The sequence below is a fragment of the Secundilactobacillus collinoides DSM 20515 = JCM 1123 genome (assembly GCF_001435975.1).
GTDB classification, from domain to species: Bacteria; Bacillota; Bacilli; order Lactobacillales; family Lactobacillaceae; genus Secundilactobacillus; species Secundilactobacillus collinoides.
In genome coordinates this window covers 1-57671 of the sequence record NZ_AYYR01000001.1, presented here as the reverse complement: position 1 = coordinate 57671, position 57671 = coordinate 1, and the positions used below count along the sequence as shown (strand labels likewise).

The 57671-nt window shown below is 45.9% G+C and carries 48 protein-coding genes; 15 read left to right on the top strand and 33 right to left on the bottom strand.

What is annotated here, in order from left to right; all coding sequences use genetic code 11:
* Positions 1 to 20 precede the first annotated feature (20 nt).
* The 4 genes from FC82_RS00250 to helD form a co-directional block, all read right to left on the bottom strand.
* Positions 21 to 1538: a hypothetical protein gene (locus FC82_RS00250; RefSeq protein WP_162260910.1), complete on the bottom strand. Its 1518-nt coding sequence runs from the start codon at positions 1536 to 1538 to the stop codon at positions 21 to 23.
* Positions 1539 to 1857: 319 nt separating this feature from the next.
* Complete coding sequence (guaA, locus tag FC82_RS00245; protein ID WP_153021006.1) at positions 1858 to 3408, bottom strand: glutamine-hydrolyzing GMP synthase; 1551 nt, start codon at positions 3406 to 3408, stop codon at positions 1858 to 1860.
* Between the two features lie 116 nt (positions 3409 to 3524).
* The gene (gene coaA / locus FC82_RS00240; protein WP_056995895.1) at positions 3525 to 4448 is read right to left on the bottom strand and encodes a type I pantothenate kinase; all 924 of its coding nucleotides are present in this window, start codon (positions 4446 to 4448) and stop codon (positions 3525 to 3527) included.
* Between the two features lie 227 nt (positions 4449 to 4675).
* Positions 4676 to 6973 carry an RNA polymerase recycling motor HelD gene (gene helD, locus FC82_RS00235; RefSeq protein ID WP_056995894.1) on the bottom strand — a complete coding sequence of 766 codons (2298 nt, stop codon included), beginning with the start codon at positions 6971 to 6973 and terminating at the stop codon, positions 4676 to 4678.
* 162 nt (positions 6974 to 7135) lie between these two features.
* Between helD and FC82_RS00230 the strand changes: the two genes are divergently transcribed.
* A complete protein-coding gene (locus FC82_RS00230) occupies positions 7136 to 8992 on the top strand; it encodes a cation:proton antiporter family protein (RefSeq protein WP_054760309.1) in 1857 nt (618 codons plus the stop codon).
* Between the two features lie 57 nt (positions 8993 to 9049).
* Positions 9050 to 9709, top strand: coding sequence for a histidine phosphatase family protein (locus FC82_RS00225; RefSeq protein WP_056995893.1), 660 nt, complete (start codon positions 9050 to 9052; stop codon positions 9707 to 9709).
* Positions 9710 to 10082: 373 nt separating this feature from the next.
* On the opposite strand, the gene FC82_RS00220 is transcribed toward FC82_RS00225, so the two are convergent.
* The 6 genes from FC82_RS00220 to FC82_RS00195 form a co-directional block, all read right to left on the bottom strand.
* A complete protein-coding gene (locus tag FC82_RS00220) occupies positions 10083 to 11042 on the bottom strand; it encodes an ABC transporter ATP-binding protein (protein ID WP_191982788.1) in 960 nt (319 codons plus the stop codon).
* Positions 11042 to 12139: an ABC transporter ATP-binding protein gene (locus FC82_RS00215; protein WP_054760305.1), complete on the bottom strand. Its 1098-nt coding sequence runs from the start codon at positions 12137 to 12139 to the stop codon at positions 11042 to 11044. Before FC82_RS00215 ends, FC82_RS00220 begins: the two co-directional genes overlap by 1 nt.
* Positions 12140 to 12152: 13 nt before the next feature.
* A complete protein-coding gene (locus FC82_RS00210; RefSeq protein WP_056995891.1) occupies positions 12153 to 13172 on the bottom strand; it encodes an ABC transporter permease in 1020 nt (339 codons plus the stop codon).
* A 15-nt stretch (positions 13173 to 13187) separates the two neighbouring features.
* Positions 13188 to 14117, bottom strand: a complete 930-nt coding sequence (opp3b, locus tag FC82_RS00205) for an oligopeptide ABC transporter permease (protein ID WP_054760303.1) — start codon at positions 14115 to 14117, stop codon at positions 13188 to 13190.
* A 400-nt stretch (positions 14118 to 14517) separates the two neighbouring features.
* Entirely contained in the window at positions 14518 to 16155 is a 1638-nt protein-coding gene (locus FC82_RS00200; RefSeq protein ID WP_056995890.1) for a peptide ABC transporter substrate-binding protein, read from the bottom strand.
* Positions 16156 to 16778: 623 nt separating this feature from the next.
* Positions 16779 to 18431 (bottom strand): peptide ABC transporter substrate-binding protein, encoded by a 1653-nt coding sequence (locus FC82_RS00195; protein WP_056995889.1) that lies wholly within the window; start codon positions 18429 to 18431, stop codon positions 16779 to 16781.
* A 669-nt stretch (positions 18432 to 19100) separates the two neighbouring features.
* On the opposite strand from FC82_RS00195, the gene hflX reads away from it, so the two are divergent.
* Positions 19101 to 20384 carry a GTPase HflX gene (hflX, locus tag FC82_RS00190; protein WP_056995888.1) on the top strand — a complete coding sequence of 428 codons (1284 nt, stop codon included), beginning with the start codon at positions 19101 to 19103 and terminating at the stop codon, positions 20382 to 20384.
* A gap of 149 nt (positions 20385 to 20533) precedes the next feature.
* Here hflX and FC82_RS00185 read toward each other — a convergent pair whose 3' ends face one another.
* From FC82_RS00185 to FC82_RS00145, 9 genes are all read right to left on the bottom strand, one after another.
* The gene (locus FC82_RS00185; RefSeq protein ID WP_054760301.1) at positions 20534 to 21187 is read right to left on the bottom strand and encodes an amino acid ABC transporter permease; all 654 of its coding nucleotides are present in this window, start codon (positions 21185 to 21187) and stop codon (positions 20534 to 20536) included.
* A 12-nt stretch (positions 21188 to 21199) separates the two neighbouring features.
* Entirely contained in the window at positions 21200 to 21841 is a 642-nt protein-coding gene (locus tag FC82_RS00180) for an amino acid ABC transporter permease (protein WP_054760299.1), read from the bottom strand.
* Positions 21838 to 22674: a transporter substrate-binding domain-containing protein gene (locus tag FC82_RS00175; protein ID WP_054760297.1), complete on the bottom strand. Its 837-nt coding sequence runs from the start codon at positions 22672 to 22674 to the stop codon at positions 21838 to 21840. Before FC82_RS00175 ends, FC82_RS00180 begins: the two co-directional genes overlap by 4 nt.
* A gap of 20 nt (positions 22675 to 22694) precedes the next feature.
* Positions 22695 to 23435: an amino acid ABC transporter ATP-binding protein gene (locus FC82_RS00170; protein WP_056995887.1), complete on the bottom strand. Its 741-nt coding sequence runs from the start codon at positions 23433 to 23435 to the stop codon at positions 22695 to 22697.
* 518 nt (positions 23436 to 23953) lie between these two features.
* Positions 23954 to 25021, bottom strand: coding sequence for a DUF6681 family protein (locus FC82_RS00165; protein WP_065101474.1), 1068 nt, complete (start codon positions 25019 to 25021; stop codon positions 23954 to 23956).
* 32 nt (positions 25022 to 25053) lie between these two features.
* The gene (locus FC82_RS00160) at positions 25054 to 25605 is read right to left on the bottom strand and encodes a hypothetical protein (RefSeq protein ID WP_056995886.1); all 552 of its coding nucleotides are present in this window, start codon (positions 25603 to 25605) and stop codon (positions 25054 to 25056) included.
* Between the two features lie 588 nt (positions 25606 to 26193).
* Complete coding sequence (locus tag FC82_RS00155) at positions 26194 to 26634, bottom strand: Fur family transcriptional regulator (protein WP_056995885.1); 441 nt, start codon at positions 26632 to 26634, stop codon at positions 26194 to 26196.
* Positions 26635 to 26767: 133 nt separating this feature from the next.
* On the bottom strand, positions 26768 to 27340 hold the full coding sequence (locus tag FC82_RS00150) for an AAA family ATPase (protein ID WP_054760287.1): 573 nt from the start codon (positions 27338 to 27340) through the stop codon (positions 26768 to 26770).
* 14 nt (positions 27341 to 27354) lie between these two features.
* Positions 27355 to 27783: a bis(5'-nucleosyl)-tetraphosphatase gene (locus FC82_RS00145; protein WP_054760285.1), complete on the bottom strand. Its 429-nt coding sequence runs from the start codon at positions 27781 to 27783 to the stop codon at positions 27355 to 27357.
* 342 nt (positions 27784 to 28125) lie between these two features.
* On the opposite strand from FC82_RS00145, the gene FC82_RS00135 reads away from it, so the two are divergent.
* Positions 28126 to 29535 carry an amino acid permease gene (locus FC82_RS00135; protein WP_054760281.1) on the top strand — a complete coding sequence of 470 codons (1410 nt, stop codon included), beginning with the start codon at positions 28126 to 28128 and terminating at the stop codon, positions 29533 to 29535.
* Between the two features lie 33 nt (positions 29536 to 29568).
* Here the strand turns inward: FC82_RS00135 and FC82_RS00130 are convergent, their stop codons facing one another.
* Positions 29569 to 30738 (bottom strand): cation:proton antiporter, encoded by a 1170-nt coding sequence (locus FC82_RS00130; protein WP_056995884.1) that lies wholly within the window; start codon positions 30736 to 30738, stop codon positions 29569 to 29571.
* A gap of 132 nt (positions 30739 to 30870) precedes the next feature.
* On the opposite strand from FC82_RS00130, the gene FC82_RS00125 reads away from it, so the two are divergent.
* Both FC82_RS00125 and FC82_RS00120 read left to right on the top strand, forming a co-directional pair.
* Positions 30871 to 33288: a Xaa-Pro dipeptidyl-peptidase gene (locus FC82_RS00125; protein ID WP_056995883.1), complete on the top strand. Its 2418-nt coding sequence runs from the start codon at positions 30871 to 30873 to the stop codon at positions 33286 to 33288.
* 42 nt (positions 33289 to 33330) lie between these two features.
* The gene (locus FC82_RS00120) at positions 33331 to 34242 is read left to right on the top strand and encodes a proline-specific peptidase family protein (protein WP_056995882.1); all 912 of its coding nucleotides are present in this window, start codon (positions 33331 to 33333) and stop codon (positions 34240 to 34242) included.
* 132 nt (positions 34243 to 34374) lie between these two features.
* On the opposite strand, the gene FC82_RS00115 is transcribed toward FC82_RS00120, so the two are convergent.
* On the bottom strand, positions 34375 to 35001 hold the full coding sequence (locus FC82_RS00115; RefSeq protein WP_056995881.1) for a L,D-transpeptidase: 627 nt from the start codon (positions 34999 to 35001) through the stop codon (positions 34375 to 34377).
* 318 nt (positions 35002 to 35319) lie between these two features.
* Entirely contained in the window at positions 35320 to 36885 is a 1566-nt protein-coding gene (locus FC82_RS00110; RefSeq protein ID WP_056995880.1) for an ABC-F family ATP-binding cassette domain-containing protein, read from the bottom strand.
* Between the two features lie 322 nt (positions 36886 to 37207).
* Between FC82_RS00110 and FC82_RS00105 the strand changes: the two genes are divergently transcribed.
* Together FC82_RS00105 and FC82_RS00100 are read left to right on the top strand one after the other, a co-directional pair.
* Complete coding sequence (locus FC82_RS00105; protein ID WP_054760279.1) at positions 37208 to 37582, top strand: VOC family protein; 375 nt, start codon at positions 37208 to 37210, stop codon at positions 37580 to 37582.
* Positions 37583 to 37606: 24 nt separating this feature from the next.
* Positions 37607 to 38284 carry a CPBP family intramembrane glutamic endopeptidase gene (locus tag FC82_RS00100; protein WP_056995879.1) on the top strand — a complete coding sequence of 226 codons (678 nt, stop codon included), beginning with the start codon at positions 37607 to 37609 and terminating at the stop codon, positions 38282 to 38284.
* A gap of 557 nt (positions 38285 to 38841) precedes the next feature.
* Here FC82_RS00100 and FC82_RS00090 read toward each other — a convergent pair.
* A complete protein-coding gene (locus FC82_RS00090) occupies positions 38842 to 39084 on the bottom strand; it encodes a hypothetical protein (protein ID WP_054762440.1) in 243 nt (80 codons plus the stop codon).
* 409 nt (positions 39085 to 39493) lie between these two features.
* Positions 39494 to 40336 (bottom strand): homoserine O-acetyltransferase/O-succinyltransferase family protein, encoded by an 843-nt coding sequence (locus FC82_RS00085; RefSeq protein ID WP_056995877.1) that lies wholly within the window; start codon positions 40334 to 40336, stop codon positions 39494 to 39496.
* An 857-nt stretch (positions 40337 to 41193) separates the two neighbouring features.
* Between FC82_RS00085 and trpX the strand changes: the two genes are divergently transcribed.
* Genes trpX through FC82_RS00070 form a run of 3 tightly spaced genes read left to right on the top strand, consistent with a single transcriptional unit; the run spans position 41194 to position 43860 of the window.
* Positions 41194 to 42192, top strand: coding sequence for a tryptophan ABC transporter substrate-binding protein (gene trpX / locus FC82_RS00080; protein ID WP_056995876.1), 999 nt, complete (start codon positions 41194 to 41196; stop codon positions 42190 to 42192).
* Between the two features lie 2 nt (positions 42193 to 42194).
* The gene (locus FC82_RS00075; RefSeq protein ID WP_054762441.1) at positions 42195 to 43094 is read left to right on the top strand and encodes an ABC transporter permease; all 900 of its coding nucleotides are present in this window, start codon (positions 42195 to 42197) and stop codon (positions 43092 to 43094) included.
* Positions 43087 to 43860, top strand: coding sequence for an ABC transporter ATP-binding protein (locus FC82_RS00070; RefSeq protein WP_054762435.1), 774 nt, complete (start codon positions 43087 to 43089; stop codon positions 43858 to 43860). Before FC82_RS00075 ends, FC82_RS00070 begins: the two co-directional genes overlap by 8 nt.
* 40 nt (positions 43861 to 43900) lie before the next feature.
* Here FC82_RS00070 and FC82_RS00065 read toward each other — a convergent pair whose 3' ends face one another.
* From FC82_RS00065 to FC82_RS00040, 6 genes are all read right to left on the bottom strand, one after another.
* On the bottom strand, positions 43901 to 44797 hold the full coding sequence (locus FC82_RS00065) for an NAD(P)-dependent oxidoreductase (RefSeq protein ID WP_153021009.1): 897 nt from the start codon (positions 44795 to 44797) through the stop codon (positions 43901 to 43903).
* Positions 44798 to 44806: 9 nt separating this feature from the next.
* The gene (gene trxA / locus FC82_RS00060; protein ID WP_056995874.1) at positions 44807 to 45130 is read right to left on the bottom strand and encodes a thioredoxin; all 324 of its coding nucleotides are present in this window, start codon (positions 45128 to 45130) and stop codon (positions 44807 to 44809) included.
* A complete protein-coding gene (locus tag FC82_RS00055) occupies positions 45105 to 45878 on the bottom strand; it encodes a TerC family protein (protein ID WP_054762433.1) in 774 nt (257 codons plus the stop codon). The genes trxA and FC82_RS00055 overlap by 26 nt, the downstream gene beginning before the upstream one ends.
* Before the next feature lie 524 nt (positions 45879 to 46402).
* On the bottom strand, positions 46403 to 47026 hold the full coding sequence (locus tag FC82_RS00050) for a glycoside hydrolase family 73 protein (RefSeq protein ID WP_056995873.1): 624 nt from the start codon (positions 47024 to 47026) through the stop codon (positions 46403 to 46405).
* 105 nt (positions 47027 to 47131) lie between these two features.
* Positions 47132 to 48112, bottom strand: a complete 981-nt coding sequence (locus FC82_RS00045) for a choloylglycine hydrolase family protein (protein ID WP_054762427.1) — start codon at positions 48110 to 48112, stop codon at positions 47132 to 47134.
* A gap of 1 nt (position 48113) precedes the next feature.
* Positions 48114 to 48350, bottom strand: coding sequence for a hypothetical protein (locus FC82_RS00040; RefSeq protein WP_054762425.1), 237 nt, complete (start codon positions 48348 to 48350; stop codon positions 48114 to 48116).
* Between the two features lie 336 nt (positions 48351 to 48686).
* On the opposite strand from FC82_RS00040, the gene FC82_RS00035 reads away from it, so the two are divergent.
* Complete coding sequence (locus FC82_RS00035; protein ID WP_056995872.1) at positions 48687 to 51407, top strand: MMPL family transporter; 2721 nt, start codon at positions 48687 to 48689, stop codon at positions 51405 to 51407.
* Positions 51408 to 51504: 97 nt separating this feature from the next.
* Here FC82_RS00035 and FC82_RS00030 read toward each other — a convergent pair whose 3' ends face one another.
* The gene (locus tag FC82_RS00030; RefSeq protein WP_056995871.1) at positions 51505 to 51969 is read right to left on the bottom strand and encodes a MerR family transcriptional regulator; all 465 of its coding nucleotides are present in this window, start codon (positions 51967 to 51969) and stop codon (positions 51505 to 51507) included.
* A 187-nt stretch (positions 51970 to 52156) separates the two neighbouring features.
* On the opposite strand from FC82_RS00030, the gene FC82_RS00025 reads away from it, so the two are divergent.
* Complete coding sequence (locus tag FC82_RS00025; RefSeq protein WP_056995870.1) at positions 52157 to 52639, top strand: C40 family peptidase; 483 nt, start codon at positions 52157 to 52159, stop codon at positions 52637 to 52639.
* A gap of 132 nt (positions 52640 to 52771) precedes the next feature.
* Here FC82_RS00025 and FC82_RS00020 read toward each other — a convergent pair whose 3' ends face one another.
* A complete protein-coding gene (locus tag FC82_RS00020) occupies positions 52772 to 53188 on the bottom strand; it encodes a GNAT family N-acetyltransferase (RefSeq protein ID WP_056995869.1) in 417 nt (138 codons plus the stop codon).
* Between the two features lie 144 nt (positions 53189 to 53332).
* Between FC82_RS00020 and FC82_RS00015 the strand changes: the two genes are divergently transcribed.
* Entirely contained in the window at positions 53333 to 54241 is a 909-nt protein-coding gene (locus FC82_RS00015) for a VOC family protein (RefSeq protein ID WP_056995868.1), read from the top strand.
* Between the two features lie 110 nt (positions 54242 to 54351).
* On the opposite strand, the gene FC82_RS00010 is transcribed toward FC82_RS00015, so the two are convergent.
* On the bottom strand, positions 54352 to 55008 hold the full coding sequence (locus tag FC82_RS00010; protein WP_056995867.1) for a histidine phosphatase family protein: 657 nt from the start codon (positions 55006 to 55008) through the stop codon (positions 54352 to 54354).
* A gap of 202 nt (positions 55009 to 55210) precedes the next feature.
* Between FC82_RS00010 and FC82_RS00005 the strand changes: the two genes are divergently transcribed.
* Entirely contained in the window at positions 55211 to 57397 is a 2187-nt protein-coding gene (locus FC82_RS00005; RefSeq protein WP_056995866.1) for an LTA synthase family protein, read from the top strand.
* The last annotated feature ends 274 nt before the right edge of the window (positions 57398 to 57671 follow it).

The following is a 57671-nucleotide window of genomic DNA, read 5'->3' as shown; positions in this document are numbered from 1 at the left end:
GTTCAATCAGCGTGAACTCATTACTTACGTCTTTTATTGCGTTTTTTCTTCTTGCCTAACAGTTTCTTAGCCTGTTGCATTGAGACAACCTTACCATATTGCAGGTCCTCATGTTCAGCATCCAACACTGCTTGCACCGCAGCTGCATTCCCTTTCGTAAACTTTCCTTGCTCAACAAGGTAAGACACCAGCACTTCTAAACTCGTTACGAGTTGTTGGTAACTAACACGCGATATTTCTTGTTTGCGACCAGCCAATATCGTTTGGACATTCTCTCCATTCCAGCGTTTCGGCGTGGCCACCGTTTGTGCATAAACCTCATCCGCAAATAATACGAGCGCGTTTACAAAGGTTGCTTCATTCAGGCGATCGTGCAAATGCTGCTGTGCCGGCTGGCTCCACAAATACCAAGCAGTCCGAGCCATATCATCATGCACCTTGGTTGCGACTGACTTGCTAAACTTGTGGCCGTCTCGTTCTGCCACATGCTTCATGGTCAAATAGTCCTCCTTAGGCTGACTAACAAGCGTTTGATCATAAGTCAGTCCCTTAGAGGCCCGCTCAGCCTGGGTGTTCTCGTTACTTCGGGCCATAAAGGCATTGACGGCATCCTGGTCCTTCATGTCGATCTTTGCTTCCTGCATGGCCAAAATCATTTTTTTAGATTCAGAGTAATTTTGGGGATCCTGAGCCCGAGCAATCATCGTATCATTGATGTCCTGAATGCCCTTGAGAATCAAATTCGCCTGGTCTGAATCAATCAACCCATGGGACTTCATAAACCCAACGAAGGTCAGTAACGACGGGGCAACGTCCTTGTACTTATCAGCTGTCATCCCCACGTTGCTGACAAAGTAGTCCGTCATCACAGCCCTAACCATCTCTACTCCCCAATCCTTCGGTGCGATATGATACTGGGTGTAAAGCTGTTCTACTAAGATATGAATGTACCAGTCAGCGTCATCGAACGAGACGGCATCGTTTAGCATCCGCCATTCGTCGCTTTCTTTGAAATCAGCCAACCAGTTCGCTAGGTCACTCTTGATGTTTGCCAGTGTCCGCTTTTGTGTCGCGTCCAGTGGCTTTTTGTACGGCGGCTTATCATCCGCGTCAGGGTCCGTGTAGTACTCAGGATAATAGGCAGCACCGATTTTAAAATCATCTTCGACCTCAACCAGCATCGCATCAAAGTCAGGCCCCTGTTTGCTATTGCCGGCATCATCAAAGGCGTAAATTGCAACGCCTTCCAGCGGCTCCAAAACATCCTGAAATTCCCGGGTCAGCGCCTTTTTGTCAGAATCGCCAAACTGGTCACTGATATCTGAAAAGACCAATTCCATGGCCATCTCATAGTTATCAACCTGCCATTTTTTCTTATTGGTTCCACCAAGCGTCAGCAGACCCTTCATGAAATTGTCGAAAATCGTTTTCAGTTCATCTTCATCGTACATGTCTGTAAAGCCGAGGTAGATGTCCGATATTTTGTATTGTTGCCAATAATCGTTAATTTGTTTATCAAACGCGCTGTTTTTTTCCAACATAATTTACTCCCTAGTTTCGTGTTTAGATATGACTAGTATATCATGACAAGGCGTTCACTTATTAAGCGGTTTCATCCCTAATGAGCATAGTTTGCTTGTATGGCGTTCGTCCCTGTTGTTTCATGCTCATATCGTACCATAAAAACACTTTCCACCAAAGCTTGGTTCACAGTGTTTTAAGGGCTCACCGGTTATCATTTTGAAAATGAGTCATAATCGTAATACGTCTTACTAAAAATGACCAAACGAAAACCGCCACAATTAAAAAATGCGGCGGTTAATTTTCATTATTTACCGAGCAGATAATAGCAACGCGCTATTCCCACTCAATAGTCGAAGGCGGCTTGCTCGTCACGTCATACACGATACGGTTAACGTGGTCACATTCGTTTACGATCCGTGTTGAAATGTGGCTCAGCACATCCCACGGAATGTGTGTGAAGTCCGCGGTCATCCCATCGATTGAAGTGACGGCCCGGATACCAACGGTGTAGTCGTATGTTCGACCATCACCCATGACACCCACTGACCGGATACCTGGTAATACAGTGAAGTACTGCCAGATGTCGCGGTCTAAACCGGCTTTTTTAATTTCGTCACGAAGAATGTAGTCACTTTCGCGGACGATTTCAAGTTTTTCTTGTGTGATTTCGCCAATCACCCGAATCCCTAAACCAGGACCAGGGAATGGTTGACGCCAGACGAGGTCAGAAGGCATGCCGAGTTTTTCACCCAGTTCACGTGCTTCATCTTTGAAGAGTGACCGCAATGGTTCGATCAACTGGAACTGCATGTCGTCTGGTAATCCGCCTACGTTATGGTGTGACTTGATGGTTTGCGCCGTATCAGTCCCACTTTCAATAACGTCGGTGTAGAGAGTGCCTTGAGCTAAGAAGTCGATACCATCAAGCTTGGTTGCTTCATCGTTAAACACTTGGATGAATTCGTTGCCGATGATTTTCCGCTTCTTTTCAGGGTCGCTGACACCCGCCAATTTGGTTAAGAAACGCTCGTGCGCATCAACCTGAATAATGTTCAGACCAAATTTACCTTTCAGGCTCGCCATGACTTGTTCGACTTCGCCCTTCCGCAACAGACCATGATCAACAAAGATACTGGTCAGCTGATTACCGATAGCTTTATGGAGCAACACCCCAACAACGGAGGAATCAACCCCGCCGGACAGTCCTAAGAGAACCTTCTTGTCGCCAACGGTTTGCCGGATATGCTCGATTTGCAGGTCAATGAAATCATCCATTGACCAGTTAGCCTCGGCATGACAAACGTCAAATGCAAAGTGCTTCAAAATTTCATTACCGTAGTCCGTGTTCCGGACTTCAGCGTGAAATTGAATGCCGTAAAAGTTGCGCGCCGTGTCCTGCATGGCAGAAATCGGGCACTCAGGACTCGTGGCAACGCTGGTGAAGCCTTCTGGGACTTGGGTGACCAAGTCGCCATGGCTCATCCAGACGTTTTGCTCCTTCGGTGTCCCGGCGAACAATGTTGCATCGTCGCTGGTCACCGTAATAGCAGCTCGGCCATACTGACCGTTGTCAGAGTCAACTTTCCCATTCAGCGTATAAGCCATTAGCTGCATCCCGTAACAGATACCCAAGATAGGAATGCCTAACTTGAAGATCTCCGGGTCAACGCGCAGTGCATCTTTTGCATAAACACTATTTGGCCCACCGGAAAAGATAATTCCCTTTGGGTTGATAGCCTTTACTTCGTCAGCCGTGATCGTGTGAGCCATCAATTCTGAGTAGATGCCCAGATCACGAATTCGGCGCGTAATGAGTTGGTTGTACTGGCTACCAAAGTCCAGCACAATAATCTTATCAAAGGACGATAAATCCACCTTTGCCAAACGATTCACCCCTTAGTTATTGTCTTTCTAATTAAATCATATGCCCCTATCATACCCGAAAACCCTAAAGCCGGTCAATCAAAATTAATAGTTTTTAATTGTTCGGGTTTTACTAACTAATATTTCCGCATTAAAATTTGGTCGATGATATGGTGCGGACCCTTATGAATAATGAGGTCTGCCCGATTTCGTGTCGGTAAAATGAACTCTTGTAAGTTAGGCAGATCAATGCTGGACCAAGTCTGTTTGGCAGCCTTAATTGCGTCCTCGTGATTCCCGGTAGCGTATTCATAGTAGTAGTTATCGGAATCCTGTAACGCAAGCTTCAATAATGCATCAAAACGTTCCAGGAACCATTTCTCAATTAGTTCGGGTTTTGCATCCACATAGATTGAAAAATCCGTAAAATCAGATACATACACCTGTTCCGTGCTTGGCAGCTGCAGCGTGTTGATTCCTTCAACAATCAAAATATCTGGTTTGATTATGTGCTGCACCTGATCTGGAATAATATCGTAGACCTTGTGTGAATACACCGGCACGGTGATGTCGCTCACGCCAGCCTTCACCTTATTTAGAAAAGCAATTAGTGTTTTCATATCGTAACTTTCAGGGAAACCCTTACGATCCAAGATGCCCCGTTTTTTCAATTCAGCAGTGGAATAAAGAAACCCATCGGTAGTCACCAATTCAACCCGTTGCGTTGGGAAAAAGTGGTTCATCAACACTTCAAGCAACCGCGCCGTGGTACTCTTTCCCACGGCAACACTGCCGGCAATTCCGATAATGAAGGGGACGTGCCGGGGTTTTTTGTGCAGAAAATCAGACTTCACGTCCTGCCAGCGGTCAAAGTCCTTAATCTTCAGGGACAGCAGGTGGATCAACGGAATATAAACGTCCTGCACGTCCTGCAGCGAAATCCGGTCGTTAAACGCTTGGACCTGCTTCAAGCTGGCCTGAGTCAACGGCACGGAGGCCGCTTGGTAAAAATCGCGCCACTGGGGCTTTTCAAATACATCGTAGTTTATCAAATCAGTCATTTGCCTGTCTGCCTCACCTTATCAGTCGAAATACAATTGTCACCATTATACATTAAGCGCTACCATCCGCGTAGGGTTAGTTGCTGATTGTCTCAAAAATAGTATTTCACAAGCCTTAAAGACCCGCTGTGGACTGTGTCCAATCATCAGCAGTGCCACGCACACCAACTAAAAAAGGCGCCAAGCAACGCATCGTTTTCGACACATCACTTCGCACCTCAACACCATTACTTATTCAATATATATTCCTCCGCCGGAACAGTTTCCAACAGTCGTGACAATTTGCCATCCGCCAGCACTGTCAATCGGTGCATCGCACGGGAACAGATGGTGTACAGCAACTGCCGGTCGTCTTCTTCAAAATAGTTTTCATCAGAAGCTTCCCAGACAATAACTGCGTCAAATTCAAGCCCCTTTGCGAGGAACGACGGCACGATGATCACGCCTGATGCCAACCGTTGATTTTCGGACTGAATCAACGTTGCACGCACGCCTGCTTCCTTGAGCTGTTTGGCTAAAGCCCGACACTGTTTCAACGTCTTGCCGATAATGGCGGTCGTTTCTTTGTCCTGGTTGTTTTGGTCAACCTGTTTGATCAGTGCCTGCAGCTCGCCCTGTTCATCCGCCGCCAGGGTCACGTTCGGCAACTGGCCCTCCCGATCAAAGGCGGTCACCGCTTCCCCATTCACCAGAATGTGCCGGGTAAAGTCGGTAATCTGCTGGGTCGACCGGTAGGATTGCGTCAATTGCACAACGCGGGTCTTTTCTGGATCAAACATCGTACTGAGCTCGCTTAGCAGCGTGTGGCTGTTTTCCTTGGTAAAAATAGCCTGATTCAAATCGCCAAGCAGTGTAAACCGGGCTCGTGGGAAACTGAACTTCAAGAATGCCAGTTGAAACGGCGTATAGTCTTGAACTTCATCAATGAAGACGTAGCGAATATCGCGTTCGCCCTTCTTGCCCGTCATTTTATCAAACAGGTACAGATAGGCAGAAACGTTGCTCAGCGTCATTTTGCCCTTCTTGATTCGGTCAACGGCTCGCGCAACACTGGCCTTCCAGTCGTCCTTACTGATATCGTACTTGGCAAGGTCGATGATGTAAGGCATACTGCGCAGCATGTGAACGAACTGCGCGTTAATGCTCAAAAACCGGTTACGGACAATGGCCTGCCGAATCGGTTGAAAGGCCTTCATGACAATTTTTCGGGCCAGAAATTGAAACTCTTTGTCCGCTGACTCGAATTCGCGCGGCTGGTCGCCAAATAACTTGTCCATTTCCTCTTTACTCAGGTCCTGAACGGCTTCTTCGACCCACTTGGTCCGCATCTCAGAACTGATGCGACGATTCAGCATCTTGATGAGCCGTTCTTGCGTCCCGTCCAACCGGTTGCCTAAGCGGTAATTTTCATTAAAGCTGTAATAAATATCATGAATTTTTTCTTTAGTAAAGAACGGCTTGCCCTTAAAGTTGATGTTTCTAAAGATCATATCTTCTTTTTCAAGGTGGTTTGCATAGGCCGTCACCGCGTCAAAGAAGGACAGTCCGCCCTTTAACGTATCAATGCGTTTTTCAGCTGCCGTATAATCTTCACTGAAACGCTCTGACAGCGTTTCAACTGCCATCTTCGGAATCCGGCGGCCAGCATACTGGTAATAAGTCATCTGGACCATGTTATGCTCGCCCAATTCCGGCAGCACTTGGTCGATATAGTCGTTAAACAGTTGGTTTGGCGAGAATAGCACCACCTGACCGGACGTTAGTTTCCCCCGGTACCGGTATAGCAGGTAAGCGACCCGTTGCAACACAGCTGCTGTCTTACCGGAACCCGCAGCACCCTGGACGAATAACAGGTCCGATTTTGTATCCCGGATGATCTGGTTTTGTTCCTTTTGGATGGTGGTCACGATGGACTTCATCTTGGTGTCGGATTTTTCGCTCAACGCGTCCAACAACATTTGGTCGCCAACAGCTTCTTCCGTGTCAAAAACAGTCTTGATCTTGGCGTCTTCAATTTGGAACTGCCGCTTCAATTTAACATCCACCGTCTGTTCGCCATCCGGTGTCAGGTACGTCACGTCACCTAAACCGCCATCGTAGTAAACACTAGAAATCGGGGCCCGCCAATCGTATACTAGAAACCGATCCGGTTCGTCTGAAAAGGAGGCCAGACCAATGTAAATGGTCTCCGTTTTGGGTTCGCCAGCCTCGTGGAAATCGATGCGCGCAAAGTACGGCGTTTTTTCCAATTTTTTTAACGTTGTTAATTCATTCGTGGCGTGTTGCCAACTGTTCTGCCGTTCACCTAATAACTGTTGTTGTTGGCGAACCGACAGCGCGGTCTCCATCATGCCGGTATAGGAATCCGTTTTCAGCCGAAGGTCATTTTGGAAGTTATCGCGAATGCCCTTCTCATCAGCTTCTGCTTGTTCAATCGACGTTTGTGCCTTGGTTTGGGCCACCTTGATCTTAGATACAACATCATCAAGGTGAGCTTGTTCTTGTTGCTTAATTGACGCAGCCATAATGACCCCTCCATCCATAAATTTCGATAGTCAATTTTACCACTTATCGCCTAGCGTGTGTTGTAATTAGTCTATTTTTAAACAAGCTGGGCCAACACTGTCGGCTTAACCCGTTACATACTATTCGGCTCGCTGTTTTGAGCCACCATTGTGAGGTGTCCTATGAATCAAATTTCGCTCGTCATTATTCTGTTAGCAGCCCTGATTATTCCGCTGGTGATGGCACGGTTTAAACTGACGTTGCTGCCAACGGCGGTCATCGAGATTATTGTCGGGGTCATCTTAGGTCCCAGTCTGTTCAATCTTATCCACACCAGTGAGACACTGACACTGTTGAAAAACGTCGGGGTCATCGTGCTGTTGTTCTTAAGCGGTCTGGAAATTGATTTCAGTCTGTTCAGCCGCAAACGAACCGACCTGTCACCGTTGCAGCAAAAGCAGGCGGTCGGCGCGCCGCGGTACTCCGCTGTTACCCTGGCTTTCCTGAGTTATGCCAGTATCGTTTTAATGTCCATCCTGCTGGGACTCATTTTTCAGATTACAGGGCTCTTCAGCGACATGTGGTTGGCGGCCATCATCTTCATGACGATTTCACTTGGCATCGTCATCGCCGCACTCAAGGAAAAAGAATTGCTCAGCAAACCCTTTGGACAAACGATATTGCTTATCTCTGCCCTCGGGGAGGTCGTGCCTATGTTGGGGCTGACCTTCTACGCGTCGATTTACAGTCCCCATTCCAAGTCACTGTGGCTGTTGCTGCTGATTCTGTTGGTCGCCGCCCTGCTGTTCTGGCGGTTCAAGGCGTTCTTTAAATTTTTCGACAAAATCAACAAGTCGACCACCCAACTTGACGTTCGGCTAGCGTTCTTTCTCATCGTGGCGCTTGTCACCGTTGCGGAGTCTGTCGGTGCAGAGGGTATTCTGGGTGCGTTCCTTGCCGGCATCGTGCTGAAATTACTGGAACCCCACGAAGAAACTAAAGTACGTTTGGATTCCATCGGTTACGGCTTTTTCATTCCAATCTTCTTCATCATGAGCGGCGTGGGACTGAATCTGAAAACGTTGCTGCAAAATAAGCAGACACTGATTTTAATTCCGGCCTTCTTAATCGCCTATTTCGTTGCTAAGGCTCTGGTGTACCCAATCTTACGACTTCGTTTTAAAAACGCGAATGCCTTTGCCGGCACCGCCATGACCAGCACGACACTGACGGTTGTTTTGGCAACCCTGCAAGTCGCACAGCACCTCAACAAGCTCACTAGTCAGCAATCTGGCGCCTTTCTACTGGCGGCAATTTTGACCTGTGTCATCGGGCCATTGTTGTTTAACCGCCGCTACTCTGATGAAGAGGAGGACCTGAAAAAAACCGAGGTCCACTTTATCGGCACCAATTTACTGACCGTCCCCGTCGCCCAGCAACTGGCCAAAGGCTGGTACCAAATTCAGATGTACACCGACCGGCAAGCCAACTACCGCGCGTTTAACAGTGAAACTAACGTCGTGCTTCTGGAAAATTTAAACGCTAACGACCTGGTGGAGCAGGGCGTGTTTGACACTGACATCATCATCCTTGGTCAGAGCAACGCCAAGGAAAACTACCGTCTGGCAAAAGCCGCCAAACAATACGGCGTCCCGCGGGTCATTGCCCGGTTTGAAGACGCTAATATTCTTGATGACCGCAGAGAAACGCTGATTAAAATGGGCGTTGAAGTCTACAGCACACCAGAGGTCAACATCAGTATGCTGCGGGCACTTATCCAAAGCCCCTCAACCATCGAATTGTTGAGCTCGACTGAATCGGCGGTTTATGAAGTGAGCCTGTTGAACCGCAAGTACGCTGACATCCAGGTTCGCAACTTACCGTTCATTGATGACATTACAATCACCCAGATCTACCGTGAGCAGCGTTTCATCAGACCTAGTGGCGACACACCGCTGAAATTAAACGATCACATCTTATTTACCAGCAATAAACAGGACGCACCGCGAATTCGACGGGAGCTTGGCAAACTGAACTAGCAAACTATGCTACACTATTAGTGACTGAATCTTGATACCTCGCAAAGGAGCATTTGAATGACAACCTTTTCTGTCTATTTCGTCCGTCACGGGCAAACTTATTTGAACAAATATCACCGGATTCAAGGCTGGGTGGACGCCCCACTGACCGACAAGGGAATTGCGGACGCCAAACACGCGGGTGAGCGGTTGAAAGCTATTCCCTTTGACGACGCCTACACTAGCGATGCACCACGGGCACAGAACACGGCCAAGTATATTTTAGCCGTCAACCCCGGCTCCGTCAGTGAAGCCACCATCGACACTGCGTTTCGTGAAGAGAATTTTGGCTATTTCGAAGGTAACGACGACCTGCAAGCTTGGCATGTGATTGGCGGTCCAGACGGTTACGACACCTTCAGCAAAATGATTGCCGGTTACTCAATTGAAACGGTCAAAGATTTGATTGCTGAAAAGGATCCCTACCATGACGCAGAGAACAATGCGCAGTTCTGGGCACGCTTGGACGCCGGCTTCAACCGATTGATTGCTGCCCAACACGATGGCGATAAGGTCTTGGTTGCTTCTCACGGCACCACGATTCGCAGCATCGTTTCGCGTTACAGTGACACCCTTGACCCAGCAGTAACCACCGAAAACGGCTCTGTCACGAAACTTACCATCACGGATGGTAAGTTTCATGTGGATTATTTTAATAACACCAGCGACCCGTTATAGGCGCCACACGTCAACTCTAAAAGATGCTTGCTTGGCATCTTTTTTATTTTGGGTTGAGGGATCATTGCATGCTTGCGTCTAATTGCGCCATCCGCTTTCTATAACAGTCCGCCAATATATATTAGGCACCTACCCAATTAATGAACCTGTCCCTGATATTTGATGGCTCTGGAGAAATAATCTGCTAACGCCTATTGCTGGTCCATAGGCGTTAGCAACGTGCTATAGATTATCAAAATCACTACGGGTGATGCCATTCAGCATGATCTCATCTTGCAAGGAAAGTGATCCACTGTCTTATCCACAAATTTGACGCAAATCACAAAAAGGCAGCCAGAAAATCTGGCTGCCTTTCAGCGTGCAACATATTCATTTAAAGAACCTTAAGTCCTTCTTTTTTAGCACGTTCTTGATACATTGGAATTTCATCTGGACTGGCCTGAACCCAGTGGTGTTCAGCAATCTCGACCAGCTTACGTGCCTTGTCACCCTGCTCGTACTTGGGATCGTAACCGATTTGGGTTCGCGTCCGTTCGTATTCCGGATCAGGGATCGGCACAGCAGATAACAGGCTGCGCGTGTAGTCGTGTAACGGGTGGTTGTATACTTCGTCGGAAGTTCCGACTTCCAGCATCCGACCGTAATGCAGCACGCCGATCCGGTCACTGATGTACTTCACCATTGAGAGGTCATGGGCGATAAAGAGGTACGTCAGGTGACGTTCCTTTTGCAACTGCTTCAACAGGTTAACGACTTGGGCCTGGATGGACACATCCAATGCGGAGATCGGTTCGTCAGCAATGATGAACTTTGGCTCCACAGCAAGCGCCCGTGCGATCCCGATCCGTTGCCGTTGACCACCTGAGAATTCATGCGGATAACGTGACCCATGATCACGGTTTAACCCAACCGTTTCCAGCAGTTCCGCAACCCGTTTATCACGGTCTTCCTTACTCTTTGCTAAGTGGTTGATGTCGATACCTTCAGCAATGATGTCACGAACTTTCATCCGCGGGTTCAGGGAAGCATACGGATCTTGGAAGATCATCTGCATATCACGACGGAACTGCTTCATTTTTGTCTTATCTTTCATGCCGACAACTTCATCGCCATGAAATTTAATGGAGCCGCTTGTTGGCGTGTACAGGTGAATGATGGCCCGTCCGGCAGTGGTCTTCCCAGAACCAGATTCACCAACCAACCCAAAGGTCTCACCTTCGTAGATATCAAAGGAAATGTCGTCAACGGCTTTAACTTCGTCCTTTTTACCAACGTTAAAGTATTGCTTCAGATGGCTGACTTCCAATACTTTTTTGGCATTATGGTAGTCCATTATTGTCTTTCCTCCTCTTCCTCTACTGGGTGCGAAAGCTTCTCAGCAGCTAACTTTTTCTGCATTTCTGCAAATTGTTTTTGCCGGGCCACGATTTGGACCGGAGGCGTTACTTTGGGTGCGTCCGGATGCAATAGCCAAGTTGCGGCGTAGTGTGTATCCGAAACCTTGAAAAACGGTGGTTCCTTTTCAGTATCGATCTTTAAGGCGTACGAGTTCCGTGGGGCAAACGCATCACCGGTCGGTGGGTCAAGCAAATCAGGCGGTGTTCCCGGAATGGAGGGCAGCTCGTCGCCGTTGGTTTCCAACGTCGGCATTGAACTTAATAGCCCCCAAGTATACGGGTGCTTTGGGTTGTAAAAGATTTCATCAACCGTTCCGTATTCTACGATTTTACCGGCATACATGACAGCCACCCGGTCAGCCATCCCAGCCACGACACCAAGGTCATGGGTGATGAAAATGATTGACGTCGAGATTTTATTTTGCAGTTCACGCATCAAGTCCAAAATTTGGGCTTGAATCGTGACATCCAATGCAGTGGTTGGTTCATCAGCGATCAGGATCTCCGGGTAATTGATCAGGGCAATGGCAATGACGATCCGTTGCCGCATCCCACCAGAGAATTGGTGCGGGTAGTCGTTGATTCGATTTTCGGCATTGGTAATACCAACCAATTTCATCATATCCAGGGCTTGCGCCATGGCCTTCGCCTTGCTCATCCCTTTGTGAACCATCAGCGGTTCAGCGATTTGACGACCAATCCGCATAGTGGGATCAAGCGAAGTCATCGGGTCTTGGAAGATTTGCGCAATTTTTGCGCCACGCAAATCCTGCAGTTGTTTTTCAGTCATTTTCAACACATCTTGGTCGTGGAACATCACTGTTCCGCCTTCGACCACTGCGTTGTTTGCCAACAATCCCATGATGCTTCGGGTGGTCACCGTTTTACCAGAACCGGATTCACCGACAATGGCAAGCGTCTCGCCCTTTTTCAGGTTAAAACTCACGTCGCGGATAGCTTTGACCGTCCCAGCGTAGGTTTTGAAATTGATTTTGAGGTTTTCGACCTCAAGAATGTTTTCGTTACTTTCCATCATTTTCGCTCACCTACTCTTTCGTTTGTGGATCAAAGGCATCCCGCAAACCATCGGCGAACACGTTAAACGCAATCATGATAACCGACAAGACGATTGCTGGGTACCACATTTGATATGGCAGGAACTGGAAGTTCTTTTGCCCATCGTTCAACAAGGTCCCAAGTGACGCCTGTGGTGAACTGATCCCGATCCCAATGTAGGACAGGAACGCTTCGAAGAAGATGGCGCTTGGAATGGTAAACATTGTTTGAATGATAATGATACTCGACAGGTTCGGCAGTAGATGCTTAAACGCGATCTTCACTGAGCTTTCACCCAACGTCCGAGCCGCCAGTACATATTCTTGTTCTTTTAACTCCAACGTCTGCGCACGTATCAGCCGGGCCATGGTGGTCCAACTAGAAAACGCAATGGCGATGGTAATTGACATCATCCCTGGTTTCAACACAAGGATCAGTAGCACAACAACAACCAGTTGCGGGATCGACATAATAATTTCAATCAGCCGCTGCATAAAGTTATCAATGCGCCCACCTTGCCAGCCTGAGAACAGGCCGAAGGTAACCCCAAACAACAAGTCAACCGCCGTTGCAATCACGGCAACGGTCAGTGAGATCCGGGTCCCATAAAGGATCCGCGATAACAAGTCACGGCCAAGGTAGTCGGTCCCCAACCAGTAAACGTGGGAACCAGCATGGGCTTGCGCGTAGGCGTTGACCCGGCTGCCGGCCTGGTTCAAAGTACCGTTCAAACCGTTAATATCAACCCCGGGCCACTTTGGCGGCAGGTTTGCAAACTGCGGGTTAACCGCGTTTGGATTATGTGGTGAAATAATTGCGGAACCAAACGCCGCAAGGAAGAACAAAATCAAGATGGTCATCGCAATGACGGCGCTCTTGTTTTTCCTTAATCGACGCCAAGCATCCTGCAAAAATGTCAGGTTAGGCGCTGCGATTTTTTCACTGTCCAGGTGAGCCGATTTGTCAACGGGCTCAAAACTATCTGCTGGAAGTTTTATTTGATCAGCCATTTATTTTCCTCCCATTTAGTTACTGTTCCCAGTCAGTCGAATCCGCGGATCGATGATACCGTAAACAATATCCGTCAACAACAACACAACCATCAGCATGACACTGTAAACGATGGTCACGGCCATAATCGTTGGGTAGTCGTTGGTCAGGATCGACTTAACAAATTGTTCCCCGATACCAGGAACGGAGAAGATGTTTTCAATAACCATCGACCCGGTCATAATATTAACGGCCAGCGGTCCAATGATCGTAACAACGGGAATCAAACTGTTCCGGAGCGCATGGTGGTAAATCACACCCCATTTGCTCATCCCTTTAGCGGTCGCGAGTTCAATGTAATCAGAATTCAGTACGTCCACCATTTCGGTCCGGATAAACCGGGCCGTATCGGCGAACGGCGAGGCCGCTAGTGCCAGAGTCGGTAGGACGGTATACGAGAAACCGCCCCAGTCGGCAATTGGGAACCAACCCAATTTCAAACCGACATAGTACTGAAGGAGAACAGCCAACACGAAACTTGGAATTGAGATCCCAAGAATTGAGATGATCGTTGTTCCAGAATCGATCCAGGTGTTCTTGTTGATGGCACCAAGGGCACCAAATAAGATTCCTGGAAGCACCCCGATGATCATGGCCTGTGCCCCAAGTAGCAGGGAAGGTCCGATCCGGCTGGAGATCAGGTACGAAACAGGTTGGTCACTAAATTGGAAGGATGTCCCAAAGTTGCCATGGAAGATGCCAACAACGTAAAGCAAGTATTGCTGCCATACAGGCTTAGTCAACCCATATTGTTTCAAAATCAAATGCTGTTCTTGCGGGGACAATTTGGCTTGGTTAGTCAACGGTGTCCCGGGCAATAACTTCATCATGAAGAACGTGACGGTGATGACGATAAATAATGTCAGGAGCAGATAAAATATCCGCTTTGCTAAATACTTCGCCATGAAAATACCTCTCATTTCTATTTTGCAGACTAATCCTATTTTATCATGACTGTAAAATGACGATTTTATATATGTAAAAGTAAGGATCGGCATATCAATCCTTACTTCCACGAAACCTATCAGAACACACTCTCAATGTGATTAGACGGTGGAGCTACCATTTATTTAGAGTGTTGTGCCATTAGTAATCAACAGCTTAATGGTCTGAGTGTCGTTGCACGCTGCAATTTCACTCACTTATTGCTAACTTTGGTGAAATATTTCAATCCCTCAAAGTCAATTTGCAGCAACCATCAGCTTCGATCAATAACGCACCAACACTTTCAGTCATGGCACTTAGAAGCGCCACAACCCCACGCTATCAGTAATTCTTCACGTGTAAATCTCTCAAACGACGCGCTTATTTCGAGTTTGAAATGTAAGCGTGGCTAAAGTCCCATTGTGCACCGGTTGGGAAGTACTGGAGACCATGAACCTTTGACTTAAGCAGTTGCGCTTGAGTTTGTTGATACAGCGGCACGATCCCTTGTTGAGTCATCAACGTCTTTTCAGCGTTAACTAAATCGTCCCAACGGGCAGTCTTGTTGTTAGCGTCCTTGCCTTCAGCGTTTTTAACGTAGGTGTCATATGCGGTGTTCTTCCACTGACCACGGTTATAAGCGTTATCAGACGTAAACAGTGAGCTAAAGGAAATTGCATCTGGGAAGTCGGCGATCCAACCTCCGACAACCATGTTAAATTGACCCTTAGTTGACCGGCTCAAACGAACACTGAATGGCACGTTTTCAACGGAAACTTTTAATCCAGGAAGCTTTGACAACTCACTTTGAAGGAATTCAGAAGTTGATTTACCAGCTGGTGTATCATCAGCTAAAATGCTCAGTGAAACGCTTGACTTACCAGCTTGTTTCAAGCCTTTCTTCCAGTCGATCTTAGCTTGCTTGAGATTGTATTCAACACCTGATTTAACGTAGGCTGCAGATGCGAAGTCTGTTGACCCATTCTTAACCAAGCCCGTTGATACTAACCCCTTTGCCGGCTTTGACCCATCTGCCAAAACGTTATTTGCTAATTGCGTCTTGTTGATTGCCAATGACACAGCTTTACGAGCATACAAGTTATTCTTGAAGTAGCCGTTCTTACGTTGGTTCATTTCCAAATAGAAAGTAGATGCAGAATTTCTAAGGTGCATTTCCTTAGAGTTCTTTAACTGTTTGTACTGTGTCCCATCCGTAATGATTTCGTCAACTTTACCGCTTTGATACTGGCTAAGCCAAGTCCCTTGATCCTTGATAACTTGGAAATTGACCTTCTTAAGCTTCGTTGCCTTGGCATTCCAGTATTTCGTGTTCTTGACCAACTGCCAAGTGTTGTTAGTCCCAGTCCAGCCGGCTAACTTGAACGGCCCATCGTAGACAGCGTGACTCGAGTTTGACGCAAACTTTGAGCCATACTTGTTAACAATCTTTTCGTCCTGAGGATCAAGCGCTGGTGAACCGAGAATCCACTTAAAGTAGCTTTGTGGTCGTGACAACGTTACAACCAGTTTGTACTTACCTTCCGCCTTAACCCCAAGTTTAGACGGTGACATCTTACCTGTGTTGACCGCGGTATAGTTCTTAACGTGATCATACAAGTACGCATATTGTGATGCCGTTGAAGGTTTAACAGTACGTTGCCAACCGAAGACGAAGTTTTGAGCGGTTACAGGATCACCGTTACTCCATTTTGCATGGCGTAGCTTGAACGTCCAAGTCTTACCATCTTTAGAAATAGTATAAGACTTGGCGATCCCAGGCCGCACCTTGGAATCGGTCCCAATTCGTAACAAACCTTCATCAACGTTGTTCAGCGCAGTCCCACTCACGATATCAGTCGATTGTGACGGATCCATCGTTGGAATGTTGGAAGTTTCCACCCAATTCAACGTTTGATTACTGGCTAGGTTTTTACTACTGCTTTTAGACCCACACGCGGCCAATAAAAGTAAAGAAGCAGCAGAAACGGCACCCAGCTTTACAGCAGAGCTAAGTTTCATAAGCAATACAACCCCTTTTTACCGCATAAACATACTGACTTATGAATATGTAGTTAGAATGGTTTTATTGTATATTAGAAAACAATTAAAATCAATGACGGTTTATCATTTTCACGTGCTCATAACCACTTAATCCCCGTGTTGATTGCGCTCAAACGGTGCATATTTTTTCGTTACCGGTATATCTTTTCACGAATGAAACCGTTTTCTGCCAGGCTTTATTTATTTTATAAAACCATCTGACTGCTCTCATTCTATCACGAATGATGCTCGGCTAATACCTCACCTTATCAATACTTAACACCAAAATGTCACATTGCAATGGACATTAAAGACTGCCTGCAGGTCTGATCAATCTGTATTTTTCAAACACTATTTCTTAATAGTGCCGAATATTTCATTCATCTTAGAATTTGATGTGTTTCACAGCTGAGAAGGATTTCTAAAACGACCGGTTATCTTGGTCGTAAGTTGTATAAACAGGCGCGTCACGGCCCTTTTATGCCCTTTTAAGCCAGCTTTTAATCATTAGCATAGGACAGAAAAGTGAGTATTCCATCAATGAGAATACCCACTCGTCTAACCAACCTCAAAATTGGTCATTTCTACTATAATATAAACGCTTATTTAGAAACGTACATATTCTTGAAGTTAAATGGTGTCCCAGCGGTGTTGTAAATAACACCCTTAACTTTTGAGTTCAACATTTGCGGCATTGTTGCTTGGAACAGTGGAATGACACCCTGATCCTTCATCAAGATCTGTTCAGCCTTAACCATATCGTTCCAACGTGCTTGTGGTTTATTAGCATCCTCATTGCCGGCCTTTTCAACCAGTTTATCGTATGCCGTGTTCTTCCACTGACCGTTGTTGTATGAATTGTCAGAAGTCATAATATCCAAATCTGTCGATGGGTCTGAGTAATCAGCACCCCAAAGTGTTAAGACCATCTGGAAGTTGTGAGATGCAGACTTAGCCAACCGTTGCTTGTATGGAATAGCATTGAGTGAAACCTTAATCCCAGGTAATTCCTTTTGCAATTGACTTTGAACATACTCGCCAGTTTCCTTTTCCTGTGGCGTATCATCAGTCATCAGTGTAAAGGAAACCGACTTCTTGCCAATGGCCTTCAAGCCTTGTTTCCAAAGCTGCTTAGCCTTTGTTGCATTGTAAGACGTACCAGTACCGTTGCTGTCAGCATCCTTGGTAAAGTCAGCGCCAGTCTTCGGATTCTTTGCAAGCCCCTTTGTGACGAAGCCCTTGGCTGCAAACGAACCGTCAGATAACACGTCCTTCGTCAAAGATTTGCGGTTCAACGCATAAGAAATCGCTTGGCGAATCTTTTGGTTTTTGAAAGCAGGAACCTTTTTCTGGTTCATTTCAAGATAGGCAGACCGTGACATTGGCCGAACATTCATTTCTTTGTTGTTCAGCATGTTCTTAACTTGGTTCCCACTCAAAACAGCCTCATCAAGCTTACCGCTCTGGAATAGATTCAGCGCAGTTTGAGAATCCTTCGTTACTTGATCATTCAGGGTCTTCAAATGCACGTTCTTCGCATCCCAATACGTGTTGCTCTTAACCAACTTCCATGAATCATTGGTCCCAGTCCAGCCTTCGATCTTGAACGGTCCGTTTGAAAGAACCGCGCTGGCCTTGGTTCCATATGCCTTACCCTCTTTTTTAACAAAGGATTCGTCTTGTGGGAAGAATGGTACGTACCCGAGCAGTAACTTGAAGTATGGGATGTTCTTTTCCAAAGTAACAGTCAGTTTGTACTTCCCATCAGCCTTGATACCTAAACTGCTGACCGGTGCCTTACCATTCATAATCTTATCAGCATTCTTCACGCCATCAAAGATGTACGCGTACTGAGCAGCGGTCTTAGGATTAACCGTCCGTTGCCAGCTGTAGACGAAGTTTTGCGCGGTCACAGGGTCACCGTTGCTCCACTTTGCGTTTTTCCGCAAGGTGAAGGTCCAGGTCTTTTGGTCCTTGCTGATCTTGGTCTTGGTTGCCATCCCAGCCTCAACTTTGTTGTCCGTGCCCAAGTGGTACAACCCTTCGTTGGTGTTGTTCAGCATATCCATACTAATCTCATCAGTTGCTAATGAAATATCCATTGTTGGCAACTGTGAACTTTCCATCCAGTTAACCGTCTGTTTGGCTGCATAACTGCCATTAGATGATGAACCAGACTGCTTGCTACCGCATGCTGCAAGCGTCAATGCGACACCTGCGACCGCGGCTAACTCAGCGAGTCTTCTTAACTTCATTGTTCTATTTCCTCCTAAACACACACAATAATAATGACAAAAACACGTCATTCATAAACCCAAAATGAATAACGCATTAATAGTACATTAGTGAATAATTAAAATCAATAATGAATTTTTATATTTTTCAGTGTCACCTAACATGAAACGTTGGTACGTATATTGTTGTGACTGGTTTTAAATGTCAAAAAATAATTATGTAACAAAAGTAAGTGAAAAGAACGTATTAATTTATCATTAGGATTCGTTGATATGTATAGGTATGAAATAGTTGGGATTATTCAGTGTGTAATATTCAGTGCATCGTTAGGATGCTAACGTATATGATGGTGCATTACTTTGATATGATTGTTAGATTACTATTTTTGAATGTGAATACTCATGCACCAGTATTAATTGATTTTGTTGGAATGCTTGCATCTAGCCGTTTTTGACCACGCGCTAGTTCGACTAGTCTACATTTTCTAAAGGCCCCATCATCACAGACGTTTTGCTCTTTTGGCGTCGAAACGTGTTCCCAAAGGCAAGGAGTTGCACCTAGTGGCCGTCGACCGCAAAAGCCAGGTTCCGACTTTTGCGGTCGACGGCCACTGGGCGCCACTCCTTAACCGCCTTTCTCCACACTCTCTGTGTTATACTCAACTCATAGGAAATGAGGATGATAAAACTATGGATAACAGCGAATTAACACCGGTTATCAACATTGGCTTGAACACCGGTCGTGCCAATTTCAACTATGGGATGGCTGAATTGGCTGCTTTAAGCACTGCTAACAACATGAACGTTGTCGAACGCATCGATCAAAGTCTCCCCAAACCCATTGCAGCCACCTATTTTGGGACTGGGAAAGTTGAAGAATTGCGCGATATCGTGGTTGAGACTGGTGCAGAGATCGTCGTTGCTAACGATGAATTGACGCCCAGCCAGATTCGAAACTTAGAAAAGGTCGTTAAAGTTCCTGTGATGGACCGAACCGGTTTGATTCTTGCCATCTTTGCCAACCGGGCTCAAAGTCGCGAAGCCAAGTTGCAGGTTCAACTCGCAAAATTACAATACCAAATGCCCCGGTTGCATACCGCTGCTAACCAGAGTTTGGACCAACAAACTGGAACAAGCGCTGGCGGCGGCTTTACCAACCGTGGTGCTGGTGAAGCTCAGATCGAATTAAGCCGTCGGACCGTGCAACGGCAGATCAACCATGTCCGTCACGAACTCAAAGAAGTAAACCGTTCGGCAGAAGTCAAACGTCAGCAACGGGAAAAAGGCCACCTCCCTAACGTCGCCTTGATTGGTTATACAAACGCGGGCAAGTCAACCATCATGAACGAACTGATCAAACGCTTTGGGATGAACGATGATAAACAAGTGATGGTTAAAAACATGCTGTTTGCCACTTTGGATACAAGCGTGCGTCAGCTCCAGTTTGAAGATGCCAAAAAATTACTGTTGAGCGATACGGTCGGATTCGTTTCACAGCTGCCGACGACACTTGTCGAAGCATTCAAATCAACGCTGTATGAGGCAGCCAATGCAGACCTGCTGGTACAGATCGTTGACTACTCCAGCAATGACCGTGCCAACATGATGACGACAACTGAAAAAACGTTGCGTGAGATTGGTGTTCCCGACCTCCCAATGCTGACCGTCTTTAATAAAGCCGATTTAACCGACAGCGAGTATCCAACCCAGGCTGGTGATCAGCTAGTCATTTCAGCAAACGATGATGCCTCCATTGACCTGTTAGTTGACGCTATCAAGAAGAAGGTCTTTAAAAACTTTGTGACTGCCACCTTCCTAATTCCGTTTGATAAGGGCGATGTTGTTTCATACTTGAACGAACATGCCTCCGTCTTAAACACAGATTACAAGGCTGAGGGCACCGAAATGACCGCGGAAGTCACGGATATTGATTTTCAGCGATTCCAAAAATACTATGTATCGAGTGAAGCTTGATAGTGTTTTAAAATAACAATTTATGTAAATTAAAAGGGCCACGGAAGTGAATTTCCGAGGTCCTTTTTTGTGTCGGTTTTGAATAAAACGTTTTGACAAAATGCATACTTGGCTACTGTGCTAAACCGTTTGCTGCCACACGCTGTGTCCTAACTCATTCTCTTCTCCAAACTTCGCGAAACCAGCGACAGCGCGTAACATACCACGAAATACATAATCGCTAGCATCAGGAACATTGGTAAGATATAGCTCGTATTTTCACCGTAGACGATCTGAGCATTATGCATCAGATCCGGCAGCACAATGATGGTTGCCAACGACGTATCCTTGATCAGCGAAATGAATTGGCTGACCAGTGCTGGAATCATTTTCTTCATTGCTTGCGGTAAAATAATGTGCAACATCGTTTGGCTATAGCTTAAGCCGTTTGCCCGGGCGCCTTCCATTTGGCCAGTTGGAACAGCAATGATCCCCGACCGCACAATTTCAGCAATCATTGCGGATTCGAAGATGATCAGTGCCAGAATGGTTGCCCAAACACTTGATGGTCGCAACCCCAAGTTTGGCAAACCGAAATAGGTAAAGAAGATAATCAGCAGCAATGGCAGGTTCCGAATAATATCGATAATGAACCCCACAACTGGGGATAACACCTTAATGTTAAGGTAACGAATGATACCTAAAATTGTGCCAATGACGTAACTACCGGCAATCGATGCGATTGACACGATCACGGTAATCCAAAGGCCCTGAAATAAATAACGCATGTTGATCCACGAATAAGCGTCGATAAAGTCTTTCATGATCGCACCTCCCTATGATGCCAGTTTCTTTTCAAGATGTCTCATCCAGTAACTCAACGGCATCGTGATGACTAAGTACAAAACACCGACACACATGTAGGTGCTCATGGTACTCAGTGAATCCGAAGCAATGACGTTACCTTGATACATCAGATCAAACCCGGCAACGAAGGCCAGGACAGATGAGTTTTTAACCAAGTTAATGAACTGGTTGCCCAGTGGTGGAATCACGTAACGAAAGGCCTGTGGTAAAACGATATAGCGCATCGCTTGCCAGAAACTCAAGCCGTTTGCTCGAGCACCTTCCATCTGACCAGGATCAACGGATTGAATCCCGGCCCGAACAGTTTCAGCAATGAAGGCTGACGTATAAATGGTCAACCCAATTGTCCCAGCAGTGAAGCCGCCGATTTTAACCACAAACATCGGAATAACCACGAAGAAGAACATCGTGATAACCAGCAGTGGAATGTTCCGAAAGACTTCAATGTAAATTCGGGCGATCACCCGAAGAAATTTGATTGGGGTGGTTTCGAAAATTGCAAACATCGAACCAATGATCAAACTGAAGAACAGTGCGATCACACTACAGAGGAGTGTCTGGCCGAACCCTTGCAACAATTCGCCACCATAGTTTTGAAAGATTGAGATCAATGCCGTTCCATCTCCTTATAGTTAAATCCTTTGACGTTACCGAACCACTTCTTCAAGATGCGGTTATACTCACCGCTCTTTTCAATGGCCCGCAGCCCCTTATTCACATCGCCCTTAAACTCAGATTGACCTTTGTTAATCGCAATCCCATAAGGTTCCTTGGTAAACGTCCCGCCAACAACTTGATAGCCAGGGTTTTCAACGGCCATCCCATAAAGGATCCCGTTATCAGTTGTCAATGCCGCACCCTGACCAGACTTTAAGGCTGTCATGGCTTGCGCGTAATCGGTCAACTGAAGCACCTTAGCCTTTGGTGCATGTAAGGCCACATTTTGAACGGAGTTAGAACCCACGACCCCTAGGACTACGGTTCCCGTTTTGTTCAGGTCCTTAATGTTCTTAATTGGGCTGCCATCCTTTACCAGCAATGATTGACCGGCATCAAAATATGACTTGGAAAAATCAACTTGTTTTTCACGTTCAGGCGTGATGGTCATCGTTGCAATAATGGCATCAATGTTCCCATTTTTAAGCAACGGCATCCGGGTCTGGCTTGTGACTTGTACAAACTTTGCTTTTCCCTTTGGGCCTAAAATCTGTTTGGTAATTGCCTTAGCAATATCCACATCAAATCCCTTGATTGTATCGTCCTTCACATCCATCAACCCAAATAGCTTGGTATCGGCTTTGACCCCCCAAGTTATTGTGTTAGACTGTTTGGCTCTGGTCACCACGTTTTGCGCCGACAATGGTTTTGAGCCACAGGCTGTTAACATCACTAACACCACTAAGCTGGAGAGGACGATTCCGACTAATCGAAATACTTTCTTCATGTGATTGTCTCCTTTACTGGCTAGTGTGTAATGATCTTACTCAAGAATTGACGAGCCCGGTCGTTTGATGGTTGACCGTCAAAGAACTTCTCCTTACTATCGTCTTCGAGAATTTGGCCATCAGCCATGAAAATAACCCGGTTGGCCACTTCACGCGCGAAGCCCATTTCATGGGTCACAACCAACATGGTCATGTCAGAGTCGCGGGCAATATCCTTCATAACATTCAACACATCATCGATCATTTCAGGATCCAGCGCACTCGTTGGTTCATCAAACAGCAGTGCCTTTGGCTTCATGGCCAATGACCGTGCGATAGCGATACGTTGTTGCTGACCACCGGAAAGCTGAGCAGGCAACTTGGGTGCTTGGTCGGCTAAACCAACACGATCCAAAAGTTCCATCGCAAATTTCTTGTTTTCTTCTTCAGGTCGTTTTAAAACCAAGCGCGGTGACAACATAATGTTTTCCAGGATTGTCTTATTCGCATAGAGGTTAAAGTGTTGGAACACCATCCCAACATTCTTACGAATCCGGTTCATATCCGTCTTCTTTTCAGCCAGATCTTGACCGTTAACGATCAACTGCCCCTTTTGAATGGTTTCCAAGCCGTTAATGGTCCGAATCAGTGTTGACTTACCAGAACCAGATGGACCAATAAGCACAACCGTCTCGCCGTTATCGATCGTCAGGTTAATATCGTGTAAGGCGTGATAATCGCCGTAGTATTTTTCTACGTCGTGAAATTCAATCATTGACATACTTTTTTCCCTCCACCTTGCAAAAATAACAGAACGGCAAGTCAGCAACCCGCCGTTCTGTGAGTTTCTTTAATTACAAATGTTCAGAATAATCATCAAAACTGCTGTTTGAGATTTCATACACTTTTAATTATAACTCAATAATAATTCTAAACCATTATCCCTTTTTGGTCAAAATAATTATCTCCATAAACTGCTGTATATTGCGTTTTACTTGCTGAATACCGTTCTCATAACCGCTCTATACCGCGAGAAAGAACAGCCAAAAACCGAAATTTTATTCACAAAAAAAATTTCTCATTCATCTTGATGAGAGTTCAATTAAAATGTTAATGAAATATTTTCATTAGAATGGCTAAACGTGGAAATGTCAGGTTGTGTTTCAAACCACACCCGCAACGTATCGCTCGTTGTTGACACGAGTAACAGATATGAAAGGCAAAGCACAGTAAAAAACACTCAGTTACCACAGGACGTACCTGCCAGTTACTGAGTGTCTTTTTGGTTTTACTAACGCATTAATGTCTAAACCGTGACATCCGTGTCGGTTCATCATTAGTCGTATCGTTGTCCTCCCGCGCATCACGTGTGTCGGGTGCCTCATACTGGGGTGTCCGTCCAGAAGATTGACTGGCAGCCGCGCGACTGTTGCGTTCGCGAGAATATAATTGTGACGCGCCATTATCAGGTTGTTGGTAAGTACGCGTTGGCGTGGAGAGTGGCGGCGGCGTTGTCGCCTGTTCTTCGGCCTGTTTTTCATAGGCTAACTGTACCCGAACCGCGTACGGTGCCTGTTTTTCCATTGGCATGTTGCGGCCCATTTCCATGTACGGGCCACCGACCAAAATAACGTTTGCCAAGTACAGCTTGACCCGGTCTTGAATATCATTGATCGATTGCAAACCGACCGTGGTCACGGTTCCGACCTCAACCTTTTGTGATTGGTTGACACCAGCCAAAACAACAAGGTCGTCTCCCTGATGACTGAGCTCGAAGTACGGCATGTTGACACCTAGCCCGATGGCGTACACCGGCTTGTGCTGTTTTTCGAGTTGCATGGCCAGCTCACGTTGACCTAATCCTGAATAATCGGGCTGCATCAGATTAAGCTGTTGCAAGTGCGCCGCTATTTCGTCGATATTGCGCTGTTGCGATAAGGTCACCTTGACCTTTCCGGGTAGGACCTTCTTTGAATCGAAGTATCCGTTTGCCGGAATGTTGTTGAGCATCCCGTTGCCCATTTGTTGTTGGGCGTTGGCAGCTTCCTTGCGATTTGCTTCTGCTGCCGGATTGCTCCCAAATGGTTTCCCCATCATCTTTTCAATTTTTGGTGAAATATCAAACGGTGGTTTCTTTTGGGTAAAATAGTAAAAAACGTTCATCACTGTAAAGTAGGCCAAAATCAAGCCCACCAATAAAATGCCAATTCCTCGGAGCCAGTAGCCGTTTTGAATCCATCGTATTGCAACGTACAACAGATATATAGTTCCCAGCGCGCCGACGATGGTATAGATCCGGTTCTTCAACTTTACGTTAATGTTGAAATAACCCAGATAATGGTTAATCATGTCAAGTAAGCTAAACAAGGGCGTAACCCTCCTCACCTTGCGTATTTTGTCTAGTAGCCACTAGTTGTTGTTTGATCACTTGATGTTCCAGTCGTGTCACCGCTCGTATCCGTCGTTGCGGTATCCGTTGTTGCTGAGTTGGAATACGTAGATGAAGACGATGCCGTGGTTGGCGTTGAAGTTGACTTGCTCGTTGTCCCAGTGGACTTTTTAGAAGTTGTCCCGGTTCCGGAATTCGTCGTGGTCGTCGCGCTGCTGGTATCCGTCGAAGTCGTGCTTGAACTTGCGGCTTCCTTCGAACTTTCCGCAGCCTTTGAGCTGGATTCGCTTGCCTTTTTCTTAGACTCACTCTCAGCCTTCTTCTTGGAAGCATCCTTTGCCTTACTTTCAGATTCTGATTTCTTCTTTGCAGAATCAGACATTGACTTCGACCTAGCATTCGAATCCATCGAACTGCTTGATGCAACGGTCGCCGTTTTGGTAGTCGGTGTCCCTTCACTAGAGTGACTAACTTTGTTAACCACCACGTTAGTTGCACTCAATGCCAATGCAATTGAAAGAATTGCAAAGGGGGTTAAAAATGGTGGCGTACGATATGCCATAAAAATGGCACCTCCTTTAAAATAGTTTCCTATACCATTATTATCTCATACAACTCTAAAGAATTGCTGAGCTTGTTTTCATTAATTAAATACGATGTCTTTGAATAGTATACCAATTTAAGTCCAAAGAGGGAATACCCGCAACTCTATTTTCAATAAATGCCGTTGTAACTCCAAAAAATAAAACCCTCCTTGGCAGGTAATTTATCTTATGCTGTCATTGATACTATTAGTCTAACATCTAATGTAAACGACAAACTATAATATTAGGTTAAAAACCTTTAGTGAACCTAAAAAGAGTGTGGAAGGAAGCGTTTAGGGGGCTCCTGGAACACGTTTCGTTGCCAAATGAGCAAGACCACCATTCTGAACGAGTCTTTAACAAAAAAATTATAAGAATGTGAAAAAAGGCGTTTTGAAGCCGGCGCCCCTGCTTCCTGGAACACGTTTCGACGCCAAATGAGCAAAACCACCATGCTAAACGAGTCTTTAACAAAAAAATTATAAGAATGTGAAAGAAAGCGTTTTGAAGCCAAAGCAAATCCCCACCACCAAAAAAACTAGCACCCAACAAAGCGGTGCTAGCCCTTAAACCGACGCTAATTCCTGACGGCATTGTGCACACAGACCATAAAGTTCGATCCGGTGCCCTACGATTTGATAACCAGGTAACTGTTCTTGAAAAACATCGAGCGGACATTCTTTTAGTTCAGTTACTTTACCACAGCGCTGACAAATAAAATGGTGGTGATGCAGGTGACTAAAATCACACTGATATTTTACCCGTGCTTGTTCACCTTCGACCTGCTGTTCAACCATGCCGGCCTGTTCAAATTCCTTAATATTACGGTAAATCGTGTTATGACTCATACCAGGAAACTGCTGGCGCATATAGTCATCTACTAGGGTAACGTCGTGATAGTGATCCTGGTTTTCCAGAAGATAAGTCAACAATGCCTTGCGTTGTTTGGTGACCTTCAAGTGGTTCTTTTTTAAAACATCAATTGCTTGGGTTAAAGTTTGTTGCATGCTGTGCCTCCTCTGCTAAGGCTGGTATTGCATGGGAAATTGTTCACTTTCCCAGTTTTACCGATTCCCTCGCAGCTAAATAATAATCATTACTTTTTAGTAGTCTAACATACTTTATCGGGAGACAAAACGATTAAGCCTGCGGTGATTTGGTTTCAATCAAACTCGAGATAAATTTGTTTAAGCGTAATTGCGTCTTTTGCCAATCATCATTTTGCATGATTTTAGCGACACCCTTCAACGCTGCCGGTAACTTAAGATCGCGGCGATATTCGTCACTCTTAAGTCGATTTTTGACCATTTCCAGCTGGTCGCCGCGCTGTTTTAAACGTTCTTCTAATAACAAGGGATGGGTAACGGTCAAAAAGAGCACGGTCACCCGTGACTTTAATTCATGGACATACGTTTCAGCACCCTTAGTGTCCAAAACGATGCTGACCACATCCGACTTTGAGAACGCGCGTGCTAGGCCTTCCAGCGATGACCCATACTGATAATTCGCATAGGTCACAGACTCCAAGTAGTGATTCTGCTTAAACGTTTCCGGCGTTTCAAAGTAGTAGTCCACACCCTCCTGCTCGCCCGGTCGTTTAGGTCGGGTCGTATGCGTGATGATGCGTGGAATATTAAAGTGTTCGGTGAGATAACTGCTCACGGTTGTTTTGCCGGTACCTGTCGCACCGGTGATCACAATAACGCGTTTCATAGGCGCTCTCTCCATTAATTTCCGGCCGCGATCTTCATCGTAATATATTGATGGGCCCGCTTAAGTAGGTTCTTTAAATTGTCATAAGTCAACCGGTCAACCGCCTCATCAACTGGCAGCCAAGCCGTATCTGCAATTTCAATGTCCTGCTTCGTAATGGTAACATCGTCAGCAACTTCACTTACAAATAGGTGCACCTCTTTGTGGTTACCATTGTTCATATCATACTGTAACTCGTCATGGTAAGTAGTATCTAACTCAACGGTCAGCTGCGTTTCTTCCTTTATTTCCCGTAACGCAGTGTCCGCTAAATTTTCACCCGCTTCAACGTGACCCTTAGGAAAGCCCCAAAAATCACTGGTGGCACTCTTCAACAATAAGTAGTAGGGTTTACCATCCCGAACCTGATAAACGACCGCACCACTCGCAACTTCTGTCGTCATATAAATTCCTCCTAAGGTAATAAGTGATTGCTATCTATTTTAACGATTTTAACCATTAAAGTACAGTGAGGAATACGGTTATGTGCCATTATTTGGTCAGAATTGCATGCCATCTCGCGGGTGCTCATCCAAGCAGCCTTTTCTTTGCTCAATGACCTGGCAGCAACCCATCTAACAATTTGGGGAAACACGATTGCTAACATTGCCGTGACAGTTTGCTTCTGACACATTATCAAGTGGGCGCGCCCAAGCGCCTCCAGTTAACTGCCTTGCTTCACGCCCTGAACAAAGTTAAAATAGACTTAGCTTTCTAGGAAGTATTTAATTGTTGGAGGAACGCACATGTCACTTAGAGCTCGTATTTTTCGCCGGGAGCGGATCGACCGGTATTTGGAAACGGATAAGCACTTTGCTAAAACCATGAGTGCAGTCGATTTGATTTCCTTAGGGATCGGCGCTGTTATCGGGACTGGGATCTTTATTTTGCCCGGCACCGTTGCCGCTACAAAAGCAGGTCCCGGCATTATTCTTTCCTTTATTGTTGCGGCCGTTGTCTGCTCTACCGCAGCCATGTGCTATGCTGAGTTCGCCTCGGCCATTCCAGTTGCCGGAAGTGCTTATTCTTACGGTAATTTGGTCTATGGCGAAATTGTCGGCTGGGTGCTTGGCTGGGCACTGATTCTTGAATATGTTTTGGCTGTTGCCGCCGTCTCCAGTGCTTGGGGTGCCTATTTCAAGTCGTTCATGCGCGGCTTCGGCGTTAATATCCCAGCAGCCATTGTGGGTGCATTCGATCCGGCTCAAAAGGAATTCGGAAACTGGTTTGCCATTATTATTGTTGTCCTCATTTCATTGATGCTGGCGCACGGCATGCGGACTTCTGTTCGGTTAAACAACATTATTGTTTTTGTCAAAATTGCCATTATTCTGTTATTTATCGTAGTCGGCGCCTTTTACGTGAAGCCAACCAATTGGCATCCGTTCACCCCATACGGCGTCCATGGTGTCTTTGCCGGTGCATCAGCCGTCTTCTTCGCTTACCTTGGGTTTGACGCAGTCTCTAGTTCGGCTGCCGAAGTGAAGAATCCAAAACGCAATATGCCTGTCGGCATCATCGGAACGTTGATCATTACCACGGTTCTGTACGTCGGTGTTTCCATCGTACTGACAGGGATGATCAGTTATAAAGACCTCAACGTTGCTGACCCCGTTTCCTTTGCGCTCCAATTCGTTCACCAAAACTGGATCGCCGGAATCATTTCACTTGGTGCGTTGGCCGGGATGTTTACCATGATGGTCACTATGATCTACAGTTCTTCACGTCTCATTTACTCCATCGGCCGGGATGGCCTGTTACCAAAGTTCTTAGGCAAACTTGATTCAAAGGGATTACCAAAAAATGCGCTGATCACAATCACCATCGTCATCAGTATTATGGGTGGTTTTGTGCCCCTCGACCAATTAACTAACCTTGTCAATATTGGGACGTTAATTGCCTTCCTGTTTGTCTCATTCGGAATCATTCCGCTTCGACACAATAAGGAAATTGAAAATGACCAAGGATTTGAAGTGCCATTTTACCCCGTGTTGCCAATTATCTCCGGTCTGTTGTGCATCTTCATGCTGACCCAGCTTCAAGCCGAAACGTGGATCGCCTCACTTATCTGGTTTGCGTTTGGTTTGATCTTGTACTTCAGTTACGGCATGAAACACAGTCGGTTGAACAATCCGGATGAAATAGAACATGATTAATCAAAAAAACGTCCTCTCAATGAGGGCGTTTTTTTATGATTCGTGTGTCGTGTCCGGCAACCGGTTGATAGCCTGTTTCAGCATCAAAGGTGCCAGTAAAGTGGAAAGTACAATCACAATGATCACTTCTGAATAGACACTGGCATGCAATAAATGGGCCTGATACCCTATCTGTGCAATAATAAGCGCCATTTCCCCACGTGAGACCATTCCGGCACCCACCACGTAGGCACTATTCCAACTAAAGCCCAGTAATTTGGCGCCCAATCCCCCACCGATCAGTTTCGTCAGTAAAGCTAGAATCGTCATCACAACGATAAGTGAAATGTTGCGCCAAAAATGGTCAAAGTTCATTTCCAGACCAATACTAACAAAGAAAATTGGGATAAAGAACGCGTACCCAATTGGGTTAATGTTGGCACTCACTTCGCTATGGGCTTTAGTTTGAGCAATCGCAATCCCTGCAAAGAAGGCACCGATAACGGCACTCAACCCTGTCAAATCAGCTAAGTAGGCCATACCAAGACAGATAACCAAAGAAATAATCGGCACCGCTTGCGGTACTGCTAAATGTTCAAACAATCGTATCAAGAATGGTGCAAACCACCTGATCAGCAAGTAGACCAGCACGAAATAAACAGCCTGTTCGACAAGACTCACCCACAAGCTGGGGGACCCACTAGTTTGGTTCACATTACCAAACATGCTGACGAAGACACTCAGAATCAAAACCGCCATAATGTCGTCCACAACAGCGGCACCAAGGATCGTCGCGCCCTCTTTCGAGTTTAATCGTCCGAACTCCCGGAGCACTTCGACACTAATTGACACCGACGTTGCTGCAAAGACCACACCCCAGAAAACCGCGCGTTCGAAACTTTGGTGCATGAACTCGCCGTAAATAAAAAAACACACCATGGGGAGAATTACGCCAAATGTTGCTACGCTTAAGGCTGGTTTAAAGTACTTTTTTAATAACTTGAGGTCACTTTCCAAGCCGGCCATAAACATGAGGATCACAACCCCGATCTCCGCACCGGCATCCAGCAACACGTTGGGATGTAACCAACCAAGTGCTGCCGGCCCAAGCAAAATGCCCACCAGTAATTGACCAATAACTATCGGAATGCCGATTCGTTCACTAATGGCACCGGCAATTGTGGTGGTAAATAAAATTAAGGCGATACCGCCAATGTAACTCATGGAAAACCCCTTTCAATCAAATCGCAACACTATTGTCTTATTATAGCATGACCAATCGTCAAACATCGACCAGCACGCACCTGCCCGTGCGGTATAATAAAACAGTACATAAAATTAGAGGGAGGATATTTCATGAAACTCAATCAGTTTGCCATTATGCCAGTCACACCTGAACAAGAACGCATTGAAATGGAACAGATCCAGATGATTCACGAACGGGATCTGGCGTTACCGCCAGTGCCGTTCTTTCATCAACTGTTGATTAACAGTTTCCCAGAAGCGCGTACGCTAAACAGCGGTGAAGAAAGAATTGCTGGTCTGATGGCCACGCCGGAACAAAATGCGCTGGTCTATTTACGAACGCATGATACTATTTCGCAACAGGTCTTTTTCAATCTGTACTTACAATTATTAGGTTTTTCCCCAGAACGCGATTTTAGCTTGAATGAGCCGTTGGCCATCACGCCAACCGTAAATTTACCAGCCTTTACTTCGTCCGAACTCAATAATAATGACATGCTGCACGGCTGGTACCAGCTGCTGGTCACGCATAACACGACTGGACAAACGTTTCTTGATGATTTGACGTCGCGTGGGTATTTTCTTGCAATGGTTAACAATGCGACAGTCAAGAAGCCGATTATTTTTAATGGCAAGGCGCAAGCTGTTTACGATACGACCCAACTGATTCGCGAAGTTGTCTACGTTGAATCTGCACAGGACACGGACCACGATGGGCAACGCGACTTGTTAAAGGTAGAGATCACTCGACCCCTTGAATCAAATAGTCACCCTGTTCCAACACTCTATACTGCATCACCCTATAACCAGGGGACAAACGATGAGGCCGGTGAGGCACTGACCCACGATGTGACGATTCCACTCACGGAAAAGCCGGCGGTTAATAATACTGTTGCTGATACATTACCGACAAATCGGGTTGTCCCGGCGCCACGAAAGGTTGCCGGTTTGACGCAAACTGCCGAAGAAACCATGGGCAATAGCTTCGATTACAGTCTAAATGACTATTTTCTTGCCCGCGGCTTTGCAGTGGCTTACGCTTCAGAAATCGGCACCAAAGATTCTGATGGCTTGCGTACAACGGGTGACGTTGAGGAAACGATTGCCGCAACTGCCGTCATCGAATGGTTAGACGGCAAGCGAACCGCCTTTACGAACCGGACCGACAACGTTGAAATCAAGGCTTGGTGGTCAAACCATCACATCGCAATGACGGGGCGATCCTATTTGGGGACTCTGGCAACCGCAGCCGCAACGACCGGTGTTGATGGTTTAAAAACTGTTATCAGCGAAGCAGCCATCTCCAGTTGGTATGACTATTACCGTGAAAATGGGCTGGTTATCGCTCCCGGTGGTTTTCCGGGTGAAGATGCTGATGTTTTGGCGGAAGAGACCTTTTCGCGTGAAAAACAGCCTGGCGATTATCATCGCATCAAAGCCAAGTGGCAAAACGCGCTCAATCAGATGACTCTCGACCAGGATCGCACCACCGGCAATTACAACGCTTTCTGGGATGCGCGAAACTACCGAAAAGATGTAGCCAACATTAAGGCCGACATGTTGCTTGTTCACGGGCTGAACGACTGGAACGTCAAGCCAAAAAACGTTGGTAAACTCTGGCAAGCAATCCGCGATTTACCGATTGCTAAAAAATTGATCTTGCACCAGGGACCACACGTCTACATTAATAATTTGCGGTCGGTAGACTTTACGGATATGGTGAATCTCTGGCTCACACATGAGCTTTACGATGTTGACAACCACGCCGAAACAATTCTCCCTAACGTTTTGATTCAGGATAACGCGCATGCTGAAACGTGGCGGGTACAAGAGGATTGGCTAGCACCAGAAAATCCAGAAACGACCTTCCACTTCAGCCCCGATACACTGAGTGAAGCTAACGATCTCCAACCGGTTCAACTGGGCTTCAGTGACCAGTTGCCAACGAAGATCTTCCACTACTACGCCAAGCATTGGGACCAGTGGCAAACTGCGCTGGTCGATGACAGTAATGCGATGCTAGCAGGCCACCGATTGATTTTCAAGACAGCCAAACGCGCTGAACCCCTTATCATCGATGGCCATCCCAACGTGCATGTTCGGGTCGCAGTCAATCAGAACATTGGTCTGTTAAGCTTGCAACTGATTGATTACGGTCGATTTAAACGACTGACTACTTCCCCAGTCACGTTGGCGGGGCAGACCATGGATCTCGGCTATCATTTTAAAAAAGAAAGTCTTCGAGAATTCGAATTAACCAGGCTATCTAATTACCAGTTGATCAGCAAGGCACACATTAACCTTCAAAATCGTGACGGGCTGACAACCACTAAAACCGTTTCACCGAATGTTTTTTACGACGTTGATATCCAGTTGCAGCCCACGCACTACAACTTGTTACCAGGACACCAGCTTGGCTTGATCATCTACGCTACCGACATGGAAATGACGGTTCGCGGCAATCAGCCGTTATTCTACACAGTGGACCTGAAGGCGACTAATCTTCAAGTACCGCATCTGCGACATTAGTGCTATGATAGTAAGCAACGATTTACAGAAATGAGGGATATCATGAAACAAGGAACCACGATTATCACACTCGACAACGGTTACCATCTTTGGACCAACACGCAAGGCGAAGGCGACATTCATTTACTTGCCCTTCACGGCGGCCCTGGCGGCAACCACGAATACTGGGAAGATACGGCTCAACAATTAAAGAAACAGGGCCTGAACGTTCAGGTTCACATGTACGATCAATTGGGTTCATGGTACTCAGACCAACCTGATTACAGCGACAAAGCCACTGCTGACAAGTATCTCACTTACGACTACTTCCTTGACGAAGTTGAAGAAGTTCGTCAAAAGCTTGGTCTCGATAATTTCTACCTGATTGGCCAATCATGGGGCGGTGCCCTGGTTCAAATGTACGCTGCTAAATACGGTCAACACTTGAAGGGTGCAATCGTTTCATCAATGGTCGACAACATTGACGAATACGTCGCTCACGTTAACCAAGTTCGCGAAGACCTGCTGCCAGCTGACGCAATTGCCTACATGAAGGATTGCGAAGCAAAGGGCAACTATGATGATGCTAAGTACCAGGGCTACGTTGATGTCTTAAACGATAACTACGTCGACCGTAAGAAGCCCGCAGCTATCTCGCATTTGATTTCAACGATGGCTACGCCTGTCTACAACGCTTTCCAGGGTGATAACGAATTCGTGATCACTGGGAAGCTGAAGGAATGGATGTTTGAAGATCATTTGAAGGACATCAAAGTGCCGACATTACTGACCTTTGGCGAACACGAAACCATGCCGTTAGCAACAGCCAAACGTATGCAAAAAGAAATCCCTCATGCCCGTTTGGAAACCACCCCTGAAGGCGGCCACCACCACATGATCGATAACGCTCCTGTCTACTACGCACATTTAGCAAAGTTCATCACCGACGTGGAGAATAACACTTTTAACGATTAATCTTAGCGACCACTCAACTACTTGTTGAGTGGCTTTTTTGTTTCCTAAAGCGATCATTTTACAAATCGTGCTTCACGGCAGGGATGTCTAAAGACAGCAAAAAGCCATCCAGTGATGCACCGGATGACTTTTTTAATTAATGACGACTTTTGTGCCTTCTTTAATGTGATTATAGAACCACTTCGCGTCAGGAATCGACAGCCGCACACAACCGTGCGACTTTGCCGTTTTGCCTAACTGATCCGCTTCCTTCACATTATACTTGCCGTACTGATCCGTCGGCACTGTGTGGAAGAGATAAACGCCATGGTCTTTAAACGATACCCAGTAACGGGCACCTTCACCTGAAGACTGGTTATAGAAGAAATTGCCACGTTCAGACTGAATGTGGAACGTCCCGCGAGGTGTGGAATTATGAATCCCCGTTGACGCATACATCGTGTAGACCGTTTTATTTCCATTTTTAATGTAGACCCGCTGATTCTTTATCGAAACGTGGATCCAAACGTTACTCAACTTATTCAAATCTGGATAAGCCTTATTTTCTGAAGATTTCCGCCAGTTGACCTTGTTCATGTAACTTGGCGTGGTGTCTTCAGTAGAAGAACTGTCTTTTTTGCTGCTGGATGTCGAACTTGCCTTCTGACTGGTTTCTTGGTTCGTCTCCTGTTTAGCAGATGAATGCAGTAAATGGTGTGCACTAAACACAACCATAAACATGACAGCAATTAATAGTACAATGCGTAATGCCCGTTTCATAAAATATGCTCCAAACCTTATGTCATTTATATGTGAGTTCCATTGTAACATGCATGCGTTGCAATGTAGTCACAGTGGTTTGACACTTTAGTTAAGTTTAAGCAAAAACTTGTGGAAGAAGGATGGGTAATGGTGCGCGCGTGCAGCTTGGGGAACAAAAGTCACGCCCGGTCTTTTCTGTGACCGAGTTATTGTGACGACGTTGTTTGTTTTTACTTTGCTGAAACGTGTTCCGCAAGGCAAGGGGCTCCTGCATAACGGACGCTGTCCAAAAAGTCAGAACCGGGCTTTTCGGCCAGCGTCCATTATGCTCCGCCCTTAATCGTCTTGCTCCACACTCTTGGACTTCAAACTCAACTTCTCCACATTCAAGATCTTATCGGCTAATCCCTCATAAAAACTCATTTCATGGCTAACCACTATGGCGTTGCCTGGGAACGCATTAATAGCATCCTTCAAGGCTTCCTTCGTTTCTTCATCCAAGTGGTTTGTTGGTTCGTCCAAGATCAAGAAGTTGCTTGGTTCAAATTCCATCATGGCCAATTTCACCTTGGTCTGTTCTCCACCAGACAACTGACCAATGGGCTTCATTGCATTGGCAGCATCCAAGCCGCACTTTGCCAGCTTGGTACGAATTGCCCGCTGTGGTAACTGATCATACTTTTCTTGAATGATCTGCATTGGCGTCTGCTGGTTATTGTCCCATTCCAAGTCTTGGCTAAAGTAACTGACCTTAGCTGATGGTGAGAAGTTAGCAGCGCCGCCCTTAGCGTCAATGATACCAAGAATCGTCTTGATCAGGGTCGATTTCCCAACCCCGTTGAACCCTTCAAACCCAACCTTCTCGCCGGTGTTTACTGAGAACGTTACCGGCTTCAACAATGGTCGATTATACCCAACGGAAAGTTGGTCAACCACCAAGGCATTTTGCGAGCCCGTATCCTCATACGGGAAGTTAAACTGCGCCCGAATGTTGGATGACGGCGGATCGACCCGTTCCATCCGCGCCAGTTGTTTCTCACGCGACTTTGCTTGTTTTGAACGAGAACCGGCCTTGAATTTGGAAATGAATTTTTCAGTTTTTTCAATTTGAACCTGTTGCTTTTCATACTCGCGCCGTTGAGCCTCTTCACGCTCTGCCCGTTGTCGCATGGCCGCCTTAAAGCTGCCACGGTACTTATTGATTTTGCCAAAGGCAACGTTGATGATACAGTTCGTCACCTGATCCAGGAAGTCATAATCATGGGAAATGATCATGGCTGCCCCTTCAAAATCGTTCAAGTAGTCCACTAACCACGCAATGTGCGCCACATCCAGATAGTTCGTTGGTTCATCTAGTAAAATGACATCCGGCTGTTGGAGCAACAACTTAGCCAAAATAATTTTTGAACGTTGGCCGCCAGACATCCTTGCAACCTCATGATCACGGCCGATATCGTCCAGCCCTAACCCGGTGATGATTCGTTCGATTTCCGTCTCAATATCGTAAAAGTTATTTGCTTCCAGATATTCTTGGATTCGGCCGGCACGTTCCAGCAACTTGTCATCTGCCGTTTCAGCATACTCTGTGTACAACGCCGTCATTTTATCGTTTCGTTCATATAAATTCGCATATGCCGTGTGTAAAAATTCAATCAGGGTCATGCCATCAGGAATATCGGCATACTGGTCCAAATATCCCACGTCAATGCCTTTTTGCCAGGTGATTTTACCAGTAACTGGCAGTTCGTCCCCCGTCATAATTTTGATCAGGGTCGATTTTCCGACCCCGTTTTGGCCGACGATACCCATGTGTTCACCTTTGTTAAGCTGAAAACTCGCATCCTCGTATAAGTTTTTGTCAGCAAAGCTCATGCTTAAGTCTTCAACCTCTAATAACGCCATTGCAATTCTCCTCTCCGATTCATAAAGAAGGGGTCCGGGACACTTAGTTGCCTGCCCAGACCCATCCGTTCTCTCATATACCGTACATCGTGTCAGTTTTAAGTGGTCCAATTTTGCAGCCGATTTCACTGTTTTACCATTTCACTATCATATTTTCAGAAAATGAAACGATATGAACCTCATTACGACCTCAAAGTCGCAGTTATTTTCATTCATTAACTTAATAACCCTATCACTAAACCGGCTCATTAGCAACCATCCCACCACCTGACTCGTGGTATAATGAAAAGCACCATAACTACATTTCAAAGGATGACACATCGTGAACATTAAAGACATTGACAGCATTACCCTGACAGTAAGCGATATTAACCGCTCGATTCGGTTTTACCATGAAGTATTCGACTTACCGATCATTAAGGATTTTGACCGACCAGCAGTGCGGTTAGGCCATCATCGTCTAGAATTTGAAACACCAACAGACACGCCTGAGATCAGTGCTGAAAAAGTAGCGCTGGGCACTGCCGAATTGGCCTTTAGTACAAAGGACGACCTTCAGGCCACACTGTCACACCTGACAAACTACGCCGTTGAAATTGATGACGGTCCCATTAATTATAAAGGCGCCCAAGGTGACGCCACTGCACTGTGGGTTCGCGATCCGGATCATAATTTGATCAAAGTCGTAATCTATTAGCAATCTATGAAGAGGAGGCGTCCTATGACAGCCTACCTAAAGCGCCAAACGATGCGGATCATTGCGTTTATCATGCTGCTGATCATCTACCTGATCAACTCTGGTCAACTCACAACCGCAACGGAATATGCTAAAAAAAATCCCGCAATTGCCACCAAATACATCGGTATCATGCTAATGACAATGGCCGTTATCCTTGCTCTGTTTGCTTGGCTGTACCGACGACAGCTTCAACGCGGGAACCCGCACCACTTTAAAAAACGACCATTCACAATTAAAAGTATTCTGCAGCTGTTCGCCTTCTTCATTGGTATGTTGGCAGTACAAGTCCTGTGGTCACAATTGATTGTTCATCACATCTTACCGATGCCGACTAACCAAAGCGAAGTCGATTCACAAGCACTACAACTTCCGTTCTGGAACAACTTCTACAGTATAGTTGCGGCGCCAGTATTCGAAGAATTCATTTTTAGAGGCTTTTTCTTCAACTTTTTCTTTGCGAAAAACAACCGCCGCAATATCGTATTAGGCATTCTGATCAGCGGCTTCATTTTCGGCTTCTTACACACGTTTAGCTTCTCGGTAACGACCCTGTTCTATTCAGGACTGGGCTGGATCCTAGCCAGCTGTTACCTGTACTTTAAGGATATCCGCTACGATATGGCATTGCATTTTATGAATAATTTGTGGAGCATTTTGTAGAGTGTGGAAGAAGGCGCTTAGAGGGCGGAGCATAAGTAACTTTCGGTATCAAATCCTGGGTTTGAATTTGGGACCGGAAGTTGCTTATGCAGGAGCCCTCTGCCTTCTGGAACACGTTTCGACGCCAGATCAGCAAGGCCACAGTGCTGACCGCTCCTTTAACACAGTTAACATGTAGAGTGTGGAAGAAGGCGTTTAGAGGGTGGAGCATAAGTAACTTTCGGTATCAAATCCCGGGTTTGGATTTGGGACCGGAAGTTGCTTATGCAGGAGCCCTCTGCCTTCTGGAACAAGTTTCGACGCCAGATCAGCAAGGCCACAGTGCTGACCGCTCCTTTAACACAGAGAAACTATAACGTGCGAAAACGGCAACCAGCTAAACCACGATACACCCCTACCCGGTAACACAAATACATTCTAAAAATCAAAAGAAACTCAACGGCAATGACAAGTTTCTCCACCGAAGCCAAACAAAGAATCTCCAACAATCTAATAAGCAACTAAAAAGCGTCCAGCCACCTAGCCGGACGCTTTTACATTTCTAAAACCAAAACAATTTAACCCTTATCAGTCTGTTCGGCCATTTTTTTCATGCCATGCCTTTTGACCAGCAGTACGATCAGTTCCACTAAAAAGGCCGCAAATGCAATCACACTCCAAATAATCACCGTTTGCATCCGGTGTTCAGGAATCAAAAGTGCTCGTATTCCTTTAATGGGTCGCAGCATCAACCAGAGCGTCCCTAACAAATACACAAGAATTCCTAGCCCATTTAATAGCCACCAGTTTCGATTCTTCATCAAAAGCCTCCGTTCGTTCTTCACGAATAGTATACCGAATTTTCGGTAAAAAAAACACCAGTCTCAAATCACACTGGTGTTAATTAACGAAGTTTTAAATGACAAGGTCGACTAGTCTGCCTAGACTTTTCAGACACTTGTTTGTCTTGCGACGTGCTTTATTTTACCGTGCCGAAACGTGTTCAGCAAGGCAGAGGGCTACTGCAGAAGCGCGTCTGGACACAAAAGTCAGGCCCGGACTTTTCTGCCCAGCTAGTTTGTCTTGCGACGTGCTTTATTTTACCGTGCCGAAACGTGTTCAGCAAGGCAGAGGGCTACTGCAGAAGCGCGTCTGAGCACAAAAGTCAGGCCCGGACTTTTCTGCCCAGACGCGCTTCTGCTCCGCCCTCTAAACGCCTTGCTTCACACTCTACACTCTACTCTCCACTCGCTTCAACGACGCCACCCAGTTGTTATACAACTGGACGCTATCACCCCGCCAAGTATTCGCCGGTTCGGCTGCTGAGAAATAGCGTTTTGGTAAACGAATTGGCAGCCCCTTTCCCATATCCCGGTGAAACTCGTTAAACAGGGTGTTTGTTTCGTATTCTGGGTGCCCGCTAATATACGTTGAACGGGTCTTAACCGCGTGCATGACAACCGGACCAGCCTCTGGGTCACTGGCTAACACGTCTACTTCTGGATCATCAATAGCAGTCAAAGTCGAATGGCGTGATTGCGGCATCGACAGGTTGTCAAACCCTGCTGTCAAACTGGTCTGTGCGTTGATTTGGCACCGATACACACCAAAGAGCTTGCTTGGTAAGACTTGTTTTTGAATGTCAAAATCTGCGTACAAACCTGCTTGGGCTGCCCAGCATTCAAAAATACTTTCGCGAACGTGGGTCTCCCGCCAGTCGAGGAAGTCTTTGAATTCGGACCAATAGTCCACGTCCTCAAAGGCCATTTCTTCAACTGGCGCCCCAGTGACGACCAGACCATCAAAGTAACTGTTCTGTAAGTCAGGCAACGTTGCGTAATCGGCTTTCGCAAAATCTGCTTCACTGATGTGCTTACTATGATGAGATGCCATCCATGCGAAGGTCACTTGCACATTGACAGTGAGTTGACTGAATAGTTCAGCAAACTGTCGCTCAGTTTCCAATTTATTCGGCATTAAGTTGACAACTAATACCTTTACTACCCGACCAGTATCAGTTAATGCTGCTGATTGTTGCTGTTTTAAAAAACCATTTTTTAAAATCACTGTCATCCGTTTTCCTCCTTAGCACGTCGCTATAAAAAAATGTCCCTAGTTGTTGAACAACTAGGGACGACATTGCGCGGTACCACCCATCTTCGCCTGAACCTCACGATTCAAGCCTCGAAAGTATTTTCATACTCTGCAACGTATCGGTTGCCTCCGTGGGTTATGGCCAATCATGACCGCACCATGCTCCGAGATCATCTTCACCCGAATCCGCGTATCTGCTCACACCACCGCAGACTCTCTGTGCCACCTATCAGGTTACTCTTCTCTTCAACGACTCATAATATTCTAATTGTTTGTTAATTTAACACATTTATCTTTAATGGTCAAGAGTGAACCACCCTTTTATACAATATTTACACTTCCTTAAGTTGTTTGTTTGTGAACAAATCAGCCTCATAAACCTTTATCCTGACACATATGGACCATTTTATTCACATACTATTTCCCAACAAAGCTGGCTTGGAAGTGCTGCCGGCCATTGCCACGCGCTCATACACAGAATTTCGCATTCTCATGTTTTTTTCAACACGCGTTTCGATTGACTGTCCGCACTTGCGTATTTAAAGTCTACTGCGTATAATAATAGTAATTTATTTTTGGAGGAAAAACGCATGACAAGTCTGCAAGGTCAACTGAATGATTCTTGGCAAAGCCGGTAACGAACTGCTTCCTTATGGACGCGGTTTGAGCTCACCTGTTCATTTCACGTGTCCATGCCGGTTACTTTGATTGCGAGTGACGCTGCATGACCAACCTTGCACGTCGCTCACTGGAGACGATTTCGCAAGGAGTCGTCTTTTTTTGTGCGGTATCCCTCTTCGTTGTGTTGTTATTATTATTTAGGATAGGTGGTTGTAATGAAACGACTATATGCATTGATTGCCATTCTGCTCGTTTTTCTGGGCTTTGCCTACGTAAAAGAAAGCGATCCGAATCAGGCAGCTGACCGGAAACATACGCCCACAGTGGGCATTCTTCAACTCATGTCCCAACCTGCACTGGACACGATTCACCACGGTATCATTCAGGGGTTAAAAGATGGTGGGTTTACGCCAGGAAAAAATGTTAAGATCGACTATCAAAATGCCGAAAATGATCAGAGTAATATGATGACCATGAGTAACCGGTTTGTGAACGAAGGCGCCGACGCCATGATCGGCATCGCCACCCCCTCCGCTCAAGCGTTAGCCAACTCATCCTCGAAGATCCCGATTATTTTGGGTGCTGTAACGGATCCTAAGGGCGCCGGTTTGGTGACAAATAATACCAACCCTGGCGGAAATGTCACCGGGGTGTCTGACCAGGCACCACTAGCCGAACAACTGAGTCTCATCCGCCGGGTAATGCCGCATTTAAAGACCCTGGGCATCATCTACACGTCAAGTGATGATTCAGCAGTTGAACAGTACAAACAGTTTAAAGTGCTTTGCCAAAAGGCAGGAATTCCATTAAAAGCCTACTCAATTTCAAACACCAACGACGTTCAGCAGGTCTCGCAGCAAATGGTCCGCAGCGTTGACGCTGTTTACGTGCCAACCGATAACACAATTGCCTCAGCTATGCAGACGCTGGTTCAAAACGCCAACGCGGCTAAAGTGCCGGTATTCCCAGCCGTGGATACCATGGTTAAGGACGGCGGCCTTGCCACCTACAGTGTAGACCAGTATAAACTCGGCGTGTTAACGGGGAAGATGACGGCCAAGATCTTGAAGGGCGAAAAGCCTGCCACGACGCCAATTAAATTTGTCAGACATGGTAAGTTGATCATTAACTTGAAGGAAGCGAAGAAGTTGGGTATTACCTTCCCCGCATCCGTTCTTAAAGAAGCAAAAGAGAAGGGAGAGATCGTGAAATGAGTATTGGATTAGGCGTTTCTGCCATTGGCCAAGGCCTCTTATGGGCCACCCTCGGGATCGGCCTGTTTTTAACATTTAGAATTCTCGACTTCCCTGATATGACGGTTGAAGGCACGTTCCCAATGGGCGCCGCAACATGTGTGGCTGCCATCAACCATGGCATCGATCCTTTTTGGGCCACAATTATGGCAATCGGTGTCGGCATGCTGTGCGGTCTCGTTACCGGTCTGTTATATACGAAGGGAAAGATTCCAATCCTGTTAGCCGGTATTTTAGTGATGACCGCTGCTTATTCAATTGATCTGCGAATCATGGGTCGGGCGAACCTGACGCTCTTAAATAAACCAACCTTATTAAAGACAGCCTTTTTGAAGTCCCTGCCAGAATACTTTGATAGTATTGTCCTTGGAATGATCGTCATCGCTATCGTGACGATTGCGCTGGTGTATTTCTTGCAGACTGACCTGGGCCAAGCTTTCATAGCGACTGGGGATAACGAAAAGATGGCGCGGTCACTGGGTATCAAAACGGACAACATGCAGATCATGGGACTCATGATTTCAAACGGCCTTATTGGTCTGGGTGGTGCCCTAGTTGCACAAAACAACGGGTACGCCGACGTCAATATGGGTATTGGCATCATCGTTATCGCTTTAGCTTCCATTATTATTGGCGAAGTAGCCTTTGGCGAATTAACCATGAATCAGCGACTTGTTGCCGTAACTTTGGGGTCAATTCTGTATCGGTTCGTGTTGCTGGTTGTTTTGCGACTCGGATTCAACACCAACGACTTACAGCTGCTGTCCGCAATCGTGCTTGCCTTCTGCATGATGCTGCCAGTCTTCCAGAAGATGTTCAACATTAAGCACATCATCAAACGGGGGGTGACAAGCCATGACTAAGCCAATTTTAGAATTGCGCAACGTCGTCACCAAAGTGAACCGGAATACCCCGGAAGAACTCACACTGCTGAAAGGCCTTAACCTGACGATCAACGAGGGTGACTTCGTAACCGTGCTCGGATCAAACGGCGCCGGTAAATCGACCCTGTTCAACACAATTGCCGGCAACCTATCGATTGATAGCGGCGATATTCTGCTACGCGGTAAATCCATTGTCAATGAATCAGAAGAACGCCGAACGCGTTTCTTGAGCCGTGTTTTTCAGGATCCGAAACTTGGCACTGCGCCCCGGATGACGGTTGCTGAAAACCTGTTATTAGCTGCCAAACGCGGTCAGGGGCGCCATTTAGTACCTCGCCGACTGCGTAAAGCATTACCGCATTTCAAAGAAATCACGGCCACCATGAACAACGGCTTGGATCAACGGTTAGATACCCCGACCGGCAACCTGTCAGGCGGTCAGCGGCAAGCGCTGAGCTTCTTAATGGCCACACTAAAACGCCCGGATATTCTGTTACTGGATGAACACACTGCTGCTTTGGATCCCAAAACATCGCAAGAACTCATGCAAACGACCAATGATCGAATCACGGAAGAAGACCTCACCTGCCTGATGATCACCCATCATCTTGATGATGCCCTGACTTATGGTAATCGGTTGATTGTGATTGACAATGGTCAAATTACGTTTGATGTCGCAGGTGACGAAAAGAAAAGGCTCACGCAAGAGAAGCTGTACAGTTTCTTTAGTGATTTGGATGGGTAATAAAAAAGAGAATCCTGTGCGGATTCTCTTTTTTTATGACCTATTTTTCTTGATACAGTTTAATTAAGCCCTGTGTCCCATCATTACCAAGTTTTTTGTCATCCACCATTACTTCATAGAGGTGCTTAGCTTCCTTGGTCGCCGGCAAGTCAAGGCCCATCTTGTCGGCTTCATCCAAAGCAATTCGCAAATCTTTTAAGAAATGCTTTGCAAAAAAGCCGGGTGTGTAGTCGCCAGCCAGGATACGCGGCGCATAGTTCTCCATGCTCCAATTATCAGCCCCGCCGCCGCTCAATGTCTTAAGGACGTCTTCCATCGGCAGGTTAGCTGCCTTGGCGTAGGTCATCATTTCAACCATGCCAGTCATTGTACCGGCAATCATAATTTGATTAGCCATCTTCGTATGTTGTCCCTTACCGGCTTCGCCGAACAAGTGAATCGACGTGCCCATGAGTTTAAACAACGGCAGCAGTTTATCATAGGCCGCTTTATCACCGCCAACCATGATGGTTAAGGCAGCGTTTTTCGCACCAACGTCACCGCCAGACACCGGTGCGTCTAAACCGGTAGCACCCAATTTTTTTGCAGTAACAGCAATCTTTGCCGCAAGCGTTGGTGTACTTGTGGTCATGTCGACCACCGTTTTACCCGCAGTCAAGGTTGAGAAGACCCCGGTTTCGCCAAAGTAGATTTCTTCAACGTCCGTTGGATAACCAACCATCGAAAAAATAACATCGGCTTGTTCCGCTACCTTAGCAGGTGTTTCTGCCCACTTGGCACCATTTGCCACCAACGCATCTGTTTTCGATTTTGTCCGGTTATAAACAAACAACTCGTGACCACCGGCCAATAAATGACCCGCCATTGCGGCACCCATAACACCAGTACCAATAAATCCAAGTTTCATGCTTGTTTCCTCCTTCAGTAACTGTTGCATCAAAACTAATTATGCCTGAGCCGCTAGTTTTTTGTCTAAATAGGCGGCCAATTTATCCTTAGGATACAAACCGGTCACTTTTTCAACCGCTTTGCCATCCCGAAACAAGACAAGACTGGGAATGCTCATGACCTTGTAATTCATTGCCAAGTCTTGGTTATGATCAACGTTTAATTTACCAAACTTGATCCGGTCACCATATTCGCCTTCAAGCTGTTCCAGCACGGGATCCATCATCTTGCATGGCCCGCACCAGGGTGCCCAAAAATCAACTAGGACGAGCCCAGCCTTCGTTTCTTCATCTAAATTATCCTTTGTGATCGTCGTTGCCATTAGCCGGCTCCTTTCTGCCGCGTCGCGCAAAATGGATGATCAGGGTCACGACAACTGCACCCAAAACAATCAGTCCAAAAAGCGATGCTGGGATTTCAATATCAATAATCGGAATGCTGACAAACAACTTGATGGCAATCAGTGCAATCAACGCGTACGCCATTGGTTCCAATTCCGGAACAATTTTCATTAATTTCATAATCATTTCGGCAATTCCACGCATTGCAAGGATGCCGATCATCCCACCAATCAACACGATAACCGGATTTGGAGAGATTGCCAGTGAAGCCAGCACCGAGTCGATTGAAAAGATAATATCCATCAATTCAATTTGGATGACCACGGACCAGAACAATGAAATGGGATTCTTGCTTTTATGGTCTGAAACCAGTTTGCGAGTGTGCTTAACCCGACTCTTACTAAAATATTGAATGGTAAGGAACAGCAAGTAGCCTGCGCCCAACACCTTAATTTCCCAAAGATTAATGAGGTACGTTCCGATACCAATAATCAGGAACCGAAAGATATAAGCACCCCATATACCGTAAAACAATGATTTTTCTTGCATCTCTCTGGTGGGTAACGCCTGAGTCTGGGCTGCCAGCACCACAGCGTTATCCACAGAAAGTAAACATTCAATCATGACTAATGAAAAAATAATCAGCCAGTCGCTACCGGACGTCAAAACCGTTTCCCAATTGTGCAGGTCAAAGAATGGTCCGTAAAGTTTCCCGATGAGCTCAAGCAATTTAACGCATCTCTCCCTATCTAATTATGTTGATAATTAATCTTACTGGTTTCTAGTTGTTCTGACAAGAATTTTAGACCTGTCTTCCCCAACTTTCAACCACCGACGATGAGTAAAATAGTGTTTTCACACTATTTTCATTTAGCGTGTACCCAAGTTGTCAACGTAAACGACCTCCCACTGGTTGACTGACTAAAAAAGACACTCTTTCGGCGTCTTTTTCACTGATGTTTATGCGATTAGTTAAGATGCTGGATTCAAAATACTGTCTTTGGGGCTTTACGAAAACTAGCTTTACAGTGGCAGCATGCTTTGTTGAACCAACTCTGGGTAAACAAGTCAGGGATGGGCTTTTTGAGTTAGTCGTCTGAGTGGTACTTGCGACGCGCCTTTGGCGTCATAGCTGACACGAGTTCCACAAACCAAATGCTTGCACAGAAGCGGCCTATTTTACAAAATCCAAACCCGAGATTTGATAAAATAGGCCGCTTCTGCTCCAGTCTTTAACCGGTTTGTTCCACTCTCTAATAAGAATCAAACCGCGCCAATCTATAACTTTTAATCATGTTGATCAGCTTCTTAGCATAGCTTGGATCTGTGGCATAGCCATTGGTTTGCAGTTCCTTTGCAGCTGTTGCGTAATTAGTTGTTTTGGTTGTAATGAATTGGCGATAAACAACCAAGTCATGGTCAAGAATGGCCGCTTTCAGGTTCGGATAGACCCGGAAATAGTCCTTGATTGTCACTTCTTTACCGTTTTCGTATTCCTTGGTTGGAAACAGTTCTGACTGACCATTGTAGCTGCCCTTCATGCCAAATGGATTCTTTGCTTCCTTATATAACTGTGACTGGCCCCAGCTGGATTCCAAGATAGCTTGGGCGATGACGATACTTGGCAGAACCTGATGTGTCTCATGGTAAGCCTTGACAGCTGGCGTTGCCATTTGTTTGATAAACGCGCGCTGACGGCGTTGCTGAGGGGACAGACTAGTCGTCGATGAACTGTTCTGGGTTGTTTGCGGTGTAAACACCTTGTCCATCACATAACGGGCACCAAGTCCGCCACCGATGACAAACAACGCTAGAATAAATATTAACGTTGCTGCTCCCTGTTGATTTGACTTTTTACGACGCCGTTTTTTGGCCACGACAGACCCTCCTGCTTCTCATTCATAAGTACCTGGCTATTGTACCCAGCCTATTAGAAATGAGCAATGTTCTGGACCAATTTTTAGTAAATCCTTATTGAGTTGTTAACGAATTGTCGTCGTGGTCAGCTGGTCGTCCTTGTCAAAGAAATGCGGTTCACGCCAAGTCGTTATCATTTCATCCGTCATCTGCAATTTGCGCACACCTAACCGATTGTATGGCTCATAGTAGTAACTTAGCGTCTCCGGACAAGTTGCTGCCCGGTAAACAGAATAGTTCTGTTGGTAACCGCGCATTTTGGGAACACTAACACTGTTTAACAGATGCCAGAGACTCACAATGGCTTCGTTCTCATCAGCAGAGCGGTCGATCCGTTCCTTATAGTAGGCAGCCCTGATGAACCTTGAACCAGGTGTGTACGAACCCGATGGCACTTTTTTTCCGGAAAAGTTGCCGGTCGTGACCCGCGCTGTATTTAACGGCACGCGGCCTTCTTTAAAATCATCTGTAAACGCCATGTAGTGGTCAAGTTGTTTTAATTGCCTTTCAAAATTATAGGCATTGGTCAGCACTCCCAATGGGTTGTCGACAATTCGCAACGGTTCACTCGAGGTCTCAATGGCCACGATACGACCAGTGGGATCCATGGCAACAAAGTGCAATTCGGGGTGTCCATACTCATGGGCAGCCAGTTCACCGCTCATCATCTGAATTTGGTGAATATTGGCTTCAATTTCAGCAACCGAGCTGAAGTGACCTAAAAGATAGAGTGGTAACTCAAACGGCGCAATTGAAATTTGATTGTCATCCGGCGTTGTTGCAAACTTGGCGCCGTTGGCAAAGGTCAATTTTTGAACACTCAGTCCCTTTTCGTTGACCCCATCCGAGATGTCAATCTCATTATCATGCGCACCACCGCTCCCAAGAATCGCATATCGGTTCTCATAGGCGCGGTCATCAAAAACGGATTGCCAATGATACCCGCGGGGCACAAACACCGGACCAGCCCCTAAATTATGCCAGTCCATCGTGCGTCCCAGCACGTGGGTGCCATCCAGAGCGATTTCGTAAATACTCGTACACATGTTACGCATCCTTTCCCGCTGCCAAGGCCCGCAGCGTTTTAGTAAAGCGGTCGTCGATTTTGCGCTGAATAGTTGGTGATATCGTCCGACCAGATTGATTTTGCAAAATCGGTTCGGCGACCTTTAAATAGGTAAACATAATTTGACTCACGTCTAAATGATACTGACCGGCCAGCCTTAGCGCAAGCGTGAATCGGTTCGGCGTGTTCAAATCAGCATACGGACTGTTATACGTCATGTGGGGGTCTCCTAACTAAATGTCAACGTTGCGACTGCAGATTGTTTATCTGAACCGCCGCGACGAAATAATTAACGTTCTTCCTAATATAGGCCTTTTATTATAGGCGAAAGCGCGTCATAATAAAACAAAAGTGACTTTTTTTACCCAACGTGATTCGTTTTTGCGATATCGCCAATATTGGGATTCTCGTTTTCAGTCAAATGTCACGATTTGCAAGAATTCCAACAAATATTTGGGTTCTTCTGCAATCAAAGAAAAAGCTATGTTAAAATGAAAAAGGTCATTTACACAAAACATAATGATTAACGTAACTTTCAAGGGAGATACAGTGCAATGAACGAGCGGATACGCAATTTACATGAAAACCGGATTTTCTCACTGTTAGTGTGGCTGATCGCCATTTTTGCAGCCATCGTGATGCTGCCTAACACGAGCACTCTGGTTCAAGAATACGGCCAGCCTCAATTGGCAAATAACAGTCAGCCAATGGTTGCCTCGGCCATTCAATCTAAATGGGGACGCAACGTTTCCAACACATATAACGTCACTGCAGTGTTCAATAACCCTTCAGGCAAATTGACATCCAAGCAGTTGGCAGCGGTTGACAAAACCATGGAGCGCCTAGCTGGGAAAGAATCTACGTACGGCATCAAAGATGTTCGGACAATGGAAACTAACCCAACGGCAAAGGATCAGTTCTTATCTAAGGATGGTTCGACCGAAATCGTTAAACTAGCGGTATCGAAAAATCAGGGCAGTATGAACCTAATTGCTAAACAGTTAGATTCACAAATTGTTACAACTGGGTTGAACACCTACGTCACAAGTCCTGAAATCATTAACAGTGCTGCCAGTGAAAAAATCAGCAGTGCCACTACTATTGCGACGGTTATCGTCTTTATCTTGAGTCTGCTGATTATTGGGATCGTGTTTAAGTCGCTCATCGCGCCCGTGATTTCAACGCTATCACTGCTTATGATGTACGCAGTATCGCTAAGTCTCATTAACAATCTCGCATCGCGCACAAGTTTCCCATACTCAGAATACACGCCGTTGCTGATTTTATTACTGACCGTTGTGTACGGTTTGATTGGGCACTTCTATTTGTATCGAGGCTTTAAGTCGCAACTAGTGGCAGGTGTGGACCGACAAGCTGCTGTTAAAAACAGTATTCGAAGTATCCGAACCTACATGGTAGCTACCGGGTTGACCCTTGCTGTTATCTTCGGCGGGTTTTACCTATTTAAGTTCTCGACGCTGCGTGCTATGAGTGGACTGGCAATCGTCGCTCTCGTCACAATGATTGGTGTAATCACGATTTCACCAATCTTTCTGTCACTGCTTGGGGATCGCTTCTTCTGGCCAGCCGTTGACGGGCAGGCAAAGGAATATGGTGCATGGAACAAGCTCGCTAAGTTCGGTCTATGGCAACCAGCCATCGCCATCGTCGTTGTTGCATACTTTGTGGGCATGTTTGCCTACTCCTTCCGCGATAATTTAAACTTCTCAGCGATCGATACATTGTCAACCACTCAGAATGCCGTGGCTGGTAACAAGGTCGTTGCTGCTCACTTTGGCGCTGGTGAAACGACGCCAGTCACCATTTATCTGCAATCCAAGGATCGTTTAGATAATGAACGTGCGCTGTTACAAATCGATAATTTAACCACTAAGCTGCAAACCATGAATGGAGTGTCAAGCGTCACTTCCCTGACACAGCCAAATGGCGAACCAATTAGTGAATACTATGTCACAAATCAGTTGAACAATTTGAACTTGCAATTGAAGGGTGCTACGGATCAGTTGACGACTATTAAGAGTGATCTGAACTCAGACCGGTCGGAATTAAACGCTGTGAAACTGCAAAAAGAAGCTGATAAGATTTCAAAATTAGCCTCAAAGACTTCCCAGTTATCATCTGACACGGATACCGTTCACAATCAGGTCACTCAGATTGCCGGTCGGGCAAGTGTGACCCAACGCAGCAACGCTTCAAAGCTTGTGCGTCGTTACCAACGCCTGCTTTCACTCATTAACACGCAGTTACAGACCGTCGCCAGCAACATGGAAGTGCTGAGCAGTGAAGTTTCAAGCAGCCAGTCATCTGCTGAGAGTACTCAGTCAACCGTTTCCAGCTACGCCTCACAGCTTAAAGTTATTCAAACGAGCTTGAAGAAGTCAACGACCAGCCTGACTGGTTTGATTTCTTCGTACACCAATATTTACAATTATCTGTCAGCCCTGCAAGCATCTGATGCTGCAAAGGTATACTACATTACCCCAGAACAGTTAACGAGTTCTGCGTTCCAGCAATCACTGTCAACTAACAGCAGCGCTGATTACAAGTCAACAGCCATTACAGTTTACTTGAAACAGTCAGCAAACAGCCACGACACTTCAAAGACTGTCGCGCACTTACAATCAGAAGTTAATACACAGCTCCAAGGAACCGCGCTTAAGAATGCTAAGGTTGCCTTCACTGGTCAACCCGTTGTTCAATCAACGATCAAGCAATCCTTCCACCACTATATCGGCTGGATTGCTGTACTGGTTGCCGGGATTATGTTCATCGTTTTGGCAGCGTTGAGCCGCTCAGTTCTGCAGCCGCTATACTGGCTGTTGACGTATGGTATTTCAGTCATTGCCAGTTTCCAAATCGGAGAACTGATCAATCGATTCATTTCAGGGAATGCGGATTTCAACTGGCAGGTTCCGTTGATCGTGATGGTTCCAGTCATCACCTTTGGGGTCACTCAGTTAGTCGAATTGTCCCTGGATTACCGGCACAATGAGGCACCATTGCTTGATTGGTTGCTGCCTGGTATTACCGCCAGTGGCCAGTCATTCCGGCATCGCCTATTCGGAATCATTGTTGTGTGTCTCGGCTTATTAGCCGTTAACTTCGCACCGCTGACCCAGGCCGGTTTGATTATTATCGCCGCGGTGATTGTCTTCAACATTGTGCTGCCAATCATTGCCGCAGCCGTGGGTAAGCTGACCGTCACGTTACCGCAACATACGCGCAAACACAAAGAAACAACGGATAAGGATTAATTTTTAACACGGTTGACCTTTGTTATCGCCACTGGATCGCCGTAATTAAATCATCAGCAATAAAAAGGCTGTCTCAGTTCACCCTGAGACAGCCTTTTTATTGCTGATCTTTTTTCTTGTCTTTCACTATATACCTGATATGCCCATTGTCGTTAATGCCATACAGAATTTGTTTACCCGCTTTATCGAAGGACCCCATGTCAACAGCTGGTTGACCATCAACAATTTCAATTCCCCGAAAGGCCTGTTTAACAAAGTCACGAAAAACGTTTATATCAGCTAAAAAGCTGGTCATTTTTTCCGCGGCGCTAGGCAAGCGGTAGCCCTCATCCAAAAATACTTTCATGATACGTACCGCCACAAAAGTGTGAAAATCATACATCCGTGCCTTCTGCTGGTCTGTCCGGGTCATGGGATGAATGTAGCCCTTTTGTTCCCAATAACGTAACTGTCTGGTAGATACCCCTGTCATGGTACTTATTTCACTAATTCTAAATCTAAACGACTCTAAATTGAGTAACTCTGGCATAATTTTCTCTAATGCGTTATCGATTTGTCGCACCTCCGAACGTCGCTTCCTAGCTTATTATTTCACAGACGTTACGTAAATTACAAATTCATTCTAACCTTTTAATGGCATTGAAACTGGTTTGTTACAAAACTGACACATTCTATCGGTAGTATAGTACTCGTACATATTTAAAGAATACATAAACTAAAACGAAGTTAATTGAGGAGTTTTTTATCTTATGAAGAAGTTTGCCGTTAAAGGATTCATTACGTTAGTTGCCGTCATTGCCTTTGCAATTCTTGGCGTAACAGCTGGTCACACCACTGCTCACGCCGACAGTTCTGACGATGCTTCATTTTCAACTGTATTATCCACCGCTAAGTCAAAGCTTGGCAAGCCATATGCTTGGGGCGCTACCGGCCCTTCATCTTTTGACTGCTCTGGTTTTACCAGTTACGTATACAAAAAAGCGACCGGTATTACAATTCCACGGACGGCCCAAGCCCAATACAACGCCTACAAGCACGTTAAGGGCTCCGCTGTAAAGAAGGGCGACCTCATCTTCTTCGGTGGTAGTACTTCAAGTATCAGCCACGTTGGTCTTTACATTGGTAAAGGTAAGATGATTGATGCGCAAAACCGTGGTGTGATCACTGAATCAATTTATGCATCATGGTGGCACAAGGTTGGTTACGCACATGTCACTGACTTAAGCGACTAATTCATTAAAAAACATACACATAGAACTTCTCAAGAAAGGCTCCAGCGCAAATGCGCTGGAGCCTTTCTAGTGTTAGTTGTCTTTAACAGCTGTCAGTTGTCGCGTAAATTGACCTCGGACGGTAAGCAGGTTTTAGTTTTTTACCATGCGGTAGTGAACAATCCCAACTTCGAGAAAGGCATCCCCCACCCGTTTAAAGCCTAAGCGTTTGTAAAAATCAACAGCCGTTTCCTGAGCATTGAGTTCAACCGTTTGTCCTGGCAATTGATTCAGCAATGCCTGTAACAGTGCAAACGCATAGCCGTGGTGCCGATCCGCTTTCAATGTCGCCACCCGCTGGATATGGGCTGGTGCCACTTGGTCGTTTAAACGGGCGGTCACTACTGGCTTACCCGCAACGTAACCGACATAGTGTGTCATTTGCGCGTCCTCCCCGTCAAATTCTAACTTAGGGTCAATGCCCTGTTCCGTGACAAACACAGCCTGGCGAATTGCGGCAGCGTCCCGATAAACTTTCCCTTGATTGCCACGTGCTTGCTTAATATCCACTTGCTCACTCTCTTTCTTATCACTAATCTCGATTCTAGCCGAGAACTAGTTTATTCGTCAACCTCGTTGAAGCACGTTTTAACGAATACGCAAGGCCTTATGCTATACTGATGGCAGATAATTCTCAGAAAGTGGGCGACGCATATGCAAACGCATCATATTTCGTTACTGACAAAGGACGCGGCGCAAAATATTGCATTTTACACCAAGACCTTAGGCTTACGGCTGGTCAAGAACACCGTAAACCAGGAAAACATTCACATTCGACACCTATTCTATGGTGATTATCTGGGGACACCCGGATCAGTTATCACCTTCTTCGTATTGCCGCTCCTAGGTCGGCGAACTGATGGGAACCATTACATTAACGGCTTTGCGTTAGCCATTCCAACTGGTAGCAGCGCCTTTTGGATCGACCGACTCAAAACTGCTGGTTTCGACCCAGAAGCGACTGACACTGGGTTGAAATTTTTGGACCCCGACCTCATTCCAGTCACGATGGTTGAAACGGAAGAAACGCTCACTGAATGGCAAATCAATCCTAATAATGGCATCTCAGTTGACCACCAGATTACGCACTTCTTAGGGACAGAGCTGCACGTCCCGGATGTCGCAGCCACGAAGGCCTTCTTTGAAAAACTAATCGATGCTGACGTCAGTGATGATACGGTTCACCTGGACCGTCACGCTGCCATCAAACTTTTCCCAACGACCAACTTCGAACAGGTCACGCGCTTTGGCCGTGGCAGTATTGACCACGTTGCCCTGCGTGTCGATGACGAGGCCACCCTGCTGGCCCTGTACGAAAAGGCTCAGGAACAGGGTTGGGACATTGAAATGTATCGCGATCGCGGTTGGTTTAAGAGCCTCTACATCCGCGAACCTGGAGATAACCGCATCGAGTTCGCTACGCCGACACCAGGATTTAGTCTAGACGAACCGATTCTATCCTTAGGGAACAGTTTAGGATTAACGCCTAAATTTGAATCCCATCGGCAAGAAATTCTGGATTATTACGAAAAACAGGGTGTCGATTTCCATGACGGTAATTAGATATAGACACGGATGCTTCACCGCACGTGTCTTCCAAAACTAAAAAATAGTCACTAAAAAACGGCTGTCGCATTGACGCGCAGTCGTTTTTCTTTTGCATTTATTTATAATTACTTGTTATAACTCTCAACCACAATATCATCATCCGTAAGGGTCAGCCGTGTCAAGCTCCCATTAGCCGGCCGCGTACTCAAATCATACTTGCCGCCAGCGTAACGTTCCATCAAACTCAACAGCGTGTTGCCGTGGCTGATCAAGAGCACATTGTCACCATCTTTTAACTGGTCGTTGTGCCGAATCAAGTCAAAGCCTTGATCCACACGTTGCCAGTACTCGTCATTGTTTTCAGCCTGGTGAAACGGATCAGCATCCTTCAAGTAGTCCTTGGCTTTCCCAATCGAATACTTGGCCACAATGTCCTTGAAAGTCGGCAATCCGTGTGGTGCCCCTGCCAGGTACCACGCTTGAGCCATGTCATTTCCTTCAAAATAGCCGTAAAACTCTTCACGGAAAAACGGTACCGTGATGGGGTCAGTGACCTCAGATTTTTGATTAGCGGCTAAAATCAGTTTGGCCGTATCCATTGCCCGCGTCGTATCACTGCAGTAGGCTGCATCAAAGTGCACATCAGCCAGCCGGTCGCCGGTCGCCTTAGCACCGTCAATGCCCTTTTGTGTCAGGGGTGAATTACTCCAGCCCTGTAATTTATTGTAAATATTAAAATAGGTTTGTCCATGACGTACAACGTACAGATTAAGCTTTGTCATCAGTATGGCACCTCCTGCTTATAGTTATTCTTAGTATAGCATTTTTTTCGCTGGGAAGAAGTTGGTTACGTACGGGCTCAAAAACACCAGATTGCCCTTAAACATACCTATTCAACCTTAACGATGGCTTAACTTTTTAATAAATTCATTTAGGCCTTCCTGCAAAGGTGTGCAAAATCTGCTAAACTTGTAGACATATTAAATGCGTGCAACGCGTGAAAAAGGGGCTATCATTGTGGAGTTACTCAAACGCACGTGGCGACGAACGAACACGCGACTCGGGTTCGCAACCTTATTGGTTATATTATTTTGGTTGAAGACCCTGATTGCTTACTTTGTTGATTTTAAGATCACGTTAAATGATCCGTTACAGGTCTTCCTGTACATCACAAATCCAATCGCCACCACTGTTATTCTGTTTAGTCTGGCCCTGTATGTCAGACCGACCAGACTGTTTTATACTTCAGCACTGGTCATTGACATTCTCAATACTGTACTGCTTTATCTAAACGTTATTTACTATCGTGAGTTTACCGACTTCATGACGGTTTCGACCATGTTGGGCTACAACAAGGTCAACCAGGGACTGAGTGGCAGTTCTATGGCGCTCACATCGATCCACGATATCTTCTTTTGGCTGGATCTTGTTGTCGTGGTTATTTTACTGTTCACTCGGCGAATCAAAATCGACACCAATAAACTTAACTGGCGTGCGAGTTTTGCTGTAACCTCCGTCGGTTTCTTGCTGCTCGGCCTTAATTTCTCAATTTCTGAAATGAATCGGCCACAGCTGATGACCAAGACATTTGACCGCTCTTATATCGTCAAATACTTAGGCCTGGACAGTTTTACTGTCTTTGATGGCATTACTACCCAACATAATAATGACATCCGCAAAACCGCCAAAAAATCAGAATTAACGAGTATCCTCAATTTCGTTAAAAAACATTACGCCAGTCCCAACAAAAAAATGTATGGTATTGCTAAAGGGAAAAACATTATTGTTCTTCACTTGGAAAGTTTCCAACAATTTTTGATTGGGCAAAAGATCGATGGTAAGGAGGTCACGCCGTTCCTAGACAAACTCTTCCACAGCAAGTCCACGATCTCGTTTGATAACTTCTACAACCAAGTCGGCCAAGGCAAAACCAGTGATGCTGAAAACATGCTGGAAACGAGTACTTACGGTCTGCCTCAGGGTTCGCTCTTCGCTCAGCTTGGGAGCGATAACACCTTCCAGGCTGCGCCGCAGATTCTCAAACAACGGGCCGGTTACACGTCAGCTGTTTTCCACGGCAACGTGGCCAGCTTCTGGAATCGAAATAACACTTATAAGAACATGGGTTACCAGTACTTCTTCGATGCGAGTTATTATGATACATCGGGTGATAAAGCGCTTGGCTTCGGCTTAAAGGATAAATTGCTCTTCAACGACTCGATCAAGTATCTCGAACACTTGCAGCAACCATTTTACGTGAAGTACCTGACCGTCACTAACCATTTCCCATTCAGTCTTGATAAGGAAGACGAAGATCCAAACTTCAAGGCGCCTGATACAGGAAATAAGACCGTTGATGACTATTTCTTAACCGCCCACTATCTGGATCAATCAATCAAGGAATTTTACAAATACCTTGAAAAGAGTGGATTGGCAAAGAAGTCAATCATTGTTCTGTATGGTGATCACTACGGCATTTCAGATTCAGAAAATAAGTATCTTGCTAAGATCTTAGGTAAAAATGCTGATGATTGGACCGACTTTGATAACGCCCAGTTGCAACGGGTACCGTTAATGTTCAACATTCCTGGTTACAAGAAGGGGTATGTTGACCATACGTACGGTGGTGAAATTGACGTGCTGCCAACCCTGCTGCATTTGATGGGGATAAGCACCAAGCGTTACATCCAATTTGGCACCGATTTGTTCTCGAAAGCCCACGATACCGTTGTCGCCTTCCGTGATCAGGATTGGGTTTCAAGAAAATACACGTGTATTGATGACCAACTGTACGATAACCACACGGGTAAAGTCGTTCAGCCTGATAAAAAGACCAAAAAATGGCAAGAAAAGATGCAGGCAAAGGTACGAAAAGAACTCGGATTATCAGATTCCTTGAACCAAAAGAACCTCTTGCGTTTCTACCATCCAAAAGGCTTTAAAGCAGTTAACCCCGAAAAATACAATTATTCGAACGGGTTGCAAAAGGCTGAAAAGATCGAGAAAGAATTGGGAACTAAGTCAACAAGTTTGTTTGATGAAAACGGCAAGAAGACCACCCAGTCAGACTTCTCCACCGATGCGCCTGAATTGAAACACAAGAAGACTGATTCTAACCGAATCAAGATTACGAACCCGGATGCGAATAGCACTTCGGATGGCGGTAAATAACCTGCGGAAAGAAGCATTCAGGGTGGCCTACCCTTTCCTTCCTGCAGCGCGTTTCGGCTAGAGAACTTCGGGAGACTATCCAGATAAGGCTTTAGTAAAGATGGAAGGCCTGAATCAAGCAAGGATAATCTCAAGGACAAATAAAACGTTAAAGACACCTGCTTATATAGCCGGGTGTCTTTTGATTTAAACATCGTGAAAAAAGAGAATTAATAAATAACCCCGATTTAAAATTGAAGTGCAACACTTGATAACTAGACCAATTAGACTAGCT

Excerpts from the sequence above, each read along its gene's own strand:
- coaA (WP_056995895.1), bottom strand. The coding sequence starts at position 4,448 with ATGACTGATTTGATAAACTACGATGTATTTGAAAAGCCCCAGTGGCGC.
- helD (WP_056995894.1), bottom strand. The coding sequence starts at position 6,973 with ATGGCTGCGTCAATTAAGCAACAAGAACAAGCTCACCTTGATGATGTT.
- FC82_RS00230 (WP_054760309.1), top strand. The coding sequence starts at position 7,136 with ATGAATCAAATTTCGCTCGTCATTATTCTGTTAGCAGCCCTGATTATT.
- FC82_RS00225 (WP_056995893.1), top strand. The coding sequence starts at position 9,050 with ATGACAACCTTTTCTGTCTATTTCGTCCGTCACGGGCAAACTTATTTG.
- FC82_RS00220 (WP_191982788.1), bottom strand. The coding sequence starts at position 11,042 with ATGGACTACCATAATGCCAAAAAAGTATTGGAAGTCAGCCATCTGAAG.
- FC82_RS00215 (WP_054760305.1), bottom strand. The coding sequence starts at position 12,139 with ATGGAAAGTAACGAAAACATTCTTGAGGTCGAAAACCTCAAAATCAAT.
- FC82_RS00210 (WP_056995891.1), bottom strand. The coding sequence starts at position 13,172 with ATGGCTGATCAAATAAAACTTCCAGCAGATAGTTTTGAGCCCGTTGAC.
- opp3b (WP_054760303.1), bottom strand. The coding sequence starts at position 14,117 with ATGGCGAAGTATTTAGCAAAGCGGATATTTTATCTGCTCCTGACATTA.
- FC82_RS00200 (WP_056995890.1), bottom strand. The coding sequence starts at position 16,155 with ATGAAACTTAGCTCTGCTGTAAAGCTGGGTGCCGTTTCTGCTGCTTCT.
- FC82_RS00195 (WP_056995889.1), bottom strand. The coding sequence starts at position 18,431 with ATGAAGTTAAGAAGACTCGCTGAGTTAGCCGCGGTCGCAGGTGTCGCA.
- hflX (WP_056995888.1), top strand. The coding sequence starts at position 19,101 with ATGGATAACAGCGAATTAACACCGGTTATCAACATTGGCTTGAACACC.
- FC82_RS00185 (WP_054760301.1), bottom strand. The coding sequence starts at position 21,187 with ATGAAAGACTTTATCGACGCTTATTCGTGGATCAACATGCGTTATTTA.
- FC82_RS00175 (WP_054760297.1), bottom strand. The coding sequence starts at position 22,674 with ATGAAGAAAGTATTTCGATTAGTCGGAATCGTCCTCTCCAGCTTAGTG.
- FC82_RS00170 (WP_056995887.1), bottom strand. The coding sequence starts at position 23,435 with ATGTCAATGATTGAATTTCACGACGTAGAAAAATACTACGGCGATTAT.
- FC82_RS00160 (WP_056995886.1), bottom strand. The coding sequence starts at position 25,605 with ATGGCATATCGTACGCCACCATTTTTAACCCCCTTTGCAATTCTTTCA.
- FC82_RS00155 (WP_056995885.1), bottom strand. The coding sequence starts at position 26,634 with ATGCAACAAACTTTAACCCAAGCAATTGATGTTTTAAAAAAGAACCAC.
- FC82_RS00150 (WP_054760287.1), bottom strand. The coding sequence starts at position 27,340 with ATGAAACGCGTTATTGTGATCACCGGTGCGACAGGTACCGGCAAAACA.
- FC82_RS00145 (WP_054760285.1), bottom strand. The coding sequence starts at position 27,783 with ATGACGACAGAAGTTGCGAGTGGTGCGGTCGTTTATCAGGTTCGGGAT.
- FC82_RS00135 (WP_054760281.1), top strand. The coding sequence starts at position 28,126 with ATGTCACTTAGAGCTCGTATTTTTCGCCGGGAGCGGATCGACCGGTAT.
- FC82_RS00130 (WP_056995884.1), bottom strand. The coding sequence starts at position 30,738 with ATGAGTTACATTGGCGGTATCGCCTTAATTTTATTTACCACCACAATT.
- FC82_RS00125 (WP_056995883.1), top strand. The coding sequence starts at position 30,871 with ATGAAACTCAATCAGTTTGCCATTATGCCAGTCACACCTGAACAAGAA.
- FC82_RS00120 (WP_056995882.1), top strand. The coding sequence starts at position 33,331 with ATGAAACAAGGAACCACGATTATCACACTCGACAACGGTTACCATCTT.
- FC82_RS00115 (WP_056995881.1), bottom strand. The coding sequence starts at position 35,001 with ATGAAACGGGCATTACGCATTGTACTATTAATTGCTGTCATGTTTATG.
- FC82_RS00110 (WP_056995880.1), bottom strand. The coding sequence starts at position 36,885 with ATGGCGTTATTAGAGGTTGAAGACTTAAGCATGAGCTTTGCTGACAAA.
- FC82_RS00100 (WP_056995879.1), top strand. The coding sequence starts at position 37,607 with ATGACAGCCTACCTAAAGCGCCAAACGATGCGGATCATTGCGTTTATC.
- FC82_RS00090 (WP_054762440.1), bottom strand. The coding sequence starts at position 39,084 with ATGAAGAATCGAAACTGGTGGCTATTAAATGGGCTAGGAATTCTTGTG.
- FC82_RS00085 (WP_056995877.1), bottom strand. The coding sequence starts at position 40,336 with ATGACAGTGATTTTAAAAAATGGTTTTTTAAAACAGCAACAATCAGCA.
- trpX (WP_056995876.1), top strand. The coding sequence starts at position 41,194 with ATGAAACGACTATATGCATTGATTGCCATTCTGCTCGTTTTTCTGGGC.
- FC82_RS00070 (WP_054762435.1), top strand. The coding sequence starts at position 43,087 with ATGACTAAGCCAATTTTAGAATTGCGCAACGTCGTCACCAAAGTGAAC.
- FC82_RS00065 (WP_153021009.1), bottom strand. The coding sequence starts at position 44,797 with ATGCAACAGTTACTGAAGGAGGAAACAAGCATGAAACTTGGATTTATT.
- trxA (WP_056995874.1), bottom strand. The coding sequence starts at position 45,130 with ATGGCAACGACGATCACAAAGGATAATTTAGATGAAGAAACGAAGGCT.
- FC82_RS00045 (WP_054762427.1), bottom strand. The coding sequence starts at position 48,112 with ATGTGTACGAGTATTTACGAAATCGCTCTGGATGGCACCCACGTGCTG.
- FC82_RS00040 (WP_054762425.1), bottom strand. The coding sequence starts at position 48,350 with ATGACGTATAACAGTCCGTATGCTGATTTGAACACGCCGAACCGATTC.
- FC82_RS00035 (WP_056995872.1), top strand. The coding sequence starts at position 48,687 with ATGAACGAGCGGATACGCAATTTACATGAAAACCGGATTTTCTCACTG.
- FC82_RS00025 (WP_056995870.1), top strand. The coding sequence starts at position 52,157 with ATGAAGAAGTTTGCCGTTAAAGGATTCATTACGTTAGTTGCCGTCATT.
- FC82_RS00015 (WP_056995868.1), top strand. The coding sequence starts at position 53,333 with ATGCAAACGCATCATATTTCGTTACTGACAAAGGACGCGGCGCAAAAT.
- FC82_RS00010 (WP_056995867.1), bottom strand. The coding sequence starts at position 55,008 with ATGACAAAGCTTAATCTGTACGTTGTACGTCATGGACAAACCTATTTT.
- FC82_RS00005 (WP_056995866.1), top strand. The coding sequence starts at position 55,211 with ATGCGTGCAACGCGTGAAAAAGGGGCTATCATTGTGGAGTTACTCAAA.